General features: G+C 47.8%; 64 protein-coding genes and 5 tRNA genes (1 of these 69 cut by a window edge). 10 read left to right on the top strand and 59 right to left on the bottom strand.

What is annotated here, in order from left to right; translation table 11 throughout:
• From ACNQKP_RS13155 to ACNQKP_RS13145, 3 genes are all read right to left on the bottom strand, one after another.
• Positions 1-443: the beginning of a hypothetical protein gene (locus ACNQKP_RS13155; protein ID WP_417865101.1), read on the bottom strand. The gene continues 2,287 nt to the left of window position 1, outside the view; only the first 443 of its 2,730 coding nucleotides appear in the window; its start codon is at positions 441-443; its stop codon lies off the left edge, out of view.
• Positions 444-470: 27 nt separating this feature from the next.
• Positions 471-1,001, bottom strand: a complete 531-nt coding sequence (locus tag ACNQKP_RS13150) for a protease (RefSeq protein WP_417865100.1) — start codon at positions 999-1,001, stop codon at positions 471-473.
• Between the two features lie 199 nt (positions 1,002-1,200).
• Positions 1,201-4,095, bottom strand: a complete 2,895-nt coding sequence (locus tag ACNQKP_RS13145) for a hypothetical protein (protein WP_417865099.1) — start codon at positions 4,093-4,095, stop codon at positions 1,201-1,203.
• Between the two features lie 308 nt (positions 4,096-4,403).
• Between ACNQKP_RS13145 and ACNQKP_RS13140 the strand changes: the two genes are divergently transcribed.
• Both ACNQKP_RS13140 and ACNQKP_RS13135 read left to right on the top strand, forming a co-directional pair.
• A complete protein-coding gene (locus ACNQKP_RS13140; protein ID WP_417865098.1) occupies positions 4,404-5,018 on the top strand; it encodes a hypothetical protein in 615 nt (204 codons plus the stop codon).
• On the top strand, positions 4,993-5,937 hold the full coding sequence (locus ACNQKP_RS13135) for an HTTM domain-containing protein (RefSeq protein WP_417865097.1): 945 nt from the start codon (positions 4,993-4,995) through the stop codon (positions 5,935-5,937). The genes ACNQKP_RS13140 and ACNQKP_RS13135 overlap by 26 nt, the downstream gene beginning before the upstream one ends.
• A gap of 43 nt (positions 5,938-5,980) precedes the next feature.
• Here the strand turns inward: ACNQKP_RS13135 and ACNQKP_RS13130 are convergent, their stop codons facing one another.
• The 3 genes from ACNQKP_RS13130 to ACNQKP_RS13120 all read right to left on the bottom strand — a co-directional run bounded on the left by ACNQKP_RS13130 (position 5,981) and on the right by ACNQKP_RS13120 (position 7,876).
• Positions 5,981-6,934, bottom strand: a complete 954-nt coding sequence (locus ACNQKP_RS13130; protein WP_417865096.1) for an HTTM domain-containing protein — start codon at positions 6,932-6,934, stop codon at positions 5,981-5,983.
• Positions 6,912-7,487 (bottom strand): hypothetical protein, encoded by a 576-nt coding sequence (locus ACNQKP_RS13125; RefSeq protein ID WP_417865095.1) that lies wholly within the window; start codon positions 7,485-7,487, stop codon positions 6,912-6,914. Before ACNQKP_RS13125 ends, ACNQKP_RS13130 begins: the two co-directional genes overlap by 23 nt.
• A 131-nt stretch (positions 7,488-7,618) precedes the next feature.
• A complete protein-coding gene (locus ACNQKP_RS13120; protein WP_417865094.1) occupies positions 7,619-7,876 on the bottom strand; it encodes a hypothetical protein in 258 nt (85 codons plus the stop codon).
• Between the two features lie 279 nt (positions 7,877-8,155).
• Here ACNQKP_RS13120 and ACNQKP_RS13115 point away from each other — a divergent pair, with 279 nt between their 5' ends.
• Complete coding sequence (locus tag ACNQKP_RS13115; RefSeq protein WP_417865093.1) at positions 8,156-9,028, top strand: murein L,D-transpeptidase catalytic domain family protein; 873 nt, start codon at positions 8,156-8,158, stop codon at positions 9,026-9,028.
• 65 nt (positions 9,029-9,093) lie between these two features.
• On the opposite strand, the gene ACNQKP_RS13110 is transcribed toward ACNQKP_RS13115, so the two are convergent.
• Entirely contained in the window at positions 9,094-10,494 is a 1,401-nt protein-coding gene (locus tag ACNQKP_RS13110) for a mannose-1-phosphate guanylyltransferase/mannose-6-phosphate isomerase (RefSeq protein WP_417865092.1), read from the bottom strand.
• 206 nt (positions 10,495-10,700) lie between these two features.
• On the opposite strand from ACNQKP_RS13110, the gene ACNQKP_RS13105 reads away from it, so the two are divergent.
• Positions 10,701-11,696, top strand: coding sequence for a lysylphosphatidylglycerol synthase transmembrane domain-containing protein (locus ACNQKP_RS13105; RefSeq protein ID WP_417865091.1), 996 nt, complete (start codon positions 10,701-10,703; stop codon positions 11,694-11,696).
• 1 nt (position 11,697) lies between these two features.
• On the opposite strand, the gene ACNQKP_RS13100 is transcribed toward ACNQKP_RS13105, so the two are convergent.
• Positions 11,698-12,681 carry a D-glycero-alpha-D-manno-heptose-1,7-bisphosphate 7-phosphatase gene (locus tag ACNQKP_RS13100; RefSeq protein ID WP_417865090.1) on the bottom strand — a complete coding sequence of 328 codons (984 nt, stop codon included), beginning with the start codon at positions 12,679-12,681 and terminating at the stop codon, positions 11,698-11,700.
• Between the two features lie 96 nt (positions 12,682-12,777).
• Between ACNQKP_RS13100 and ACNQKP_RS13095 the strand changes: the two genes are divergently transcribed.
• From ACNQKP_RS13095 to ACNQKP_RS13085, 3 genes are all read left to right on the top strand, one after another.
• Positions 12,778-13,302: a DUF2062 domain-containing protein gene (locus ACNQKP_RS13095; RefSeq protein WP_088564481.1), complete on the top strand. Its 525-nt coding sequence runs from the start codon at positions 12,778-12,780 to the stop codon at positions 13,300-13,302.
• Between the two features lie 12 nt (positions 13,303-13,314).
• Entirely contained in the window at positions 13,315-15,270 is a 1,956-nt protein-coding gene (locus ACNQKP_RS13090) for a TIGR03545 family protein (RefSeq protein WP_417865089.1), read from the top strand.
• A 198-nt stretch (positions 15,271-15,468) separates the two neighbouring features.
• A complete protein-coding gene (locus ACNQKP_RS13085) occupies positions 15,469-16,572 on the top strand; it encodes a hypothetical protein (protein ID WP_417865088.1) in 1,104 nt (367 codons plus the stop codon).
• A gap of 110 nt (positions 16,573-16,682) precedes the next feature.
• Here the strand turns inward: ACNQKP_RS13085 and ACNQKP_RS13080 are convergent, their stop codons facing one another.
• From ACNQKP_RS13080 to rpoB, 34 genes are all read right to left on the bottom strand, one after another.
• Positions 16,683-17,255 carry a TlpA disulfide reductase family protein gene (locus tag ACNQKP_RS13080; protein ID WP_417865087.1) on the bottom strand — a complete coding sequence of 191 codons (573 nt, stop codon included), beginning with the start codon at positions 17,253-17,255 and terminating at the stop codon, positions 16,683-16,685.
• 209 nt (positions 17,256-17,464) lie between these two features.
• On the bottom strand, positions 17,465-18,010 hold the full coding sequence (gene rplQ, locus ACNQKP_RS13075) for a 50S ribosomal protein L17 (protein WP_417865086.1): 546 nt from the start codon (positions 18,008-18,010) through the stop codon (positions 17,465-17,467).
• 155 nt (positions 18,011-18,165) lie between these two features.
• Positions 18,166-19,197 (bottom strand): DNA-directed RNA polymerase subunit alpha, encoded by a 1,032-nt coding sequence (locus tag ACNQKP_RS13070; protein WP_038448232.1) that lies wholly within the window; start codon positions 19,195-19,197, stop codon positions 18,166-18,168.
• Positions 19,198-19,217: 20 nt separating this feature from the next.
• Positions 19,218-19,844: a 30S ribosomal protein S4 gene (gene rpsD / locus ACNQKP_RS13065; protein ID WP_011165329.1), complete on the bottom strand. Its 627-nt coding sequence runs from the start codon at positions 19,842-19,844 to the stop codon at positions 19,218-19,220.
• Between the two features lie 10 nt (positions 19,845-19,854).
• Complete coding sequence (gene rpsK, locus ACNQKP_RS13060) at positions 19,855-20,247, bottom strand: 30S ribosomal protein S11 (protein WP_011165330.1); 393 nt, start codon at positions 20,245-20,247, stop codon at positions 19,855-19,857.
• Positions 20,248-20,261: 14 nt separating this feature from the next.
• Positions 20,262-20,636 (bottom strand): 30S ribosomal protein S13, encoded by a 375-nt coding sequence (gene rpsM, locus ACNQKP_RS13055; RefSeq protein WP_011165331.1) that lies wholly within the window; start codon positions 20,634-20,636, stop codon positions 20,262-20,264.
• Between the two features lie 2 nt (positions 20,637-20,638).
• Complete coding sequence (gene rpmJ, locus ACNQKP_RS13050; RefSeq protein WP_011165332.1) at positions 20,639-20,752, bottom strand: 50S ribosomal protein L36; 114 nt, start codon at positions 20,750-20,752, stop codon at positions 20,639-20,641.
• 129 nt (positions 20,753-20,881) lie between these two features.
• A complete protein-coding gene (locus ACNQKP_RS13045) occupies positions 20,882-21,517 on the bottom strand; it encodes an adenylate kinase (RefSeq protein ID WP_417865085.1) in 636 nt (211 codons plus the stop codon).
• On the bottom strand, positions 21,517-22,845 hold the full coding sequence (gene secY, locus ACNQKP_RS13040) for a preprotein translocase subunit SecY (RefSeq protein WP_088564475.1): 1,329 nt from the start codon (positions 22,843-22,845) through the stop codon (positions 21,517-21,519). The genes ACNQKP_RS13045 and secY overlap by 1 nt, the downstream gene beginning before the upstream one ends.
• A complete protein-coding gene (rplO, locus tag ACNQKP_RS13035) occupies positions 22,845-23,282 on the bottom strand; it encodes a 50S ribosomal protein L15 (RefSeq protein ID WP_088564474.1) in 438 nt (145 codons plus the stop codon). The genes secY and rplO overlap by 1 nt, the downstream gene beginning before the upstream one ends.
• Before the next feature lie 3 nt (positions 23,283-23,285).
• The gene (gene rpmD / locus ACNQKP_RS13030; RefSeq protein ID WP_374033783.1) at positions 23,286-23,471 is read right to left on the bottom strand and encodes a 50S ribosomal protein L30; all 186 of its coding nucleotides are present in this window, start codon (positions 23,469-23,471) and stop codon (positions 23,286-23,288) included.
• 20 nt (positions 23,472-23,491) lie between these two features.
• A complete protein-coding gene (rpsE, locus tag ACNQKP_RS13025; RefSeq protein ID WP_041577917.1) occupies positions 23,492-23,950 on the bottom strand; it encodes a 30S ribosomal protein S5 in 459 nt (152 codons plus the stop codon).
• A gap of 10 nt (positions 23,951-23,960) precedes the next feature.
• Entirely contained in the window at positions 23,961-24,326 is a 366-nt protein-coding gene (rplR, locus tag ACNQKP_RS13020; RefSeq protein ID WP_011165338.1) for a 50S ribosomal protein L18, read from the bottom strand.
• A gap of 12 nt (positions 24,327-24,338) precedes the next feature.
• Entirely contained in the window at positions 24,339-24,881 is a 543-nt protein-coding gene (gene rplF, locus ACNQKP_RS13015; RefSeq protein WP_417865084.1) for a 50S ribosomal protein L6, read from the bottom strand.
• A 7-nt stretch (positions 24,882-24,888) separates the two neighbouring features.
• A complete protein-coding gene (gene rpsH / locus ACNQKP_RS13010; RefSeq protein ID WP_011165340.1) occupies positions 24,889-25,278 on the bottom strand; it encodes a 30S ribosomal protein S8 in 390 nt (129 codons plus the stop codon).
• Between the two features lie 10 nt (positions 25,279-25,288).
• Positions 25,289-25,594 carry a 30S ribosomal protein S14 gene (gene rpsN / locus ACNQKP_RS13005; RefSeq protein ID WP_417865083.1) on the bottom strand — a complete coding sequence of 102 codons (306 nt, stop codon included), beginning with the start codon at positions 25,592-25,594 and terminating at the stop codon, positions 25,289-25,291.
• A 10-nt stretch (positions 25,595-25,604) separates the two neighbouring features.
• Complete coding sequence (gene rplE, locus ACNQKP_RS13000; protein WP_011165341.1) at positions 25,605-26,144, bottom strand: 50S ribosomal protein L5; 540 nt, start codon at positions 26,142-26,144, stop codon at positions 25,605-25,607.
• A gap of 10 nt (positions 26,145-26,154) precedes the next feature.
• Positions 26,155-26,523: a 50S ribosomal protein L14 gene (gene rplN / locus ACNQKP_RS12995; RefSeq protein ID WP_011165342.1), complete on the bottom strand. Its 369-nt coding sequence runs from the start codon at positions 26,521-26,523 to the stop codon at positions 26,155-26,157.
• A gap of 9 nt (positions 26,524-26,532) precedes the next feature.
• A complete protein-coding gene (gene rpsQ / locus ACNQKP_RS12990; RefSeq protein ID WP_041577921.1) occupies positions 26,533-26,802 on the bottom strand; it encodes a 30S ribosomal protein S17 in 270 nt (89 codons plus the stop codon).
• Between the two features lie 9 nt (positions 26,803-26,811).
• A complete protein-coding gene (gene rpmC / locus ACNQKP_RS12985) occupies positions 26,812-27,003 on the bottom strand; it encodes a 50S ribosomal protein L29 (RefSeq protein WP_011165344.1) in 192 nt (63 codons plus the stop codon).
• A 4-nt stretch (positions 27,004-27,007) separates the two neighbouring features.
• Complete coding sequence (gene rplP, locus ACNQKP_RS12980) at positions 27,008-27,415, bottom strand: 50S ribosomal protein L16 (RefSeq protein ID WP_041577922.1); 408 nt, start codon at positions 27,413-27,415, stop codon at positions 27,008-27,010.
• Positions 27,402-28,067 carry a 30S ribosomal protein S3 gene (gene rpsC, locus ACNQKP_RS12975; protein ID WP_011165346.1) on the bottom strand — a complete coding sequence of 222 codons (666 nt, stop codon included), beginning with the start codon at positions 28,065-28,067 and terminating at the stop codon, positions 27,402-27,404. The genes rplP and rpsC overlap by 14 nt, the downstream gene beginning before the upstream one ends.
• 2 nt (positions 28,068-28,069) lie before the next feature.
• Positions 28,070-28,402 (bottom strand): 50S ribosomal protein L22, encoded by a 333-nt coding sequence (rplV, locus tag ACNQKP_RS12970; RefSeq protein WP_011165347.1) that lies wholly within the window; start codon positions 28,400-28,402, stop codon positions 28,070-28,072.
• A gap of 12 nt (positions 28,403-28,414) precedes the next feature.
• Entirely contained in the window at positions 28,415-28,702 is a 288-nt protein-coding gene (gene rpsS, locus ACNQKP_RS12965; RefSeq protein WP_011165348.1) for a 30S ribosomal protein S19, read from the bottom strand.
• A gap of 9 nt (positions 28,703-28,711) precedes the next feature.
• On the bottom strand, positions 28,712-29,530 hold the full coding sequence (gene rplB / locus ACNQKP_RS12960; RefSeq protein WP_011165349.1) for a 50S ribosomal protein L2: 819 nt from the start codon (positions 29,528-29,530) through the stop codon (positions 28,712-28,714).
• Between the two features lie 2 nt (positions 29,531-29,532).
• Entirely contained in the window at positions 29,533-29,811 is a 279-nt protein-coding gene (gene rplW / locus ACNQKP_RS12955; RefSeq protein WP_011165350.1) for a 50S ribosomal protein L23, read from the bottom strand.
• Positions 29,811-30,440 (bottom strand): 50S ribosomal protein L4, encoded by a 630-nt coding sequence (gene rplD / locus ACNQKP_RS12950; protein WP_011165351.1) that lies wholly within the window; start codon positions 30,438-30,440, stop codon positions 29,811-29,813. Before rplD ends, rplW begins: the two co-directional genes overlap by 1 nt.
• Before the next feature lies 1 nt (position 30,441).
• Positions 30,442-31,104, bottom strand: a complete 663-nt coding sequence (gene rplC, locus ACNQKP_RS12945; protein WP_011165352.1) for a 50S ribosomal protein L3 — start codon at positions 31,102-31,104, stop codon at positions 30,442-30,444.
• Positions 31,105-31,113: 9 nt separating this feature from the next.
• Positions 31,114-31,431, bottom strand: coding sequence for a 30S ribosomal protein S10 (gene rpsJ, locus ACNQKP_RS12940; protein WP_011165353.1), 318 nt, complete (start codon positions 31,429-31,431; stop codon positions 31,114-31,116).
• Positions 31,432-31,638: 207 nt separating this feature from the next.
• Complete coding sequence (gene fusA / locus ACNQKP_RS12935; protein WP_011165354.1) at positions 31,639-33,744, bottom strand: elongation factor G; 2,106 nt, start codon at positions 33,742-33,744, stop codon at positions 31,639-31,641.
• 9 nt (positions 33,745-33,753) lie between these two features.
• Positions 33,754-34,227: a 30S ribosomal protein S7 gene (gene rpsG / locus ACNQKP_RS12930; RefSeq protein ID WP_011165355.1), complete on the bottom strand. Its 474-nt coding sequence runs from the start codon at positions 34,225-34,227 to the stop codon at positions 33,754-33,756.
• Positions 34,228-34,237: 10 nt separating this feature from the next.
• Positions 34,238-34,612, bottom strand: coding sequence for a 30S ribosomal protein S12 (gene rpsL / locus ACNQKP_RS12925; RefSeq protein WP_011165356.1), 375 nt, complete (start codon positions 34,610-34,612; stop codon positions 34,238-34,240).
• A 182-nt stretch (positions 34,613-34,794) separates the two neighbouring features.
• A complete protein-coding gene (gene rpoC, locus ACNQKP_RS12920; RefSeq protein ID WP_417865082.1) occupies positions 34,795-38,922 on the bottom strand; it encodes a DNA-directed RNA polymerase subunit beta' in 4,128 nt (1,375 codons plus the stop codon).
• 29 nt (positions 38,923-38,951) lie between these two features.
• On the bottom strand, positions 38,952-43,190 hold the full coding sequence (rpoB, locus tag ACNQKP_RS12915) for a DNA-directed RNA polymerase subunit beta (protein WP_417865081.1): 4,239 nt from the start codon (positions 43,188-43,190) through the stop codon (positions 38,952-38,954).
• A 233-nt stretch (positions 43,191-43,423) separates the two neighbouring features.
• Here rpoB and ACNQKP_RS12910 point away from each other — a divergent pair, with 233 nt between their 5' ends.
• Positions 43,424-44,179: a hypothetical protein gene (locus ACNQKP_RS12910; RefSeq protein ID WP_417865080.1), complete on the top strand. Its 756-nt coding sequence runs from the start codon at positions 43,424-43,426 to the stop codon at positions 44,177-44,179.
• A gap of 381 nt (positions 44,180-44,560) precedes the next feature.
• Here ACNQKP_RS12910 and rplL read toward each other — a convergent pair whose 3' ends face one another.
• The 14 genes from rplL to pyrF all read right to left on the bottom strand — a co-directional run bounded on the left by rplL (position 44,561) and on the right by pyrF (position 51,595).
• Complete coding sequence (rplL, locus tag ACNQKP_RS12905) at positions 44,561-44,929, bottom strand: 50S ribosomal protein L7/L12 (RefSeq protein ID WP_011165361.1); 369 nt, start codon at positions 44,927-44,929, stop codon at positions 44,561-44,563.
• 81 nt (positions 44,930-45,010) lie between these two features.
• Entirely contained in the window at positions 45,011-45,541 is a 531-nt protein-coding gene (gene rplJ, locus ACNQKP_RS12900; RefSeq protein WP_226988014.1) for a 50S ribosomal protein L10, read from the bottom strand.
• Between the two features lie 232 nt (positions 45,542-45,773).
• Positions 45,774-46,481 (bottom strand): 50S ribosomal protein L1, encoded by a 708-nt coding sequence (gene rplA / locus ACNQKP_RS12895; protein ID WP_015092016.1) that lies wholly within the window; start codon positions 46,479-46,481, stop codon positions 45,774-45,776.
• A 12-nt stretch (positions 46,482-46,493) separates the two neighbouring features.
• Complete coding sequence (gene rplK / locus ACNQKP_RS12890; protein WP_038448239.1) at positions 46,494-46,916, bottom strand: 50S ribosomal protein L11; 423 nt, start codon at positions 46,914-46,916, stop codon at positions 46,494-46,496.
• A gap of 62 nt (positions 46,917-46,978) precedes the next feature.
• On the bottom strand, positions 46,979-47,512 hold the full coding sequence (gene nusG, locus ACNQKP_RS12885) for a transcription termination/antitermination protein NusG (RefSeq protein ID WP_011165365.1): 534 nt from the start codon (positions 47,510-47,512) through the stop codon (positions 46,979-46,981).
• A gap of 10 nt (positions 47,513-47,522) precedes the next feature.
• Complete coding sequence (gene secE, locus ACNQKP_RS12880; RefSeq protein WP_417865079.1) at positions 47,523-47,900, bottom strand: preprotein translocase subunit SecE; 378 nt, start codon at positions 47,898-47,900, stop codon at positions 47,523-47,525.
• Between the two features lie 33 nt (positions 47,901-47,933).
• Positions 47,934-48,009: transfer RNA gene (locus tag ACNQKP_RS12875), tRNA-Trp, on the bottom strand.
• 239 nt (positions 48,010-48,248) lie between these two features.
• Complete coding sequence (gene tuf, locus ACNQKP_RS12870; RefSeq protein ID WP_011165367.1) at positions 48,249-49,439, bottom strand: elongation factor Tu; 1,191 nt, start codon at positions 49,437-49,439, stop codon at positions 48,249-48,251.
• A gap of 61 nt (positions 49,440-49,500) precedes the next feature.
• Positions 49,501-49,575, bottom strand: a tRNA-Thr gene (locus ACNQKP_RS12865).
• Between the two features lie 15 nt (positions 49,576-49,590).
• Positions 49,591-49,667: transfer RNA gene (locus ACNQKP_RS12860), tRNA-Gly, on the bottom strand.
• A gap of 72 nt (positions 49,668-49,739) precedes the next feature.
• Positions 49,740-49,825 (bottom strand) — tRNA-Tyr (locus ACNQKP_RS12855).
• Between the two features lie 27 nt (positions 49,826-49,852).
• Positions 49,853-49,928 (bottom strand) — tRNA-Thr (locus tag ACNQKP_RS12850).
• A 67-nt stretch (positions 49,929-49,995) separates the two neighbouring features.
• Positions 49,996-50,889 (bottom strand): TrmH family RNA methyltransferase, encoded by an 894-nt coding sequence (locus ACNQKP_RS12845; RefSeq protein ID WP_417865078.1) that lies wholly within the window; start codon positions 50,887-50,889, stop codon positions 49,996-49,998.
• Entirely contained in the window at positions 50,876-51,595 is a 720-nt protein-coding gene (gene pyrF, locus ACNQKP_RS12840) for an orotidine-5'-phosphate decarboxylase (protein WP_417865077.1), read from the bottom strand. Before pyrF ends, ACNQKP_RS12845 begins: the two co-directional genes overlap by 14 nt.
• A gap of 147 nt (positions 51,596-51,742) precedes the next feature.
• Between pyrF and ACNQKP_RS12835 the strand changes: the two genes are divergently transcribed.
• A complete protein-coding gene (locus tag ACNQKP_RS12835; protein WP_015092024.1) occupies positions 51,743-51,982 on the top strand; it encodes a hypothetical protein in 240 nt (79 codons plus the stop codon).
• Positions 51,983-52,095: 113 nt separating this feature from the next.
• The gene (locus ACNQKP_RS12830; RefSeq protein WP_417865076.1) at positions 52,096-54,027 is read left to right on the top strand and encodes an acetyl-CoA hydrolase/transferase C-terminal domain-containing protein; all 1,932 of its coding nucleotides are present in this window, start codon (positions 52,096-52,098) and stop codon (positions 54,025-54,027) included.
• Here the strand turns inward: ACNQKP_RS12830 and ACNQKP_RS12825 are convergent.
• The 3 genes from ACNQKP_RS12825 to ACNQKP_RS12815 all read right to left on the bottom strand — a co-directional run.
• Entirely contained in the window at positions 53,996-54,433 is a 438-nt protein-coding gene (locus tag ACNQKP_RS12825) for a HAMP domain-containing protein (RefSeq protein WP_015092026.1), read from the bottom strand. The genes ACNQKP_RS12830 and ACNQKP_RS12825 overlap by 32 nt on opposite strands.
• Before the next feature lie 102 nt (positions 54,434-54,535).
• Entirely contained in the window at positions 54,536-55,393 is an 858-nt protein-coding gene (locus ACNQKP_RS12820; RefSeq protein WP_417865075.1) for an alpha/beta hydrolase-fold protein, read from the bottom strand.
• 34 nt (positions 55,394-55,427) lie between these two features.
• Positions 55,428-55,654: hypothetical protein (locus tag ACNQKP_RS12815; protein WP_417865074.1), on the bottom strand; the 227-nt coding region annotated here is incomplete at its 5' end.

Genomic DNA, 55,654 nt, shown 5'->3' with positions numbered 1-55,654 from the left:
GAGTTATCCCAAAGCTTGGACAAGTACCCATTCAACTCCGGGCAATAGGTTTTATTCTGACACTTTTCAGCAATGGCATTATACGTTGTCAGGCCGGAGGTTTTCAGATTGGTCGGAAGCAAAGGAAGCTGTCCCGCCATCAATTTATTCATAATCACCTTGGTCAGGCGAGTCACCGCCACGCGGAACTGCTGCATGCCCTCAGTGCTCATAGCCTCAGCATTCGCACCGATATTCTTCCCAAGCGAATAAACCAATTTTCCGGCATTATACCCGTCCACCACGATAAAGGCGGACTCTGTCGGAATCTCAGAGTCTACGGCGCATTGCGCTCGATTCGTAATTCTCAACTTGTTCAGCTGAACCTGGGAGGATGTCGTGGTTTGTGCATCTGCACCCACTGCCATCATCCAGATCGCCGCCATCAAAACCAATTTGCTCATAGACCCTGCATTTTTCATCTAAGACCTCTAGTTAAGACCGGAGCTGCATGAACTGACTTTGTTCAGCATGGTTGTATAAAACAGAACAACCGTCTGATCCGCAGGAGAGAAGTTTCTCTTAACAGAGCCGTCGGAATTCACCATGTTGTACAGATATGTATTCACGAAGCGATATACGGCCGGAGTCACAAGAAGGTTGGAGCGGCATTTGTAGTTTTTGTAGGTCACAGTGATGTTGGCATAACCGTTATTGTTGTTATTGCCGTTGTCATAGTCACCGATGTAGATGGTATCGCCATCACCACTGTTCGCACGACCGTAGCCCACCTGGAACTGAACAGTCCATCCGGAACCGCTGCTGTCCTGACCAACGATTTTACATAGGTTGCCCGAACACGCGATCGCCATTTCATTCTCAATCTTCTTCTGCAATTCTGCTTCAGAGTATTGAGGAAGCGGACGCGGATCAAATTCACCAGTTCCGTCGTCAAATTCGTTTGCAGTCGCCTGCATCGTTGTCGCCAGCAAAACTCCTGCAAGAAGCGCCTTGAGTTTCATAACTTCCCTTTCCTATTCCTTGATTGGAATTATTTTTTGGTGCGAAATAATTTTTACCAACCAGACAAAAACAAACTCAAACTACAGATCAGCAATTAAACAGAATGTAATTATCGTTCGGAAACGTTCGGCGAAAAAAAAGAAAAGGCCGCTGGTGTTCACCAACGGCCTTTTGCGAGAACACTTGTCTAACCGGGGGTTAGAAAGTGACTGGCATCATGTGCGGAATTTTTCCTGCATCGGAGTTTCCGATGATCATACCGCGCACTTTGGAGTGACGAGTTGCTGGCTGGAACGGAAGACCTTTGTAGTTCGGAGATTGAACTGCAGGCACCCAACGTCCGGAACCATCCACCATCCATTCACGGAAGTACATGTTGATGTGAGTACCTTCAACCAAGTAGTCGATTGTGGTGCCCGCACCCGCAATGGCCATCGCCGCACGGAATGTGAACAGATTCTCTGCCATACCTTCACCGAATGCGCCGTATGCGGCAGCAAACGCCTTAGGATCGGAGTTCATCGTCTTGTACATGGTTTTCAAAGCATAGTACATTTTGCTTGCAGCCTCGGCCGTTTTCTTGGTCGTTACGTTCACGCAAGAACCCGGGATACGTGATCCACCATCCATCATGCACAGATCGTAAGGATCGTTGCGCTCGTTGAAATAGGAGTAAATCTGATCCGTGGACTTGTCGATGAAGGAGTCCTGACTCATGGTCTGAGCCGCTCTCATAAGTCTCATGGTGTTTTCGTCACTGAAGTTCACGTTGAATTCAATGCCGGTGTAACCCAGATCTGCATCAGGCACGCCCACCATCAGGGAATCCAGGCCGGTCTTTTTAACCAGGGCATAGATACCGGATCTTAGACGCTTGCCGTTGGCGCTCTCGTGCTTGAAGGCATAAGAGTAAGTACCAAACATGCTTTCCATGCGCGCTTTGCTGTCCCAGTTCTCAACAGAGTATTTCGCTCCGTAGAACATGAAGTCTTTTTCTTTGTGCTTGAACCAGAAGCGGCTGTCTTCGGAATCAGAGTAGATACCGTAGTTAACAACAGCGGTGTTGCGGTCCAGATGCATTTCAGATGTGGTGTAAGAATTGATCTTACCTTTGCTGTACGTTTTGTCCCAAATGATTGGCAGAGCCAAAGATTTGCTAACAACACGGCCCGTCGCCACAGATCTGAATGTTTCAACCTTAACAACCGGTGCACGCTCAACCAAGTTTCTTGGCTTGTCGGCTGACAGAGTTTCTGACGCCAAAACGTTACCACGGATCACGTCTTCGTAAGCTTTGCGGCCAGTATCGGTCGTCAAATCGAACAAGAACGAGAATCCATCATCCGAAGATCTGAACTCACTCAAGCTCAAAGTCAGGATGGATACGTTGGTGAACATCGAGAAGCTGTTCAGCTTACCTTTGGACATTTTTACGTAAGCACGGTCAGAGCCGACTTTTTCCACGTAAGTTTCCCAAGTACCGTTCGCCAGTTTCGCCACCCCTGCACCGATTGGACCGAAGCCCGCGCCCGCAGAGAAGATGATTCCACCGTGACCGATGTAAGTGATGCTGTCACCTGGATCCCAGGTATCCAGATCTGCTGCATCCTTAGGAACAGACCAGCGACCACCCATATTACGGGCTTTGTCCAGAGTGCTCACATAGCGAACAGACTCTGTCTCTTTACCCATGATTGGCAGAACACCGACATAGCCCCAGAAGTGCTGACGCAAGCCTGTCGCGTTGTCGAACCAGAAGCGCACCTGCGCCCCCAGACCCACTTCGATTGCGCCATAGACAGTTTTTTGGAAACCATCACGGTAATCGCCGTAGATCAATGTATCGGAAGTCGGACGGTAGTCATACTTCACGATAGAGGTCGGCTGCACATTTCTGAAGTGCGGAGTCAGATTCACGATGTACTGACCATAATCGAAGCTCAAATGGAACAGAGGCTTCAATTTCGCTCTTAGTTTGTTTTTCTCTTCTTCTTTGAATCCAGTGGAACTGGAGGATGTCGCTGTGGACTCTCCGGTCGTGGATGTGGAAGTTGAGCTGGACGAAGATGAAGACGAAGACGTGGAAGTCACTTCACCTGTCGTGGATGTGGTCACGGATGTCGACGTTGCCGTCGTTACTGTGGTCGCCGTATCAGGATTGTAAGTGGTCGCCGTCGAAGTTGGTCCATAGGTACTTGTGCTTGGACCATAAGTCGTCGCAGTCGTGTAACCAGTGGACTGATGACCGGTGGTGTATCCAGTGGAGTAACCCGTGGACGTGTAACCAGTTGACGTATAACCCGTCGAGTAGCCCGTGGTGTAACCAGTTGTATAGCCGGTAGTATATCCTGTGCTATAGCCGGTGGTGTTACCTTTGTGGCCGTTATGGCCGTTATTCCCGTTGTTACCGTTATTCCCGTTATTCCCGTTGTTGCCGTTATTCCCGTTGTTCCCGTTATTCCCGTTATTCCCGTTATTCCCGTTATTCCCGTTGTTCCCGTTATTCCCGTTATTCCCGTTGTTCCCGTTATTCCCGTTATTCCCGTTATTCCCGTTGTTCCCGTTGTTCCCGTTATTCCCGTTGTTCCCGTTATTCCCGTTATTCCCGTTGTTCCCGGAAGAACCTTTGCTTCCGTTATTACCGTTGTTACCATTATTTACATTGTTCCCGTTGTTCCCGTTGTTAACGTTATTGCCGTTATTGCCGTTATTGCCGTTATTTCCGAGAACCCCGTTATTCCCTAGAACGGCATTGTTCCCATTGTTCCCATTATTGCCGTTATTGCCGTTATTGCCGTTGTTACCGTTGTTACCGTTGTTACCGTTGTTACCATTATTCCCACTGCTGCCAAGAATCCCGTTATTTCCGAAAAGTCCGTTATTCCCGTTATTGCCATTATTGCCGTTATTGCCGTTGTTCCCAACAGCCTGAATAACTTTGGAGTTTAGATTTACAAAACCTCCGCGGCCTCCAACTTCAATCACTTGCGTGTCTTTCTTGACGGTATTATTTGCCGGATTATTCGCAAACGCCGCGTTTGCAATCATCGACAATCCCGCCAGGAAAATCACTTTCCCTGACTTCCCACCCATTGCATTCTCCTTTTTGCAGCCTTCGCCCGCGGCAATGGAAGATCCACCGCTGCAGACAACGACCGGTTATTTTTTTTCGAGCTGACAGAATTTTTAGAACGCAGAAAATATTTTTGACACTTAAATAAATCATAATTTCAGCCATTTAATTGACACTTCTCAAATGTGTTATTCAACATTGCAAACTCGGCAGAATCTGGATCTTTCCCTTGGTAAACTTGCAAAAGCGTAAAGAACTATTCTGGAACTTCTATGTTAAGAACCATATTCAACTTTAGATAACGGCAGATCATCCCGGGGAGAAAACGATGACACCGAAAGAAAAACTGATGTTTGCATTCAATCAGTCAAAGAAAGTCATTATCATGACTTTCTTCACCCTGAACGTCGGCATCATGGTCGTGGACGGGCTGCCGGATCAAAGCAAATTAGGCGAGAAATTCATGTCTGCAGTGAAGCGATATCAAGCACTGGTAATGCTGTATCAGCCTTGGGCAATGTTTGCCCCGAACCCCATGAACACCAATGCATTCATTGAAGCGGACCTTAAATTTGAAGATGGGTCCACTGGAGTCTGGAAAATGCCACGGCCACTGCTTATCACGGGACCACGAAAAGTTTTGACTGCAGATCGCTACCGCCTGCTAGGACAGGAAACTCTGCTGCCGAACGAAAACGAATTGGTGTGGTTTGATGTTTCTCGCTTTGTAACCCGCGAAGTGATGCATGCGGAACGCTCGGGGAAAAACCGCATTTTGAAAGAGATCTCATTTAAGAGATACCAAAGCCGCGTGATACCTCCACCCGAGGCCCCGATGGTCCCGCATGGCACTCTAAGCAGCAAATATGATATCGAAACGATCTTCGTATATACTCCGACGTTTGAAAGGATTCGCCATGAAGCTACGAACCATCCGCAATAGTATTGATGAGTTTCTTTTCAAACCCCAGCCGGTCTACAGCGTGGCTCTTTTGCGAATCGGTTTGGGTTTGCTACTGCTGTTCAACTGGTTGATGATCTACACAGACCTAGAGGTCCTTTTTGGTCCCGATGGTCTCATTTCTCTGCAAACGGCCCAGCAGTACGGAAACCCGTTACGCTTTTCATTATTTGACTACATGCCGAATACGTACAAAGTCACCACCACCATCGCCTTTGTGCATCTGTTGGCAGTCTTAGCTTTGACATTCGGTGCGTGGACAAGGAAGTCCATTCTTATCGCTTTTGTCACCCTGATATCGTTCCATCACCGCAACGGGTTTATTATGAATAGCGCCGACTCAGTTCTGAGAGTCTTCCTGTTCCTATTGCTGTTCACGCCCTGCGGAGATGCATTTTCATTCGACCGCTGGCGTTTACGCCTGAAAGGTCAGGCCCCCGAAATCCCTGCGGAAAAAGCTCCTTGGGCGTTGCGCATGATCCAGATTCAGTTCTGTGTTATCTATCTGGCCACAGTGATGTTCAAAATTAAAGGAGACCGCTGGGTCGACGGCACGGCTGTCTATATCGCCACACGCCTTGATGACTTTGTTCGATTCGAACTGCCGCTGCTGAATAATATGATCTTCATCAAATACCTGACCTGGTCCACTCTGCTGGTGGAATTTGCCCTGGGCACACTGGTGTGGATCAAAGAACTACGGTACTGGGTTCTGCTCGCGGGAGTCGGCCTGCATCTGGGAATTGAATACACCATGTCGATCCCGGTCTTTGAGTGGGCGATGATTGTGGTGATGGTCAGCATGGTGGATTCACGGGATATCGAGTGCTGGATGGAAAAGCTTCGCAAGTACCGACAGCAAGCCCGCAAGACACAGACTCCCCAACCACAAACCACATAAAATCAGGACATAAAAAAAGCCGCTGGGTACAGCGGCTTTTTCTTTATTTGGATTTAACCAAGGTCAGCGGCCTCCAGGCCAGAACACTTGAAAACAGTCTGCCCTCTTTCGCCAGGGTCAACCAGCCTTTCAGGTCTTTTGGGTCCACCATGCAGATCATAGTGATAATCATAATCCATTCAAACATCGGGATATTCATCGAAAGCTCAATCCCCAGATGCAGGCCAATCCCAGCCAGAATCACCCAGTACCGCAGCTCGCGAATCCAGATTAGCGTACCCAGAGCAAGCTCTACCAGCAGCGTTGACCAGGTCAGGAACTTAATCACCACCAGGCTGTTCAAAAGCCCCAATGGCATTCGAACAAACTCATCAAGGCGTGTGGCAATATAGACGGCCGTACCATCAGCCCACAACGGGCCCTTCATTTTGAACATCACCGTAGCAATGTAAATGATGCTGAATTGAATCTGCATCAAACGCAGCCCCCATGGAGCTTTATCCACCGGCTCTGCCGGCGCCAGCCCCCGGCGTACCTGCCACCAGCGATCCAGCGACAGCCAGTCCCCACAAGGAGTCAGGAACAATAGAAACAAAAAATTACGAATCACGATGTCTGAACTGTTCAAAACAAAAACGTTCCGGTTATGGAACGAGATCAGCGTGAAAAATGCCAAAGCAATCGAGGTACGGGTGAAAATTCCGAACAACACCCCAATCACCGCCCCCAGATGAGCCAGCGCCAGCAGTGCCGGCACCCGCGGATCCGGTGGCAGCAGTTCAAACAAACTAAAGCGGAAGGCGCTCCCCATCTTTAAAGCGCTTTCCAAAGAGAAAATCCCCTCGACTCCCCAAAAGGTGTCCAGATGGGCCCACACCATAAACCAATTAATCAGCAAAACCACACCGAACAGAACTCGCAGTAATGCCACGGTATGCACGGGCTGGGGTTTAAAGAAGAACTCATTCAAACCACTAGTGAGAGTTGTTAGCTTCATAACGAAGTCCTCCGGTAGGCTTAAAGTGGAAAACACTTTCGCTGTTATAATCTTTGCTCATCTGGCCATGGGGCACGAACACCTGAGTCGGAGGCTGAACAACACTGGTGTGACGATAGAAATAAAGCTGTTCAAACTCACGCTTGCGACCGAGCTGTTCCAGCTTGGCCACTTCGCGCGCCACATAGCGGGACAGATCAAACCACAGTTCTGATTTTTCCATCGGTAAAAGATTATCCTGCTGATACTTGCGATAGCGTTCGCCCGCTGTGAAACGATCCCAGGTGTCCAGCTGCGAAGCCCTCGGGAAGGTCCACTGTTCAGTCGAGCCATCTTTGAATGTGATTGTCGCAGTCAGATAGGAGTTTACGGATGCGGGATTGGGAGCAAACATGCTCCAGGGCTGATCCAATCCGAAGAAGACCTGATAAGGCGACAGGGCCTGCAGAATGCGGTCCCCGACCGCGCTCCGATCCGGCAATGCCGCTGTGACCATCATCACAATGTGACCAGTAATAAAGGCTGAAATCAGAACCTTTTTGAGTACCGCCATGGCGAACCCCCTGTTGTTGTTGACCAACATCAGGGTTTATCCGAGAGGCCCCTCCCTGCACAACAGCATTCCAGTGCATCTGAATTAAGAATTCATCAACTAGATTTCAGCCCTTTAAGGTTGTTCGGAATTTACTTCTTTTTGCTGTCGCTTTTGACCTCGACGGTGTCTGCTGCCATCGTGTATTCAATCGTCACTTTCTGACCGACCTTCAGGTCACCCGTCACTTTGGTATTCGGATTTCTTTCGATCTCCCAACGGTCGCTTCCCTTCTGCACGATAATGCGGGAATCCGAAAGCTCTACGATTGGCCCCGTCACCTGATAGGTTTTTGCCGCAAAAGCACTCATTGAAAACAGCATTGCGACCATTGTAGCTACAAATTTCATATCAGCTCCTTGTAAGAGTTTTGTTTGTTTATTATTAGAATCAGCCACATGAAAACCTCAATTCAGAACCCCAGAAAGTGCCTAAGAGCAGAAAAAATGGGGCTATTCCGGAACGTCACCGAACACGCGTCTATTTTATATACAGGGGGACTTTTAGCGGCACCCCCCTCGCATTCAGCTCAAATTTAGGACACTAAAACAGGTAAAAAAGCTGGCACATGCCTTGTAAGGAAGGTTCATGGAATTATTGAATCCTCACGTAATTGAAAGTTGGAAAGCATGAAGAAACTTGTGACCGCCCTTATCATCACCCTTGCCAGCATCCAGAGTTATGCTGACAGCCTGTATGACAAGAAAATCAAAGACGTGCGCATTTACGACATGTTTAAAAAGCAAGGCGTGCCCGAGGCGGCTTTGCAAAGAACTTTCGAATTCCTGGATGTCAACGCCGGCAAAACCGTCAAAATGAAAGCGAAAATCCGCGGTCGCGAAAAGACTTACATGAGCACTCGCGAGGTGACGATCAAGTCTGATTTCATCGCAGTTATTGATTTCTCAAAACCTTCCAGCGAAAGACGCCTTTATATCATGAATATGCAGACCGGCGGCGTGACCAAGCACTTTGTGGCTCACGGCAAAGGCTCTGGCGTGAATGTGGCGGCAAAGTTCTCTAACATCGATGGCTCGAAGATGTCTTCCCTGGGTCTGTACCTCGGTGGCAACACCTACTATGGTGGTCACGGTGAATCTTTGAATCTGTACGGTTTGGAAGCTTCCAACAGCAATGCGGCTGAACGAGACATTGTCGTTCATGCTGCCAGCTATGTTTCTGAAGACTACGTAAAAAGCCAGGGCCGTTTGGGCCGAAGCTGGGGTTGCCCGGCAGTTGCTCCGGGCATCATCAAAAGAATGCTGAACAACTTCAAAGATGGTGGCCTGGTTTACGCCTACCACAAAGATCTGACCGCCAGCACGCAGAAGGACCCCACCTTGCAGGTCGTGCAAGAGCACGTGGATGAGGAAGATATCGATCTTCCAGAAGAAGAAGAAAGCGTTCGTAAAAACCCAACGGCAGTTACTCCAAACACCACCAGCCTGCCAACCGGAAACGCCGAAATTCTTTCAGTCCCACTGGAAGAATCCAGAGACTAAAAAACAAAAAGGGCTGCAAACGCAGCCCTTTTCTTTTCCCCAAATCCAATCTCAAATATCCAATTCTAATTTCTACTATAGTCGTCTTGGTAACGGACGATATCGTCTTCACCAAAGTAAGTTCCCAATTGAACCTCTACAAACTCCAGCATTTCACTGGAGTTGTTGCGCATGCGGTGCTTCGCCCCCAGCGGGATATGAATGTGACTGCCAGCCTTCACCGGAATCACCTGGTCATTCAGAACCACTTCGCCGGATCCCTGGGTGATCGTCCAGTGTTCTTCACGTTTGGCGTGAGACTGATACGACAACTGGGAATGCGGATTGACGCGAATAACCTTGGACTTGAAGTTTTCAGTGTCCTTCAGGATTTCGAAATAACCCCAGGGACGATATTCATAGACATGCTCTTTCACCAGCGGGGATTTGGCTTGAGTCAAAGTCTCAACCACATGACGCACATCCTGAGACTGGCCTTTTTTAACCAGCATCAAGGCATCCTTGGTATCCACGACAATCACGTCCTCCAAGCCAATCATAGAGTAATTCTTGGTCGGCTCGCCAAAGACAAAGTTGCCCTGCCCTTTGACATTGATGATGTCCTGCCCTTTTTGCAAAGCAGCCACGGCATCCCAGGAACCCACATCGCTCCAACCAAAGTCCGCCGGCACACAAGCCAACTCAGCTTCGTTCAGCTTTTCCATGATCGCATAGTCGATGGAAATGCTTTGCACCTGAGCGTAGATATCTCCCAAATTAGAAGCATCGGACTTCAACGCGGAAATCTGACTCCACAAAGTCGGCTGGTGTTTTTCAAACAGACTGGCCATGTGAGAAACTTTGAAAACAAAGATCCCCGCATTCCAGCTGAAACCACCTTGAGAGATAAACTCTTCGGCTTTTTTCAAATCCGGCTTTTCATGGAACTTCACCACAGAATAAGCCTTCAAACCGGCCTGATCTTTCAAGCTGGTCGTCTTGGTCTGAATATAACCATATCCAGTTTCTGGATAAGATGGAGTGATGCCCAAAGTGACCACGCGGTTTTCTTTTGCCACGGCGGAAGCAAACTCCACAACTTTCAGGAAAGCATCTTCTTTGGTGATCAGGTGATCTGACGGGAAGACCCCGACGATTTCGTCCCCTTTTCCCTGATCCAGCAACAGCTTGCACAGGGCTGCCACAGCCGGAGCGGTGTTTTTGCCCACAGGCTCGTAAACAACCTTAACGGCTTCGCCTTGGTTGGCCTTAACCGCTTCGCCTTGGTTGGCCTTCAGGTTCAGTTCGGTCAACGTCTGCAGGGCCTTGGAGGTTACAATCCATGGGCTTCCCATACGCAAACATCTTTTCAGGGTCAGAGTCTGTAGAGGCTCCCCGAAAATGTCGCAAAATTGTTTGGGCATCTGCTGACGGGATACGGGCCACAATCGTGTTCCGCTTCCTCCCGATAATATAACCGGTATCAAAACTACCTCCGAGATCAGTCCTCAATCTATATCATCAAAGGCAGTTTCTGAGTAATTAAGACCTTACAATGGCTCAATTCGTCAAAAAACTGAGGCTTTTTAGCTGCTTAAAAGATGTCGTCAAATCGAATTTAAGGCCCCCTAAATCTTTGCATACCACGACTTCGAGGTAGAGTTCCGGCCCGAATTCAAGTAAGACAGTCCCCATGGTTAAACACACCAAAAAGCTTTTGGTTCAGTCCGCTAAGATTCTTTTTTCAGCCGGCATCATCTACTGGCTGATCCAATCCGGAAAGCTGAACTTCTCTGCCCTTAAAAACCTGCTGACACCGACCACGGCGTCTGTGGCATTGCTTTTGGTTTTGCTGAACCTGTTCCTGGCCAGCGAAAGATGGCGCACCCTGATCCGTTCTCAAGGCATGAATGCGGGCCCTTTGAAGGTCTTTAAACTCAACCTGATCGGTTCGTTCTTTAACTTTGCCATGCCTGGCGGGGTCGGTGGCGATGTCATAAAAGCCTACTATTTCACCCGGGCCAATCCTGGTTCCAAAGTCATTGCCGTGACCAGCGTTCTGATGGACCGAGTGCTTGGGTTGTTTGCCATGGTGCTATTGGCGCTGCTGGTGATGCTTTATGATCTGAACCACATCATGACCATCCCGCCCCTGACGACTCTGTTCTGGTTTATTCTGGCGTTGTTCTTTGCCTTTGTAATTGCACTGGCATTGATCTTTTCCCCGCAGATCTACAAGACCTCTCTGCTAAAACGCGTGATCAACAAACTGCCTTTGTCTGAAAAGTTCATGAAGCTTTATGAAAGCATGCACCTTTACGGCAAAGACGGAAAACGCTTCATGCTGGTGCTGCTTCTAAGCCTTCTGTCCCAGGGCTGTTCGATTGTGTTTTTGATCATTGCCGGCAATGCGGCAGGTTTCACGGAAGTCGCAGCGAAAACCTATTTCCTGGTGGCGCCATTGGGGTATATGGCGACGGCGATCCCGATCTCTCCAGCGGGAGTTGGTGTCGGTCAGGCGGCGTTCTATTTCCTGTTTAATATCTACAACGGATCAACATCTGAAGTGGGTCCGACTGTGATTACTGCCTTCCAGGTCACCACCTTTGTGGTGAGCTTGCTGGGAGCCTTCTTCTATCTGCGTATTAAAGAACGCGTGGATGCCTCCACACTCGAGGACCTGGGCTAAATTAAAGCGTCAGGTCCGAGAGTTTTTCCAGAACAGTGAATTTGAAATTGGAATATACGGCCTGATGAGCCTGCAAGGACTTCATTTCTTTGTCGGTCTTTTCTGAAGCCAACAGGTACAAACGCCCCACCCCGGCAGCAAAAGCCGCTTTCAGGTCCGAAGCACTGTCCCCGACCATCACGGAATTCGCCATATTCACACGCAGCTTGTTGTTCACTTTGAGCAGCATGCCATTGCGAGGCTTGCGAAGCCCTGCCAGCAAACGCCCGCGGGGACTGCCTGCCTCGTCGATAAACGCCGACCACTCACAGTCATCAATCCACGCCCCTTGTTGAGCCAGAAGCTGCATCATACGTTGATGCACAGACTGATACTGAGACCAGCTAATCCAGCCTCGTCCCAAACCGGACTGATTCGTCACCAGCGCCACCCAATAAGACTGCGCATGGGCCTTGTTGATCAATTCGCAAATTCCCGGCAGCAACTGAACGGCTTCAGGGTCTTTGTTATAAGGAACGTTTTTAACAACCACATCATCACGATCCAGGAACAAACATCCTGCCCCGTGCTCGCCATCCAGTCCCTGCAGCGCAGACCATTGTCCCCAGTGGGCTTTCAAACTCTGCAAAATCAGCTGCCACTTGTGCAGGCTTAAGTCAGCAAAGGCATAGTCCCATTGATGGGATTCAGCCGACGATGCCTCCGCCCCCAACAAGACCCGTTGACCATTCAAAATTGCATCCAAAGACGTCAGAACAGATTTTTGGTTGGACTGGAACAAGACCAGATCCTCTGGACGAGTGACATACTTTTGCGCCAGCAGATCCTCGGCTGTGCGCGTGACGAACGGAATCTCCCCGGCAAAGTCCTGCACCAATGGCTGCTGCCATTGCGACAATGTGGCCGGATTCTGATCTGCAATAAAGACCAGACCGCCACCCAGTTGAACTGTTTCAACAATCAAAAGTTCCAGGGGATGTGACATAGAGGCCCAGTTTACGACAAACCGCCCCTTGTGTCCTCGGGTTTCTACTTGCCGCCTTGCATTTATGCTTATTAAAATTCCTGCAGGAGGAAATCCATGACGGCCTTACTGAAGCAGATTTTTAATTTTCTAAAACTCCTCAACTCGGACACCGGAACCAACCAATTGGCCTCCGGCCTGTCGCTGGGACTGATCCTGGGGTTTTCCCCGTTTATCTCTATTCAGACTTTTGTGGTCTTTGCCATCATCTTTATTTTCCGCGTGCAGATTGGCGCAGCCTTTCTGTCGGCGTTCTTTTTCAAGTTCGTGGCCTTCATGTTTGATGGACCGGCTCACCACCTGGGTAAAGCCGTGCTTGAAAACGAAAGCCTGAAACCGTTGTTCACCACCATGTACAACATGCCGCTGGTGCCAATGACCCGCTTCAACAACAGCATCGTGATGGGCTCCATGATTGTTTCCATCCTTCTTTTGCCGTTTGCATTCTTCGCCTTCAAAGCGCTGATCCTGAAATATCGCGCCACCGTGGTCGCAAGATTTAAAGGCACGAAGTTCTGGAAAGCCTTCACGGCGACCAAGCTTTACAACTGGTACTGCACTTACGACAACCTTTACGGCTAGGACACACAGCACATGACAACACCTGAAACAACACCCGTAAAAAAGAAAAAAGAAAAAGGCCCGATCCGCTGGGAAGCCATCATTCCGTTTGTGATCATCTGTGCGGTGATTGGATTGTACTTCCACTTCTTCTTCGACTCTCACCTGCGCAAGGGCATGGAATGGGCCGGATACAAAGCTGTCGGCGCTGAAGTGAACATCGCCAAAGTTGAAACCAGCTTCTTCAACGCCAGCCTGCGCATTCAGGGTATCGAAGTCACTGACGCAGAAAAGCCAACCCACAACTCCCTGAATATCGGCGACATCCGCTTCTCGATGCTGTGGGATGCCTTGTTGCGCGCCAAGATAGTTGTGAATGAAGCCGTCGTTGAACAGATCGCCTTTGGTGTGAAACGTGCCCGTCCGGGTCGCGTGGCTCCACCAGAGCCGGTGTCCAACGAACCAGGCCTTGCTGACAAACTGAAAGAACAAGCCATCAACGAAGCCCAACAACAAGCTGGCGACAGCGTTCTGGGTGATGTGATCGCGATGCTGACGGGCACTGACGCGAACGTGCAACTGCAAAAGCTTCAGGATTCTTTGCCGTCCAAAGCCATGCTGGAAAGTTTTGAAAAAGACCTGAAAGCCAAACAAGCCGCTTGGGATGCCCGCATGAAGTCCTTGCCTCAAGGTAAAGACATCGAGGCCCTGAACAAGCGCCTGAACAGTATCAAGTACAAGGACTTTAAAACGCCGCAGGAACTGCAGTCGTCTTTGCAGGAACTGGATAAAGTATTTAAAGACGGCGATGCCATGTACAAACAAGTGCAAGGCGCCGGCAATGATCTGCAAAAAGATCTGAAAGCGCTTGAGGCCCAGTACAAGGAAATCGAAAAGCAGGTCAAGACCGACATCAAAAGTCTTGAGCAGCATTTCCGCATTCCTAAGCTGGATGCCAAGTCCATGTCCATGGCGATCTTCAATCGTTATCTGGGACCATACAAAGCCAAGTTCTTCCGTTACAAGACCATGGCTGAAAAATACATCCCGCCAAATCTGCTGAACAAGAAAGAAAAGGATCCGGAGGATATTCCACTGCAACCGCATCCGCGTGAAAACGGGATCAGCTATGAGTTCGGCCGTCCGAATTCTTATCCTCTGGTCTGGATCAAACGCACGGCGGTCAGTTCTCAAGCGGGCCTGACTCCGGATGCGGGTAACATCAAAGGTGAAATCCTGGATATCACAACCCATCAGAAACTGATCGGCAAACCCACTGTGGCCTCCTTGTCTGGTGATTTCCCGTCCAAGGAAATCATGGGCTTCCTGGTGCGCCTGTCTTTGGATAACACCAAACCTGACAGCATCGTTGATTATCGCTTCAAGGTGGATTCTTACTCGATCGAAGGTAAAGAGCTGGTGCAGTCCCCTGACGTGCAGATTGCCTTTAACAAAGCCAAAGGCAGCATCGGCATCGAAGGCAAACTTGTAGGCCTGAAGAACATCACGGTGAACATGGATAACAAGTTCACGCAGATCGAATACGCAGTGGGATCCAAAAACGAGATTGCCGACCAGATTCTGAAAGCGGTCTTTGCCGGCATTCCGGTGGTGACGCTGACGGTGGATGGACAGGGCACGTTCCCGAATGTTCCTTTGTCTATTAACTCCAATCTGGGACCTGAGCTGCAAAAAGGATTTGAAAAACAAATCCAGGCCAAGATTAACGAAGCCCGCAAGAAAATCGAGGCCTACGTCAATGAAGAGATCGGCAAACAGCGCGCCCGCGTGGAAGCCGAAATCAACAAACTGCGCGGTGATCTGGACAAGGAAATCAAAAAAGCCGAAGGCCAGTTGAACGAGCAGAAAAAACAAGCTGAAGCCCGCGTGAATCAGGCGAAAAAAGACGCCGAAAACCAAGGCAAGAAGCAGCTTGAAAAAGAAGGTCAGAAAGCTGTTGATGAATTGAAGAAAAGATTCGGACTTTAAGATTTCAAATTTTCTGACAACGCAAAAGACACCCCTAAAAAGGGTGTCTTTTTTTGTCTAAATTTTCAGCACGGTCCTGTAAAGATCTTCGACGGTAACTTGTAACTTACTGTTTTTACTTATCAATTTTCCTCACTTTTTCACTTTGCCTCTGTTTTAAGCATTCACTTTCGTGCTAGCCTTGACGATGAGGTAGGTATGAAAGCATCGTTCAAAACACATTTAGCAGTTTTAGGTTGTGTGATTGGAACCCTTTCCGCGGGTTGCGCGAAAATGAATTTTGCGCCCGTCCCTGAGCAGGACACCACTGCGGTCACACCTCCGACCACAACCCCCAGCAAGACAATCTCCACCAGCGAGGTCGTCGCTTACGGCAACAAGCAGGTCGATTTCCTGTTTGTACTGGATGACTCCAACTCCATGCTGCCAGAGCTTAGAAAACTCGCAGCCCGCATGGGCACCTTTGTAAGCTCCCTGGATGCGAGCAATATCGACTGGCAAATGTGCCTGACGACCACCAGAGGCGTTTCTTCCGGAGGCTCCCTGGTCTATGGCACCCCCTACAATTGGACCAATTATACGCCCGCTGGCGGCAGTCCGGCTTACATCCTAAGAAAAGGAACAGCCAATCTGAATACGATCTTTAATTCCACTATCGACACCCTGACAATCGGCGGTGGCAGTTCCGGGGATGAGCGCGCAATCAAGGCTGCTCATGACCACTTTGAAGCTGCGGGTTCACATGGATGCTATCGTCCAGGTGCTGCGATTTCCGTGATCGTGATTTCGGATGAAGACGAACGCTCTGTGGGCGGCGTGGCTTCCCGTGTGAAAGCCAATGATGCTGCCGGCGTACTGTTGCCGATGGAGGCTTCCGACATGCCAGCCAATCTGGTGGCAAAATCCAAAAGTGTCTTCGGCCCGGATGTGCGCTTCACTTTCAGTTCAATCATCGTGAAACCCGGCGACAGCGCCTGTGAAGCCGAACAGGATAAAGACACTTCTCCAAGTCACCCTGGCCATTTCTATGAAGAGGCCTCCAAACTAACAGACGGTGGCGTGGGCAGTATTTGTGATTCCGACTACAGCGCCAACCTGAACACGTTCAAGGACAAGATCGTGAACTCGCTTTCCAACCTGAACCTGGAATGCGAACCGGTTCCTGAAACCCTGAAGGTCAGCATTGATGGTTTGAATATCCTGAACTACAAGATCGAAAAGAGCGTCCTGAAGTTCACTTACGCCCTGATTGAGGGCACCAAGATCGACCTGCAATACGACTGCGTAGAGGGGATTCCATAGCAAGGCGACGACGTCGCCGCGCGCTCAAGCAAGCAGGCTTGTCTGCGCGCGCTTCTTCAAGCCTTTAAACGACAAAAGCCGCTCTCTCGAGCGGCTTTTTGCTTTGCCCATTACTGCGCTGGCTTTGCCGTCAGCAGGGACTGTACGTAAGACACAGAGTCTTTGTTGAACCACTCTATCGATCCCACAACTTTTTTAACCAGCTTGTGGTCGGTGCCCAACACCAGTGATTCCGGCAGACGCGCCACCTGGAACTGCTTCATCAGGGAACGGTCTTCGTCATAAACGATGTGGATATTCGCACCCTTCATTTCAGGGAACGACTTCATAAAGACGTCGATATCATTACGACTGCTATCGCCAGAAACCGCAATCAGCTGCACGTCACCTTTGAATTCTTTGATCAGCTTAATCAGGGAAGGAACTTCCTCGATACAAGGCCCACACCAGGATGCCCAGAAGTTCAGAATAACCACTTTGCCTTTGAAGGCATCAAGCTCTACAGGTTTGCCGTCCAGATCCTTGGTCACAAAGTTAGGTACGCCCTCTTTTTCCATTGCTTCGATAGAAGTGTAATCAGACGGCGTTTGGCTTAGCTTGCTGGCAAAGAAGTGCGTATAGGCCCACAGACCCGCTGCTGCCAGGATAAAGACGATGCCGAAGGCTTTAAGGTGTTGTTTCATTGGACTCCCCTTCCAGCTCAAGGAACTGAATACTCAAGGTAAAGACTGTCGACAGGGATGGCAAGACGCGGTGGTGATAAATGGCGAGGGCGGTTCGCAAAGTGATTGAGAGGGCTTATTGCTCCAAAGAAGAAACGGCGGGTTCGGAAAATAAAAAAGGCCCAAGTTTCCTTGAGCCTTTTTTTGAAGATCTTAATCAGATCCCAGAATTAAGCGCGAGCTGCGGATGCCGCTCTGTCTTTTTTCTGAGCCTTTTTAACAGCTTTCTTCTTCGCTGCTACTGCTTTAGTGGAAGCTTTCTTTGCTACAGCTTTTTTCGCTGGAGCTTTAGTAGCTTTCGCAGTTTTAGCGGACTTTTCAGATTTCTCTGCAGTGTCAGCTGTTTTAGCTTCGAAATCGTAGTCTACGAACTCAAGGAATGCCATTTCAGCAGTGTCACCTGGGCGACGACCGATCTTGATGATACGAGTGTAACCACCAGGACGTGTTTTGAAACGTGGAGCAAGATCCTTAACGATTGTAGCAACCGCTTCTTTGTTAGGGTAACGAGAAAGCAACAAACGAGTTGTAGCCAAGTCACCTTTTTTACCCAAAGTGATCGCTTTTTCAACGTGGCGACGTACTTCTTTAGCACGGTCAACAGTTGTAGTGATACGGCCGTGCTCGATCAAAGAAGTCACAAGACCTCTCAACAAAGCTTTTCTTGGGCCAGATTTACGATCGAAATGTTTTACTCTTCTTCTGTGTGAACTCATTTTATTCTCCGGTTAAACGGGCTGACCGTATCAGGTATCAGCACGATAGAACACTCTTTGGTTAATTTGGTCGAGTGTTGCTTTTTCAGGGCTCCGTGCCCTCGCAGCCCCGCAGGGCCGCGTGTTCAAACACCATTCTTGGTGTCTATTTTAGATTACTGTTGAGTCTCTCTCTTTTGAGGAGGTTGACTTGGATCCCAACCAGCCGGTGGCCAGCCTTCGATCTTCATGCCAAGGCCCAATCCCATTTCGCCCAGAATTTCTTTGATTTCATTCAAAGACTTACGGCCGAAGTTTTTGGTCTTAAGCATTTCTGCCTCAGAACGTACTACCAACTCGCCGATGTAGCGGATGTTAGCGTTCTTCAAGCAGTTCGCAGAACGAACAGAAAGCTCAAGGTCGTCAACAGAACGGAACAAGTTCTCGTTCAGAGTTGGAGAACCAAGCTCGCGTGCTTCTTCTGCAGGCTCCATAGTCTCGTCGAAAGTCAGGAAGATTTGCAGCTGTTCTTTCATGATTTTAGAAGAAAGAGCTACTGCTTCTTCTGGCTTCAAAGAACCGTCTGTCCAAACTTCAAGAGTCAATGCATCGTAGTCAGTTCTTTGACCAACGCGGGCATTGGAAACATTGTAGTTCACTTTTCTGATTGGGCTGTAAAGAGCGTCAACGCCGATAAAGCCAACTGGAAGATCAGTTTCTCTGTTTTCAACTGGTACATAACCACGACCGAAACTTACAACGATTTCCGCGTTGAAGTTTGCGTTCGCGCCCAAAGTAGCGATTGGAAGATCTGGGTTCAAAACCTCGATCTTATCGGTAGTTTGGATGTCCGCTGCAGTTACTTTGCCTGGACCTTTTTTGGAGATCTTCAAAGTCAAAGAGTCTGCAGTGTACTGTTTAAAGCGCACTTCTTTGAGGTTCAGGATGATGTCAGTGACGTCCTCAAGAACATCTGGGATCGTAGTGAACTCGTGCAATACGCCTTCGAACTTAACAGCTGTAATTGCAGAACCCATCATGGAGCTAAGAAGAATTCTTCTTAGGGAGTTACCCAAGGTAACGCCAAACCCTCTTTCAAGGGGACGGATAATGAATTTAGCGTAGTCATCACGAAGAGAATCACGATCAACCTCAAATCCCTTTGGTTTGATCATTTCTCTCCAAAACTTATAATAGTGCTCTTGCATAGCTCCCCCGAGAGGTAAAATTATCTTGAGTAGTATTCAACGATCATGTTCTCTTCAACAGCAACTGCTACGTCTTCACGATTCGGAAGATCTTTAACAGTTCCAGTGAACTTAGCATGATCGGCTTCAAGCCATGCTGGCACAGAGCGTCTAGCTACCGCTTGGATAGCAGACTGGATCTTAGCCATTTCGCGGCTTGATTCAGCAACTTGAATAACATCGCCTTTATTCACAAGAATGCTTGGGATGTTAGCTCTTTTACCATTCAACAGGAAATGGTTGTGCTTAACAAGCTGTCTTGCTTCGCGACGAGAATTTGCGTACCCCAAAGTGTACACAACGTTATCAAGGCGAGTCTCGAGGAATTTCAGAAGCGCATGACCGGTCAATTCTTTTGCACGGTTGGCTTCTCCAACATATTTCACAAATTGTTTCTCAGAAACGCCATAGTATCTTTTGGCTTTCTGTTTTTCACGCAATTGAAGCGCAAATTCAGAGAACTTCAAACGAGACTGACCATGTTGTCCTGGCGGATAAGGTCTTCTTTCGAAAGAACACTTATCTGTGTAACAACGGTCACCCTTCAAGAAAAGTTTCACGTTTTCGCGACGGCAAAGCTTACAAACGCTTTCGTTAATGCAGCTCACGATATACTCCTTAGATTCTTCTACGCTTAGGTGGACGGCAACCGTTGTGAGGAACTGGAGTCACGTCTTTAAGAGACAAGATTCTCATTCCAGTAGCAGCCAATGCACGAATTGCAGGCTCACGACCAGCGCCTGGTCCTTTCAAGTAAACGTCCACAGATTTCATGCCTGCTTCCATAGCTTTCTTTGCAGCGTCTTCTGCCGCGACTTGAGCTGCAAATGGAGTACCTTTACGGCTTCCTTTGAAACCGAGGTGACCTGCAGAGGACCAGGACACGGTAGCACCGGTTGGATCAGTCATCGTTACGATAACGTTACCGAACCCAGCTTGGATATAGCAGTTCCCTTGAGGAACGTTTCTTTTTACTTTTTTCTTTGTAACAGCTTTTTTATCAGTGTTCATTTACGCAACCTCAATTATACGGCTTTTTTCTTGTTAGCTACCGTCTTCTTAGGACCTTTGCGAGTACGTGCATTAGAACGAGTGTTCTGACCACGAACAGGCAAGCCTTTACGGTGGCGGATACCACGGAAGCAGTTCAAATCCATCAAACGTTTGATGGATTGACCGATTTCACGGCGCAAGTCACCTTCTACTTTGAAGTTTGCTTCAACGATGCTACGGATTTTAGCAATGTGCTCGTCAGTCAGGCCTTCAGTTCTTAGTTCAGAAGGAATACCAACTTGCTTGCAGATCATAGCAGCACGAGGACGGCCGATGCCGTAAATATAAGTCAGTGCGATTTCAACGCGCTTATTTCTAGGTAAGTCGACACCAAGGATACGTGCCATGATTAACCCTGCCTTTGCTTATGTTTAGGGTTCTCGCAGATAACGCGAATAACGCCTTTTCTTTTAATAACTTTACACTTGTTACAGATAGCCTTAACTGATGGTCTTACTTTCATAATGTCTTCCCATACGCTTATAGTTTCCACTTTTATTAAAAAGCGGAAATTCCAGCAAAAACACGAATGCGGTCCGGCACGCTAACACCGAAAAAACACAAAGTCTAGAGATAAAAATAATACAGCCGTCTATTTTATTATTTTTTCGATCTCTTTATAGACTTCTTCGGTGTCCCTATTTCCGTCCACTTCAGTATATTTGCCTGATTTTTTATAAAACTCTTTTAGGGGGCTTGTGAACTCTTCATAAGTCTTCAGGCGGGTCTCAATAACCTCAGCCTTGTCATCATTCCGTTGAATGACCTCACCACCGCACAAATCACATTTACCCTCTACTTTGGAGGGCTTACTGACTATATGATAGACAGCGCCGCAATTTTTACAAACGCGTCTGCCAGTCAGCCTATCCATCAGGATTCTCATTGGAACTTCAAGGAAGATAGCCTTCCCGATGGATAGATTCATTTTTACAAGTAATTCATCTAGAGCCTGAGCCTGAGCCACAGTTCTAGGGAAACCATCTAAAATAAAGTTTTGGAGGCCTTTTTGGAGAACTTCTTCAACCATGCCGATAACGATGCTATCTGGCACAAGTTGACCTTTATCCATAAATTCCTGGGCTTTTTTGCCGAGGTCCGTCTGGCCTTTAATGGCTGCTCTGAATAGATCGCCAGTGCTGATCTGTGTCATCTCCTGGCGTTTAATCAAAAGCTCAGACTGCGTACCTTTGCCGGCCCCCGGGGCTCCAAACAGGATCAAGTTCATTAGAACTGAACCCTTCTGCTACGGATCTTAGCACCCTTAAGGAAGCCCTCATATTTCTGAGTGATCATATGAGACTGGATCTGTTGAGCAGTATCCAAAGCAACACCCACCAAGATCAACAAGCTGGTACCACCGAAGTGGAATGGCACGTTGAATTGGTTAACCATGATGCCTGGAAGAATACAAATAGTACAAAGATAGATACAACCAACTACGTTTACACGCTCCAAAACTCTTTGGATGTAGTCTGCAGTGGACTTACCAGCGCGAACGCCAGGAACGAAACCACCGTATTTTTTCAGATTGTCTGCCACGTCGTTAGGATTGAAAACGATCTCCGTGTAGAAGAAGGAGAAGAAGACAATCAAAGCCACGAACATGATGTTGAAGATAGTGCCGGAAGGATTCAAAGAATCCTGAAGCGCCTTCAACCAAGGTGTGTTCACAAATTGCGCCATAGTCGCCGGGAACATCAACAAGGAGCTCGCGAAGATTGGCGGGATAACACCAGAGATATTAAGTTTGATAGGAAGATGGCTTGTCGGAGTCTGCATTGATTGCATACCGCCGCCACCTTGTCTTTGAGAGTACTGAACTGTGATTCTACGCTGAGCCACTTCCATATAGATAACGGCTGCGATGATCGCCACCATGAAGGCAACCAACAAAAGAACCAATGCAAAACGCATTTCACCAGTACGAACAAGCTCCCAAAGCTGTTGAGCACCACCCGGAATCGCAGCAGCGATACCTGTAAAGATGATCAGGGAAGTACCGTTACCGATACCACGCTCTGTAATTTGCTCACCCAACCACATGATAAAGCAGGTACCTGCTGTCAATGTGATGATAGTCATGATTTGGAACGGAAGGAATGCCACAGTTGGAGCGATCACTAAAGGATGTCCATCCGGGCTTGTAGAGTTCATCAACCATGTGCTGATGCCGTAACCTTGGATAATCGCCAAAGCCACAGTCGCATAACGAGTGTATTGGTTGATTTTGCGACGACCTTGCTCCCCTTCTTTCTTAAGAGCTTCCAGATACGGGATCGCAGAAGTCAAAAGTTGGAAGATGATGGAAGAGGAGATGTAAGGCATGATTCCCAGTGCAAAGATACTGAACTGGGAAAGTGCACCACCAGTAAAGGTGTTAAATAGGCCAAAAATTCCACGGCTCTGAGCCTGAAAAAAAGAGAGCACCGCAGATCCGTCTACTCCAGGAGTCGGAACGTGTACACCAATTCTGTAGATGGCCAAAAGGGCCAATGTGAACAAGATGCGCTTACGAAGATCAGAATTTTTTGCGATGCTCTCAATTGCAGACACTACTTAATTACCTCGACTTTGCCGCCAGCAGCTTCGATAGCTTTCTTGGCGCTTTCTGAGAATTTATGAGCTTTTACAGTCAAAGCTGTTTTAAGCTCGCCATTTCCCAAAATCTTAACAGCGCCTTTGGAAATAAGTCCAGCAGCGTGTAGAGATTCAGGAGTGACTTCTCCAGAAAATTTAGCAAGTTGGCCAACGTTTACAATCTCAAAGTTATTTGCGAATGCTACGTTGCTGAAACCAAACTTAGGAAGACGACGGTGCATAGGTGTTTGACCACCCTCGAAGCCACGACGCACTGTCCCGCCTGTGCGAGCCAATTGACCTTTGTGACCTTTGGTAGAAGTGCCGCCCATGCCAGAACCGATACCACGACCGATTCTTTTTGGAGCATGCTTGGATCCTGCCTTAGGTGCCAATGTTTTAAGCAAGCTCATGAATTACCCCTTAACTTCAACATCAAGAAGATGTTGAACTTTCATGATATTACCACGTGCCGCAGCAGAATCTTTCACTTCAACAGTTTGGTGAAGTTTCTTAAGACCAAGGATACGAACTGCATCCTTTTGATCTTGCGTGCATTTGATAGTTGATCTTTTCAAAGTTACTACGAATGTTTTAGCCATTTTTGCCACCAGTCCGCGAATTAAAGCTGTTGTTTCAACTGCTTTAAGCCGTCGATTGTTGCTCTTACAGCATTGTGCGGATTACGAGTACCAACACATTTAGTAAGAATGTCTTTTACACCTACAGATTCAAGAACGGCACGTACCGCACCACCCGCGATGACACCAGTACCTGGAGCAGCTGGTTTCATGATAACCTTAGCTGCACCAAATCTACCGATAACTTCGTGAGGGATCGTACGACCTTCCTTCAAAGCTACAGATTTAGCAGATTTTTTAGCGGATCTGCTTGCTTTACCGATTGCTTCTGGAACTTCACCAGCTTTGCCGGAACCGAATCCAACATCACCAGCTTTGTTGCCTACAACTACTAGAGCTGCGAAAGAGAAGCGACGACCACCCTTAACAACTTTTGTTACGCGGTTGATCGCTACTACACGCTCTTCTAATTCAGCTGCTTGAGCTTGAACTTTCTCCACACATCACTCCTTAGAAATTCAGGCCGCCCTCACGAGCGCCGTCAGCAAGAGATTTAACACGTCCATGATAGAGATAACCGTTTCTATCGAATACAACGTCCTTGATGTTTTTGGCAGTTGCAGCTTTAGCCGCTTCCATACCAACAAGTTTCGCCATATCGATACCGGATTTGTCCTCTTTACCCAAAGAAGAAACAGCCACCAGAGTGTTGCCATCTACGTCATTGATAATCTGAGCGTAAACGTGCTTACCGCTTCTGAATACGCAAAGACGAGGTCTTTCCGCAGTTCCTTTAACGGTCTTGCGGATTCTGATCTTCTTCTTGAGGCGATTTACTTTTCTTTCGCTTGTATGCTTACTAAATTTCAATTTCATACTTTACCTCAATTATTTACCAGCAGACTTACCGGCTTTACGTCTGATCTGCTCACCAGCGTAACGAACACCTTTACCCAGGTAAGGCTCTGGTGGACGGAAGGAGCGGATTTTCGCTGCTACCTGACCAACAAGCTCTTTACTTGGACCATTCACGGTCAAGCTGGTTTGCTTCTCAACTTTAATTTCAATACCTTCTGGAATATCGAAGATAACAGGGTGAGAGAAGCCCAAAGAAAGCTCCAACTTTTTACCTGCTACGTTTGCACGATATCCAACCCCTTGAAGCTCCAAGCCTCTAGAGAAACCCTTAGTCACGCCAGTTACTGCGTTCTGAATAAGAGCTCTGTAAAGACCGTGCATCGCGCGGCTTTCTTTTGTGTCGTCATTCGGAGTCAAAACTACTTTGTTGCCGTCGATTTTCGCGGAAACATTTGGTTTCATACCGATTTTCAAAGAGCTTTTCGCACCTTTAACGACTACTTCGTTAGCAGGTGTAACGCTCACTTGTACTGTGTTATCAAAAACAACGGGTGCTTTTCCAATACGAGACATGATTCACCTACCAAAGTGTCGCAAGCAATTCGCCACCGAGTTTTTGCTCTGTAGCTTGCTTACCGCTCATGATTCCTTTGCTTGTGCTGATGATGGACATGCCCATACCAGAACGAACAGTTGGAATCTTGTCAGATTTAACATAAACGCGACGACCAGGACGGCTAACACGGTCAATATTATTGATCGCGTGGCCACCAGCTTCGTCATACTTCAAATAAACACGCATAATGCCTTGTTTGCTGTCTTTAGCAACTTTAAAGCTTCTGATGAAACCTTCGTTTACCAAGATCTGAGCAATACCGGCTCTTACTTTAGAAGCAGGCATATCCACTTTTTCGTGTTTTGCTGCTCCAGCGTTTCTGATCATTGTAAGGAACTGAGAAATTGTATCCATTCTGAACCTCTTACCAGCTGGCTTTCGTTACGCCAGGCAATTTACCGTCAAGGGCCAATTGTCTGAACGCAATACGAGACAAACCGAACTTTCTGTAGTTACCACGAGGGCGACCAGAGATCACACAACGAGTGATAGTGCGGTTTGGGTTAGTGTCACGAGGAAGACCCTGCAGCTTAGTGCGTGCAGCGGCTCTTTCTTCGTCAGAAAGCTTCATATCAACAGCTTTAGCTCTCAATTCTGCTCTGTATTGACCATACTTAGCAGCAAGAGCTTTTCTTTTATTATTTTTTTCAATGCTTGCTTTACGAGCCAAGTGACACCTCTTATTTTCTGAAAGGCATGCCAAGCGCTTCAAGTAGCGCTCTGCCTTCAGTATCGTTCTTCGCAGTTGTACAGATAGTGATGTTCATCCCACGAGTTTTATCTACTTTATCGTAGTTGATCTCAGGGAACACGATCTGCTCTTTCAAGCCCATGTTGTAGTTACCACGACCATCGAAGCCTTTGTTAGGCAAGCCACGGAAGTCACGTACGCGAGGTAGTGCCAACGTGTTCAGACGATCCATGAAAGACCACATTTTCTCTCTTCTCAAAGTCACGCGAACGCCCAATGGGATGCCAGCGCGCAATTTGAAGTTGGAAATTGCCTTCTTTGCTTTAGTGATAACAGCTTTTTGTCCAGTGATCGCTGTGATTTCATCAACCACAGTGTTCAAGATTTTTGGATTCTGAACAGCTTCGCTCAAGCACACGCTAAGAGTGATTTTCTCCAAGCGAGGAACTTGCATCACGTTTTTAACTCCCAGTTGATTCTTCAGAGCGGGAGCGATCTCTTTATTATATCTTGTATGTAAGCGATTCATCTCATACCCCTTATAGAACTTCCGGAGCCAAAGATACGATCTTAACGAAAGACTTTGCTCTCAATTCTCTGGCTACTGGGCCAAAGATACGTGTTCCGATTGGCTCTTTAGAAGCATTGATCAAAACTGCAGAGTTGTCGTCGAAGCGGATGTAAGATCCGTCTGGACGACGAAGTTTTGCTACAGTTCTAACAACAACAGCTTTAGCTACGTCACCTTTTTTTACTTTTGCATTTGGCAGAGCTTCTTTGATGGAAACAACGATAACATCACCAATGGATGCTACACGACGTTTAGAACCACCAAGAACCTTAACGCACATAACTTCTTTTGCGCCGGAGTTATCTGCTACATTCAGTCTGGTTTGCATTTGAATCATAACAGTCTCCTATGCCTTCGCCGTTTCAACGACTTCAGCCAAAGCCCAACGTTTAGTTTTGCTCAGAGGACGAGTTTCACGGATCTTAACGATGTCACCAACTTTTGCCTGGTTCTTTTCGTCATGAGCCTTGAATACAGACGTCTTCTTAACGTACTTACCGTACTTAGCGTGCTTAACCATGCGGTAGATCAGAACAGAGATGGTTTTATCCATCTTGTCACTGATAACTTCACCTACGACTTCAATTTTACGGCCTCTAGAATTAGTTTCAGTCATTTCCTACCCCTATCTCGCCACTTTTTTTACGATCGCTGTATTGATTTTAGCGATGTCGCGGCGAAGACCACGGATTTGCACTGGGTTAGAAAGTTGCCCAATGGAATTCTTGATACGTGCCTGGAACAACTCTTCAGAAAGAGCTGCTCTTTTCTTTTTCAATTCTGCAACAGAAAGATCTTTGATCTCTACGAACTTCATACAACTACTCCCTTACCAAGAAACGAGTTTTGAAAGGAAGTTTGTGAGCTGCACGTTCGAAAGCTTCTTTAGCTTGTTCGCGTGTCACACCGTTCATTTCGAAAAGAACTTTTCCAGGAAGAACACGAGCAACCCATAGTTCCGGGTTACCTTTACCGCTACCCATACGAGTTTCAGCAGGTTTCTTAGTTACCGGGATGTTTGGGAACACACGGCACCAGATTTTACCACCACGCTTAACAGAACGGGAGATAGCGATACGACCAGCTTCCAACTGACGAGCAGTCAGACGACCTTCCTCGATTGCCTGAAGACCGTAGTCTCCGAAATCAAGGTTAGCGCCTCTTACTGCAAAACCAGTAGCGCGGCCTACAAATTGTTTACGCCATTTTACTCTTTTAGGACTTAACACGACCTGCCTCCTCAACTTCGCGAGCAGATAAGATATCGCCTTTATAGATCCAAACTTTCAGACCGATGATACCGTATGCTGTCAGGGATTCTGCTGTACCGTAGTCGATATCAGCACGCAATGTATGAAGAGGAACGCTCTTCTCATTGTACCACTCTGAACGCGCAATCTCTGCACCATCAAGACGCCCGGAAACACGGATCTTGATACCTCTCACGCCGCCTTTGATCGCAGCTGCAATAGATTTTTTAAGAGCTCTTCTCCAAGAGATACGTTTCTCAAGTTGTTGAGCAATGCTCTCAGCAACGAGCTGAGCATCGAGGTCTGGTTTGCGCACTTCTTGGATGCTCAGGAAAACTTCGTTGGGTGTAAGTTTTTGAACTTCCGCTTTCAGAGCGTCGATACCACTACCTTTTTTACCAATAACAACACCTGGGCGAGCTGTGGAGATGATGATTTTAATCTTCTTCGCAGCACGTTCCATTTCAATTTTCGCTACACCCGCGTTCTTAAGTTTATCCTTAAGGAACTTTCTCAAACGGATGTCTTCGTGGAGGTTTTCATAATATTGTTGACCCTTCGCATACCAGCGAGAATCCCAAGTTCTGATAACACCGACTCTTAGACCAATTGGATTAACCTTCTGACCCACGACTATTTCTCCTCGAGTACTACGTTAATGTGGCTGGTCTTCTTACGAACACCGAACGCGCGACCTTGTGCACGAGGACGGAATCTTTTAAGAACTGGACCTTGATCAACCCAGATAGCTTTAACATAAAGGCTGTCTACATCCATAACCTTTTTGTATTCAGCATTGGCAACAGCTGATTCGATTAGCTTTTTTACCATACCTGCAGTTTTTTTGTTCAGGAAAGTAAGGGTTTTAACTGCCTCGTTCACGTCTTTACCGCGAACCAGGTCAGCAACCAATCTTGCTTTCTGAGCGCCAACTCTTGCATATTTCAAGCTTGCTTTAACTTCCATAATAAACCTCTATTACTTCTTCGCAGCAGGAGCAGCGGCTTTCTTCTCAGCGTGACCATGGAAAGTTCTGGTTGGAGCAAACTCACCGAGTTTGTGACCAATCATGTTCTCTGTGATGTATACAGGAACGAACTTTCTTCCGTTATGAACTGCGAATGTCAGTCCAATTGTCTCTGGAAGAATTGTTGAGCGGCGAGACCAAGTTTTAATAACTTTTTTATCATTTTTCTCAAGTGCATTGTCGATTTTCTTCTGAACATGAGTATCGACGAATGGACCTTTTTTAATTGAGCGTGCCACCTTTTACTCCTACTTACGTCTCTTGATGATTGAAGAGTTGGTTCTCTTATTGTTTCTAGTTTTGAACCCCTTACAAGGTTGACCCCAAGGAGTTACCGGGTGATGCCCTTTACCAACGCCTTCACCACCACCGAGTGGGTGATCAACTGGATTCATGTGCATACCACGTACAGAAGGACGGATACCTCTCCAACGAGAGCGACCTGCTTTACCTAGATTGATGTTTTCATTGTCAGTGTTACCAACTTGACCGATAGAAGCACGGCAAACTGTCAACACTTGTTTCAACTCACCAGATGGCATACGTACTTGGCAGTACTTGTCGCCTTTACCAGCAAGAGTCGCGCTTGCACCAGCACCACGGCAGATTTGACCACCTTTGCCTGGACGCAATTCGATATTGTGAATAACAGTACCAACCGGAATAGCACCCAAAGTCAGGGAGTTACCTGGTTTGATATCGGCTTTATCAGAAGAGATAACAGTATCGCCAACATTCAAACCTACTGGAGCAAGGATATAAGCCTTAGCGCCATCGATGTAGGAGATCAGAGCAATACGGCAAGTTCTGTTCGGATCGTACTCGATCGCGATAACTTTTGCTGCAACTTCAAGCTTGTTACGCTTGAAATCAACCAAACGGTATTTTCTCTTATGACCGCCACCTTGGTGACGAATAGTGATTTGACCGTGATTGTTACGCGCAGCTTGTTTCTTAAGAGGAGCTAGCAAAGACTTCTCTGGAGTAGTCTTAGTGATTTCTTTGAAATCGAAACCAGTCATTCCTCTGCGACCATGAGAGCGTGGGGCAAATGTTTTAATACCCATCTTTATACTCCCTCAAAAAGAGCGATCTTCTCACCTTCAGCAAGCTTAACGTAAGCTTTCTTCCAGTAAGCGACCTTGGTTAGACCGAATTTAGTTTGCTTAGAGTGACCGCGGCAGACGCTAGTTCTTACGCTATCAACTTTAACTTTAAAGTTTTTCTCAACAGCGGCTTTTACTTCTGTCTTAGAGGACTTCAAGTCCACTTCGAACACGTATACGCCAGCAGCGTTGTGATAAGTATTTTTCTCAGTAATGAGAGGGGCTTTAATTACTTGTTTCATTACGCCTTCTCCAATGAACAACGATCTACGATTTTAGCCACAGAATCTTTAGTGATAACAGCAGCGTCGTACTTCAATAGATCAAACACGTTCAAACCTTCAACTGGGAAGTATTTGAATGTTGGAAGATTCTTGGAAGCACGGTTGAATTTGTCATCAACTACAGAGTCAACCAATACAGCTTTTTTCAAACCGAAAGCTTGCAAACGTTTGTTAAGCTCAGCAGTTTTACCTTCAGAAGCCATGCTGTCCACGATGAACAGTTTGCCTTCTTTTTGAAGGTGAGAAAGTGCCATGCTCAGACCCAAACGACGAACTTTTTTAGGCAGAACGAAAGCGTAGCTGCGAGGCTGAGGACCGAAAGCGGTACCACCACCAGGCATCAAGATAGAACGGCTGGAACCTTGACGAGCTCCACCAGTACCTTTTTGTTTAAACGGCTTTTTACCACCACCAGACACAAGACCTTTAGTCTTAGTCATGTGAGTGCCTTGACGACGAGCCGCCAATTGCCATTGAACTACTGTATGAAGAACTTCCTTTTTAACAGGAGTTTCGAACACATCAGCAGCAAGCTCAACGGAGCCAACTTTTTCTTTTTTCCAGTTCAATACATTTACTGTTGCCATACTATTCTCTCACCAACTTAACCAAAGTGTTTCTAGCACCTGGAACTGGCCCTTTTACCATCAGAACGTTTTCTTCAGCGATGATCTGAACAACTTCTACGTTCTTAACAGTGACAGTTTCAGCACCCAAATGACCTGGGAATTTCTTACCCGGCATTACGCGACCTGGCCATGTTCTGTTACCAGAAGAACCCGGACGACGGTGGAATTTAGAACCGTGGGATGCAGGACCACCTGCGAAGCCCCAACGTTTCACGGAACCAGCGAAACCTTTACCTTTAGACTTGGAAGTGATTTTTACGAAATCACCTTTAGCCAAGCTGTCGATAGAGATTTGCGCGCCAACAACAGTGCCTTCTGGAGCAGCTTGACGAAGTTCTTTTACGAACTGAGCGCCATTTTCGAAGCCAGCTTTTTCAAGGTGACCTTTTTCTGCTTTGTTGGAGTTTTTAGCTTTTTTAGGGTGGCAAGCTACCTGAATAGCTTCGTAACCATCTGCTTCGTTAGTTTTGATTTGAGAAACAAACCAAGGCTCATAACGAAGAACTGTAACAGGAACAGCTTCGCCGTTCTCGTTATAGATAGTAGCCATACCTTCTTTGAAGGCGAACAGGCCGTTTAATTTAAGACCTGCAGTATTTTGAGTTTCTGTAGTTTCGCTCACGTCTTACCTCTAAACCGCAGAAAGTTTGATTTCAACATCTACACCAGCAGAAAGATCCAGCTTCATAAGCTGATCTACTGTCTGTTGAGTTGGTTCTAAAATATCGAGCATACGCTTGTGAGTTCTCACTTCGAATTGTTCACGAGATTTTTTATCTACGTGCGGAGAACGCAATACAGTGTAGCGGTTGATGCGAGTAGGCAAGGGAATTGGACCCGCAACTTTAGCGCCTGTACGACGAGCAGTCTCAACGATTTCTTTCGTCGACTGGTCAAGCAGTTTATGATCGAATGCCTTCAATCTGATTCTAATCTTCTGACTTTGCATATGGACACTCTTCTCTTTTATAAAGTATCGTAATTACTAGCAAATTTGTTAACGTTCAACGTCCTGATCCCATCGAAAACTTGCCCCGAATTAGCCCTTGCGGCCTGAATCGCCTTCAACGCGGGGGGTTTTTTGTAGATATAGACGCTATGAGTGCGCGAGTATGCGCACTTTGAAATATAATGTCAAAGGGAAATATTATTTTTTTTAATATCTTCCCATTTTATGGAGAATGTCCGTTTTTACCTTCGCAGGCACAATGGCATATTCCAAAAATTCCATACTGAAGCTTGCTCGCCCTTGGCTCAAACTGCGGACATCCGTCGCATAACCAAAGAGACTCGCCAGAGGGGCTTCGGCCGAAATAACCTGACCACCACCCTGCTTCACATTCATCGCCAGGATCTTTCCACGGCGGGCATTTAAATCACCCACAATGTTCCCGACGAAATCATCCGGACAAGTCACCTCTAGCTTAAAGATAGGCTCTAAAAGCTCTACAGAGGCTGCCTTAACCGCATCCCGGAATGCCAGGGAGGCAGCCGCCTTAAAGGCCATCTCACTGGAGGAATCGGGACGAACTTCAACTGAATTTAAGGTCCCCTTAATACCCAGCATTGAACAGCTTGCCAAAGGACCAACCTCAGCAGCTTCACGGAAGCCCGATTCGGCAGCCTTCAACATAGGGGCTGTAAATTCTTTAGACACAGCCACTTTACTGATGAACTGGATGCCATCCGCCTGAGAAATAGGCTCGATGGAAAGGGAGACTTTGGCAAAGTGAGTTTCGCCAGCAATCTCACGCTCGTAAACGTGCTCTGCTTTGGCGGCAACCGTGATGGTTTCACGATAGGAAACCTGCGGTTTACCCACGTTGGCCTGGATCTTATGCTCACGAAGCAAACGATCCACAAGAATTTCCAAATGCAATTCACCCATGCCAGAAAGCAGGATTTGCCCAGTTTCCGGATCCGTGCGCAGACGGCAGGATGGATCTTCTTTTTCAAGTTTAGCCAGGCCAGCCAACATCTTTTCCTGGTCCGCAGAGGACTTCGCCTCTACCGCCACGGAAATCACCGGCTCTGGGAATGTGATGGTCTCAAGAACCACAGCATGAGAGCTTTCACACAGAGTGTCCCCTGTACCTGTGAACTTAAGACCGATAACCGCACCGATATCCCCCGCCTTCAGGCTGTTGATTTCTTCACGGGAATTCGCATGCATTTTCACCAGCTTCTGAATGCGCTCTTTTTTCTGAGTGCGCGGGTTCAAAAGCTGCTCCCCGACTTTCACTTCACCGGAGTAAACACGGATATAAGTCAAAGTGCCGGCAAACGGATCATTGGCAATTTTGAAAGCCAATGCAGCCGCGTGAGCATCAAATTCAGTTTTACAGATGATTTCTTTATCAGGACGCTCAGGATCGTGACCCACGATTGCAGGCACTTCCAGAGGCGACGGAAGGTAGTCAATGACCCCATCCAACAAAGGCTGAACACCTTTGTTTTTGAAAGCGGCTCCACAGAATACCGGGAAGGCTTTCAATTCAAGAGTCCCTTTGCGCAAAGCACGTTTTAGCTCTGGCACAGTGACTTCTTCTCCATTGAGATACTTCTCAAGAAGTTCGTCTTCAAATTCAACGATCTTCTCAATGACCTCAGTGCGGAAGCGGTTTACTTCCTCTTTCATGTCATTGGGAACATCGGTAATTTCGAAATGGTCACCCATTCCGGACTGATCCCACATGTAGGCTTTATTTTCGAGCAAATCAACAACACCACGGAAGGTGTCTTCCATGCCGATTGGAACCTGCACAGGGATTGGGTTCGCGTTCAGCTTTTCCTTGATCGTCCCGAAGGACATCACAAAGTCAGCACCAACACGGTCCATTTTATTTACGAAGCAAATGCGGGGAACTTTGTATTTATCAGCCTGTTTCCAAACGGTTTCAGACTGAGGCTCAACCCCATTCACGCCATCGAAAACTGCGATCGCGCCATCCAATACACGCAAAGAACGCTCAACTTCAATTGTGAAGTCGACGTGGCCCGGAGTATCGATGATGTTGATTCTGTGATCTTTCCAGAACGCCATGGTTGCAGCAGACGTGATAGTGATACCGCGTTCCTGCTCCTGAACCATCCAGTCCATGGTGGCATCACCATCATGGACCTCGCCGATTTTATGACTTTTACCTGTATAGTAAAGAATGCGTTCGGTGGTGGTCGTCTTACCGGCATCGATGTGAGCCATGATGCCGATATTACGAGTGTACTTGAGATCAGCTACAACTTTAGGATCTTTAGCTGACATCTGAACAGATTACCAATTGTAGTGAGAGAATGCCTTGTTGGATTCAGCCATTCTGTGAACGTCGTCTTTCTTCTTAATAGCATTTCCTCTATTATTGTACGCGTCCAAGAATTCGCCAGCCAAACGTTTCGCCATGTCTTTCTCACCGCGCTCGCGAGAGTACTCAACCAACCAACGCATAGCCAAAGCCAAACGACGGGATGGACGAACATCTACTGGAACTTGGTAAGTAGCACCACCTACACGGCGGGAGCGAACTTCGATAGACGGTTTAACGTTCTCAAGAGCTTTTTTGAAAACTGCCAAAGGCTCTTCACCTTGAACTTTGCCTTCAAGCTCTTTCAAAGCACCGTAGAACAACTTTTGAGAAGTTGCTTTTCTACCTTGAATCATCATTTTATTGATGAACTTAGCAATTACTAGATCCTTGAAAACCGGATCTGGAATGATTTCTCTTTTAAAGGTCTTTTTACGACGTGACATCTCTCAATCCTTATTTCTTAGGTCTCTTAGTACCGTATTTAGAACGGGCGCGCAGACGACCGTTTACACCTTGAAGGTCCAATACCCCACGAACGATGTGGTAACGAACACCCGGCAAATCCTTCACACGACCACCGCGGATTAGTACAACGGAGTGCTCTTGAAGGTTATGGCCGATACCAGGGATGTAAGAGATAACTTCGAAGCCATTGGAAAGACGAACTTTTGCAACTTTACGAAGTGCGGAGTTCGGCTTCTTTGGAGTCGTTGTATAAACACGTGTACAAACACCGCGACGCTGAGGACAAGAGTCCAAAGCTGGTGATTTTGTTTGGTTTTTTTGAACAGTACGCTCACTTTTGATGAGCTGATTAATTGTTGGCACTTTATATACCCCTTAAAAACAATTATGCGGTTCTGGACGCTGGAACTTACATTTCGGTGACGCCCAGGTCAAGACTTTGTTGTTAAAATTACATTTATCCATGAAAAGCGGCGTGAGGTCCCCAATCCATGAGCTTTTTACCCTACGCCGGCCTGTGAAGCCGGCGATCAGGTGGTCTTACTTTAGCCTTGAGGCTGTACGGAAGACGTCATACCCGGCAATGCAACAAAGCCGATATCGTCATCTTCATGCACAGACACTTTCCAGCGTTTGTAAGATGTCAAACCAGTTCCCGCAGGAATCAGACGACCCATGATGATATTCTCTTTCAGGCCACGCAAATGGTCTGTACGAGAATTGATCGCTGCTTCCGTAAGAACTTTTGTAGTTTCCTGGAAGGACGCTGCTGAAATCCAGCTGTCGGTGCTCAAAGAAACCTTAGTAATACCAAGAAGAAGTGGGCTGCAAGTAGCAGGTTGGCCACCTTCTTTGTTAATACGTTCGTTTTCTTCCATGTAAGCGTATCTTTCAACTTGCTCACCAGCCAGGAAGCGGCTGTCGCCGGCATCACGGATTTCTACTTTACGTAGCATCTGACGAACAATGACTTCGATATGCTTGTCATTGATACCAACCCCTTGAAGTCTGTAAACTTCTTGGATTTCATCTACAAGGTATGCAGACAAGGCTTTAGCACCCAGAACCGCCAGAATGTCATGAGGATTTGTTGGACCATCCATCAAAGCCTCACCGGCTCTTACGTACTCACCTTCTCTTACAGCAACGTGCTTACCTTTAGGGATGAGGTATTCTTTTTGCTCACCCACTTCAGGAGTTACGATCACACGTTGTTTACCTTTAACGTCTTTACCGAATGTCACATAACCATCGATCTCAGAGATGATAGCTGCTTCTTTCGGTTTACGAGCCTCAAACAATTCGGCAACGCGCGGAAGACCCCCGGTGATATCCTTCGTTTTCGAAGCTTCACGGTGCATCTTCGCGATTACGTCACCCGCATGCACTTCCTGCTGATCCGCAACTAGCAACTGAGCCCCAACTGGGATCAGGTAACGAGCCGGGATGTCACGACCAGGAAGATTCAATGTTTTACCAGCGCCATCCACCAGGAAGACAGTTGGTTTAACATCGGAAGACTTGGATTCCATGATAACTTTGGTCGCGAAACCAGTTACCGCATCCACTTGCTCCTGCATTGTGGAACCTTCTTCGATATCCTGATATTGGATCTTCGCAGAAACCTCTGCGATGATTGGATTCGAATATGGATCCCATTCCGCAACAGTCTGACCTTTGGCAACTTTGTCGCCTTCTTTGAAGTTCAAAACAGCGCCGTATACGAGCTTGAAGTTTTCACGCTCACGACCTGCTTCGTCGATCACAAGAGCAGAACCGTTACGATTCATCACAGTCAACTTGCCGTTACGGTTCGCCACTGCATGAACGTTTTGTAGTTTAATAGTACCGTCATAACGGGATGTGTGAACAGATTGCTCAACCGCACGAGAAGCCGCACCACCCAAGTGGAACGTTCTCATCGTCAACTGGGTACCCGGCTCACCGATGGATTGAGCGGCGATAATACCCACTGTTTCACCCAGGTTCACAGTCGCACCACGGGACAAATCACGTCCGTAGCACTTCACGCAAACACCGCGTTTAGACTGACAGATAAGAGCAGAACGGATGTCGACTTTGTCGATACCACGGCCTTCGATGATCTTAACGTCATTTTCAGTGATTTCCTGATTAGCACGAACCACAACTTCGTTTGTCGCTGCATCAACAACGTCTTTCAAAGCTGTACGGCCCAGGATACGGTCACCGATGTTTTGTACGATCTCACCCGCTTCGTAAATCGGAGTGATTTCCAAACCATCTTCAACACCGCAATCGATCTCGGACACAACAACGTCCTGAGCAACGTCAACCAAACGACGAGTCAGGTAACCGGAGTTCGCTGTTTTCAATGCGGTATCGGCCAAACCTTTACGCGCACCGTGCGTGGAGATGAAGTACTGGATAACTGTCAAACCTTCACGGAAATTTGCAGTGATCGGAGTCTCGATGATCTCACCGGAAGGTTTCGCCATCAGACCACGCATACCACCCAACTGACGGATCTGAGCAGCGGAACCACGGGCTCCGGAGTCAGCCATGATGTAAATTGGATTGAAGGAAGGACCCACAACCTCTTTACCATTCACGTTGAATGTTTGCTTTTCGATCGCGTTCATACCTTCTTTAGCAATTTTGTCTGCAGTCTGCGCCCAGATGTCGACCACTTTATTGTAGCGCTCACCATCTGTGATCAAACCTTCGTCATACTGCTGCTGAATCTCAGTAACTTGTTTTTCTGCGTCAGCGATCATCGGAGCTTTCGCCGCCGGGATCACCATGTCATCGATACCGATGGACATACCTGCTGCAGTTGAATACTTGAAGCCGTATTCCATGATCTTGTCAGCAAGGATGCAGGTCGCTTTTGCACCGGCAAGACGGAAAGTCTTGTCGATCAGGGCCGCGATCTGTTTTTTACCCATTGTCACGTTCACTTCGTTGAACGGAACTTCTTTAGGAACGATATCAGAAAGGATTGCACGACCCACTGTGGTCTCTTGCAGAGTTCCGTTGATACGAACCTTACATACTGCCTGAAGGTCTACCAGACCTGTTTCAAACGCGTATTGAGCTTCCTGAACGCTGGAGAAGGCTTTGCCTGATCCTTTGGCGCCCGGACGCATACGAGTCAACCAGTACATACCCAACACGATATCCTGGGAAGGATTGATGATAGGTTTACCGTTGGCAGGAGAAAGGATGTTGTTCGTGGACATCATCAGAACGCGTGCTTCAACCTGGGATTCCACAGAAAGTGGAACGTGAACTGCCATCTGGTCACCGTCGAAGTCGGCATTGAACGCCGTACATACCAACGGGTGCAGCTGGATAGCTTTACCTTCGTGAAGAACAGGCTCGAACGCCTGGATACCAAGTCTGTGCAGGGTTGGTGCACGGTTCAGAAGAACCGGGTGCTCTTTCACCACGTCAGCAAGGATATCCCAAACTTCAACTGTTTCCTGATCAACCAAGCGTTTGGCTTGTTTGATAGTGGTCGCAAGACCTTTTTCTTCAAGTTTGTTGTAAACGAATGGTTTGAACAACTCGAGAGCCATTTTCTTCGGAAGACCGCACTGATGAAGTCTCAGAGTAGGTCCAACGGTGATAACGGAACGACCAGAGTAGTCTACACGTTTACCCAAAAGGTTTTGACGGAAACGACCCTGCTTACCTTTCAACATATCAGAAAGGGAGCGAAGAGGACGTTTGTTCGGACCAGTGAAGGTCTTACCGCGACGACCGTTATCCAACAAAGCGTCCACTGCTTCTTGAAGCATACGCTTTTCGTTTCGGATGATGATGTCTGGAGCGTTCAGCTCCTGAAGACGTTTCAAACGGTTGTTACGATTGATAACACGGCGGTACAGGTCATTCAGGTCAGACGTCGCGAAACGGCCACCATCAAGAGGTACCAATGGACGAAGATCAGGAGGAAGAACCGGAAGTGCTTCCAACATCATCCACTCTGGCTTGTTGATGGAACCTTTGAAGGCCTCAACAACGCGCAGGCGTTTAGTCAATTTTTTGATACCAGCTTCAGACTTGGTGTCTTTAACTTCCAAGCGAAGTTTGCGGGAAAGGTATTCAGGATCGATTTTTTTCAAAAGATCACGAACTGCCTCACCACCCATTCCGTATTTGAAGGATGGGCCGAACTCATTCAGAGCCGCTTGCAATGCTTCTTCAGTCAGCACCTGGCCTTCTTCCAATGTAGTTTCCATTGGATCGATAACCACGTGTGCTTCACAGTAAAGAACCTTTTCAACGTCTTTCAAAGAAAGATTCAAAAGGTTACCAATACGAGAAGGCAAAGAACGCAGGAACCAGATATGGGCTACTGGAGTCGCCAATTCGATGTGACCAAGGCGCTCACGGCGAACCTTGGTCTGAGTCACTTCAACGCCGCACTTTTCACAGACGACGCCACGGTACTTCATACGTTTGTACTTACCGCACAAGCACTCGTAGTCCTTGATCGGACCGAAGATCTTCGCACAGAACAAGCCGTCACGCTCAGGCTTGAAAGTACGATAGTTGATAGTTTCTGGCTTCTTAACTTCACCAAATGACCATTCACGAATCATTTCAGGTGACGCCAACGAAACTCGTACGGCGTCAAACGAAAGTGGATCTTTTGGTTTATCGAAAAAATTCAACAAGTCTCTCAAAGAACACCCCTGTTGTTAAATTATTAAACTTAGTGCTGCTCTGGTTCGTCTTTAGACGCAACCGGCGCAACTGGTTCTACCTCGATCACTTCTTCGTCACCAAAATCTTCATCCTGGTCACGTAGAATGTCAGACTCCATCAGCTCCACGTTCAGTGCCAGAGATTGAAGCTCTTTCACCAATACGTTGAAGGATTCAGGCAAGCCTGGCTCAAGGATGTTTTCACCCTTCACGATGCTCTCGTACATACGAGTTCTACCTGCAACGTCATCTGACTTAACAGTCAGGAACTCTTGCAGAGAGTATGCAGCACCGTATGCTTCGATCGCCCAAACCTCCATCTCCCCGAGACGCTGACCACCGAACTGAGCTTTACCGCCCAGAGGCTGTTGAGAAACGAGTGAGTAAGGTCCGATAGAACGAGCGTGGATCTTCTCTTCCACCAAGTGGTGAAGTTTCAGCATGTACATGATACCGACAGTTACCGGATTCGTGAACGGCTCCCCTGTACGACCGTCGAATAGAACGGACTTACCGGAAGAAGGCACTTGCGCTTTCGCAAGCAAACCTTTCACGTCAGATTCACGGGCACCATCAAACACCGGCGTACCCACGTGGATACCGTGCTTCATGCGCTGAACCATGGACTTCAATGAAGCATCGTCTGCTTTATCAAGTTTCGCGGAGATATCAGAGTCGCTGAAGATGTCTTTCATCTCTGTGCGAGCGTTCTCTGCATTCCACTTCTCAAGATGAGCACCCAGTTGTTTACCAAGGTTGTGCGCTGCCCAACCCAAGTGAACCTCAAGGATCTGACCGATATTCATACGAGAAGGAACCCCTAGTGGGTTCAGAACCATGTCTACTGGAGTACCGTCAGCAAGGTAAGGCATGTCTTCCGCAGGCAATACTTTGGAGACAACACCCTTATTTCCGTGACGACCGGCGAATTTGTCACCGACTTGCATTTTACGTTTGATAGCAACGTAAACTTTAACCATTTTGATCACGCCCGGAGGCAATTCGTCACCTTTACGAAGACGATCGATCTTTTCATTGAATACAAGTTTAACTGCATCCAACTGGTTACGAGCATTGTCGATGATTTTGTTCACCTGGAACTCAAGGTCTTGTTCAAGAGGGATGTAGTTCAACAATTCGAATGGAACTGTCTCCAGATCCGCCTCAGTGATTTCCTGACCTTTGTTCAACAACTTCTGAGAACCGTCTTCATTCAGAAGAACGCCTGTTGTGATTTTACCCACCAGGATGTCACGAAGTTTGGAGATAGCGTTATTTTTGATAACGTTCTGCTCAACCGCCAAGTCTTTTTCAAGCTTGCGTTTTTTCTCCTCGATGATCAGGGACAAACGCTCATCGCGGTCTGCGCCTTCACGAGAGTAAACCTGAGCATCGATAACAGTTCCGTACACGCCGGATGGAGCGCGCAAAGATGTATCACGAACGTCGCCGGCTTTTTCACCGAAGATCGCTCTCAAAAGTTTTTCCTCAGGAGAAAGCTGAGTTTCACCTTTTGGAGTCACTTTACCAACAAGGATGAAGCCAGGGCGAACTTCCGCACCGATGCGGATGATACCAGAGCTGTCCAGGTCTTTAAGAGCTTCCTCACCTACGTTGGCGATATCGCGAGTGATCTCTTCCTTACCAAGTTTTGTGTCACGAGCCACGCACTCGAATTCTTCGATGTGGATGGAAGTGTAAACGTCGTCTTTCAACAAACGCTCAGAAATAAGGATGGAGTCCTCGAAGTTGTAACCTTGCCATGGGGTGAACGCCACAAGGATGTTCTGACCCAATGCCAATTCACCAAGTTCAGTGGAAGGACCGTCAGCGATGATGTCGCCTTTGGAAATCTTGTCACCAACAGTAACGATTGGTTTTTGGTTGAAGCACGTATTTTGATTCGTACGCTGATACTTCGTCAGGTTGTAGATGTCCACGTTCGCACCCAGCTCGCCGCCTTTGGCGAAACGACGGATAACGATACGGGAAGCATCAACTTCCTCAACGATACCATCGTTTTGAGCAACGATGGAAGTACCGGAGTCACGAGCAACCAAACGCTCTACGCCCGTACCAACAAGTGGCGCGCGAGAACGAAGCAGTGGAACCGCTTGACGTTGCATGTTCGATCCCATCAAGGCACGGTTGGCGTCATCGTGCTCAAGGAATGGAATCAGGGAAGCAGCGATGGAAACCAACTGAGATGGAGAAACGTCCATCAAAGCAACTTTATCCTTGTCTACGATCTCATACTCACCGTCACGACGAGTGATGGTAGTCGCAGTCTGGATAGCTTTGTTTCCAGCTTCGTCACGAGCCGCCGGAGCGATGTGGTGACCAGCTTCTTCCAATGCAGAAAGATAGTTGATGTCTTTGGAAACCTGACCCGCTTCAACTTTACGGTATGGAGTCTCAATGAAACCATAGTTGTTGATACGAGCATAAGTAGCCAGGGAAGCGATCAAACCGATGTTTGGACCCTCTGGAGTTTCGATAGGACAGATACGTCCGTAGTGCGTAGGATGTACGTCACGTACTTCGAAACCAGCGCGGTCACGAGTCAAACCACCAGGTCCAAGAGCAGACAAACGACGTTTGTGCGTGATCTCGGAAAGTGGGTTCGTCTGATCCATGAACTGAGACAACTGGGAAGAACCGAAGAATTCTTTAACTACGGCGTTCACAGGTTTCGCGTTCACAAGATCGTGAGGCATCATTGTTTCAACGTCCTGAAGGGACATACGTTCACGGATAGCGCGCTCCATACGAACCAAACCGATACGGTATTGGTTTTCAAGCAACTCACCTACGGAACGAACACGACGGTTACCCAAGTGATCGATATCGTCGATAACACCACGACCATTTTTCAGATCGATCAAAGTTTTGATGGTGCTCAGGATATCCTTGTGAGTCAGTGTTCTGTGAGACGGTGGGCACTCGTCCATGGAGATACCGAATCTGTGATTGATCTTGATACGACCAACTTCAGAAAGGTCATAAGTCTCTGGATCGAAGAACAAACGGCCGAAGAATGTCGTAGCCGCTTCCAAAGTCGGAGGCTCACCAGGACGAAGACGTTTGTAGATCTCAACCAAAGATTCTTCTTTGTTGGAGACTTTATCAACCAACAGGGTGTTGCGCAGGTAAGGACCCACAGTCAAACCGTCGAAGAAGATCATGAAGAAGCTCTCGATACCAGCTTCGATGGAACGCTTGATGATTGCAGCGTTCAGCTCAGCATTCGCATCAGCGATGATCTCACCAGTAGATTCATCGATCAGAGGCTTCGCCAGAACTTTGCCTTCCAGATCTTCCGGAAGAACATCAAGCTCTGTGATATCAAGATCTTTGATCTTTTTAACGATCGCACGAGTGATACGACGACCCGCTTTAACCAGCGCTTCGCCGGATTTTGGATCAACGATATCAGTCAATGCTCTTTGACCGGACATACGCTCGATGTCCAACTTACGGAAGAGCTTGCCACCCTTAACGTAAACTTCATCAAGATCGTAGAAGTATTCCAGAAGCTGCTCAGAGTTGTAACCAAGAGCTTTAAGAAGGATTGTAACTGGGAACTTACGACGACGGTCGATACGTACGTGGATAAGATCTTTTTGGTCAAACTCAGCATCCAACCATGAACCACGATAAGGGATCACACGTGCAGAGTAGATCAATTTACCAGAAGCATTGTTTTTACCACCATCGTGATCGAAGAACACGCCTGGAGATCTGTGCAACTGGGAAACAACAACGCGCTCAGTACCGTTGATGATGAAAGAACCGTTGGCAGTCATCAATGGGATTTCGCCCAGATAAACTTCCTGCTCTTTCACGTCACGGATGCTGCGTGCTTCAGTTTCTTCATCAACATCGAAAACGATCAGACGAAGAGTCACCTTGATAGGAGCAGCGAAAGTCATACCACGCTGACGGCACTCGTCCACGTCGTACTTAGCTGGCTCTAGAGTGTAAGATACAAACTCAAGGCTTGCTGTATTGTTGAAATCTGTGATTGGGAAAACAGATTTGAAAACGCCATTAAGACCAGCATCGCCGCGACGATCTGGATCCATATCTTTTTGAATGAAAGCTTCGTAAGAAGACTTCTGCAGTTCAATCAGATTTGGAATATCAATGACTTGCTTATTTTTCGCGAATGACTTTCTAACTCGAATGTTAGAAGCCGTAACTGGAGTTTTTTCCAATGTACTCTCCGTGATAAGAAAATCGGACATTCGCTTCGGGGGGAATGTTCCAAGGCCCACATTAAATAAAAACGCAAGTATCTCAAACTACCCTAAGTTTTCAATAAAGCAAGTGATTCTAGAGGTTTTTGATGCCTTTCCAAAAACTTCAGGCACTCCAAAAATGGTCGGTTATTGCGTCGTGTAAAGTCGAGTTTTGCAGCTAATCAGTAGCCCATAACAAGGACGCATCATAGGCTTAAAAAGTCGAAGGAAGGATCCCCATGTTTAGAGTATTGTTCGCCTTAAGTTTGCTTAGTTTGTCAGCATGTTCACACTCCATCAGCATGCGCGCCTCCCATTTCAACATGCCGGTGGTATCCAACGAACAGTGGCAAGGACATGCCGCCGTGGTCATGGCCTCTGAAACCCGAGTGACCCTGGTCAACGACATCAACTCAACCCCCCCCCTGCGCGACAAGGTTCTGATCAACAGCGACATTGACGCCAGCGACTTCGTGACCGGCGCAAACAACGTCGGTTTCGACGCAAGCGTGAGTGTTTTCAAAGGGATAGAAGTCTACCTGGAAAACTTCCTGTGGGGCGCAAGATTCCAGTTCCTGAACCACGGAACTCAAAACCGAGTGTGGGTCGGCTCCCTGATGGGCGCCTACGGAACAAAAAGTGAAACCACAACCGACGCATTTTATCTGGGGAACAACACCACCGACGCCAAAGCCAAGTCAGACATCACCACCTCCCAAGCCGGCGTCAGCTTAGGGTACAAATACGAGTACCTGGTCCCCTACTTTTCCTACATCTACGAATTCCACAAAGTTAAAACAAGCATCACCAGCACCAACGGAACCTTCGGCCCCTATGACGACGAAGGAAATCACAGTTACTATTCCGTGGGCCTAAGCACCCATCAAAAAGGCCTCCGAGCCGCCATCGAATACAGCCACATAGACATCAAATGGGACAGATCCGACCGCGAAAGCCAAGAAGCCTTCGGCATAAAACTAGGCTTCGCCTGGTAAAAACAACCACCCACAAACAAAAAAAAAAGGCCCCACAAGGGGCCTTAATAATTTCAAAAACCAAAAATCTAAGTCCAAAGCACCCAACAAAGGGGCTTTTTCGCATTTTGGCCACCGCAAGCCCCGTTAGGATTGGGCTGGGGGCTTAGGGGTGCAAAAACCAAGTTCCACAGCGCCCGAAAAACCACCCAAGCACTCAGAAAACTAAAAACAAAAAACAGCTCAACCCGAAAAACAGACAGTGCGCGAGGACTGTCCGAAGGTTTTTGCACCCCTAAGCCCCCAGCCCAATCCCAACGAAGGGTAAAGCGAGGGCCAAAATGCAAAAAGCCCCGTGTTTCCACGAGGCTTTCGGCATTAGCATAAACTAAGTGGCAGAAATTACTTAACAGTAACTTTCGCGCCCGCAGCTTCAAGAGCTTTCTTGATTTTTTCTGCGTCTTCTTTAGTAGCGCCTTCTTTAACAGCTTTGTTACCAGCTTCAACAAGGGCTTTAGCTTCAGCAAGACCCAAACCAGTCAAGCCACGAACTTCTTTAATAACGTTGATTTTGTTGGCGCCAGCGTCAACAAGGATAACGTCGAAAGCAGTTTTTTCTTCAACAGCAGCAGCAGGACCTGCAGCAGCAGCAGCAACTGGAGCAGCAGCGGAAACGCCCCATTTTTCTTCCAAAGTTTTTACTAGTTCTGCGATTTCAAGAACAGTTTTCGCAGACAACGCTTCAACGATTTGATCGTTAGTCAGAGACATTTTATCCTCCAGGGATATAAAAATTATTTAAAAATTCAAATATTCAGCACCATCAGTCCCGAACCTTCGGGATTCAAGCAATTACGCTTGTGGAGCTTCTTCAGTACCAGCGGCTGCGCCGCCGCCCATTTTCTCAGCGTAAGCGTTAAGACATCTAGCAAGTGCAGAACCTGCACCCAACAATGTACCCAACAACATAGCGCGAAGCTGGTCTTTGCCCGGAAGTGTCGCCAAGAATTTAATCTTAGCATCATCCAAAGCAGCGCCGTCCATAACACCGGACTTGATTTGCAGAACTTCTACGTCCTTAGCGAAATCAGCCAATGCTTTTGCAGTCGCGTTCACTTCACCGTAAGAGAATACGATGGCGTTAGTACCTTTCATTGAATTAGCAAATGCTGTTTCAATAGCTGGGTGATCTTTGAACGCTCTTTTTGCAAGAGTATTACGAACAACTTTCATCTCAGAATCAGCAGCATTCAATTTTTTACGCAAGTTAGTTACTTGCTCAACCTTGATGCCTTTGAAGTCGACGATGAAAGCTCCCTTAGCCTTTCCGAATTTCTCCGTGATTAGCTTAATCTCCTGCTCTTTATCTGCGCGAGTGATCATATGTGAGCCTCCTTTCATTAGACTTTTTGCCCTTCTTGCGAAGGGGCCTGTGCGAATCAGGTCGGTTTGGAGGTCGCATGAACCTTTTTGCCTTATCTCGGTAGGCCCCCCACAAACGAGGGATTACATCCACTGAAAGAAACCTACTGTCTCTGATCGCAATAAATTTATGAACTAATACAAAATAACCGGATAAAAAACAAGGCCCTGAGCACGCTCAGAGCCTTAAAATTTACGGGTTAGCGCCAGTTGCAGCAGCTGCTGCGTTTGGCTCGATCTTAACGCCTGGGCCCATAGTGGACGCTACAGCGATAGAACGAAGGTAGATACCTTTGGAAGATGCTGGTTTAGCCTTAACGATAGCTCCCAACAAAGTCATGAAGTTATCTTTAAGTTTAGCATCGCCCATGGATTTCTTACCGATACCAGCGTGTACGATACCTGCTTTATCAACGCGGAAGTCCAACTTACCTTTTTTCTCGGCAGTTACAGCTTCACCAACGTTCATAGTTACAGTACCGATTTTTGGATTCGGCATCAAACCACGAGGCCCTAGGATCTTAGCAACTTTAGAAACAGTCGCCATCATGTCCGGAGTCGCGATACATTTATCGAAATCCAACCAGCCGCCCTGGATTTTTGCTACCAGGTCGTCTGCGCCTACGAAGTCAGCGCCAGCTGCTTTCGCTTCAGCCTCTTTCGGGCCTTTTGCGAAGACAACAACTTTAACTTCTTTGCCCAAACCGTGAGGAAGAGCGATAGCTCCACGCACTTGTTGGTCAGATTGCTTAGGGTCGATACCCAAACGCAATGCTACGTCGATAGATTCATCAAATTTAGCTGGAGCTGTTTCAACAACCAGTTTGAATGCTTCTTCAACAGTGTACTTTTTTGCAGAATCAACTTTTTTAGCGACTGCTGCGAATTTTTTGCCTGCCATCTTATACCACCCTTACGCGATGTCGATGCCCATGCTTTTAGCCGTACCAGCAACTTGTGACATTGCGGATTCAACTTTCAAGCAGTTCAAGTCAGGCAATTTCGTTGTAGCGATTTGCTTGATTTGATCGTTATTGATTTTGCCAACTTTGTCCTTCTGAGGCTGCTTGGAACCGGATTCCAGTTTCAACGCCTTTTTGATCAAAGAAGACACCGGTGGTGTTTTTGTGATGAAAGTAAACGATCTGTCTTGGTAAACAGTGATGATGATAGGGATGATGCTATCACCCAACGCTTGTGTACGAGCGTTGAACTGCTTACAGAATTCCATGATGTTTACCCCATGCTGTCCGAGCGCCGGTCCAACGGGTGGAGCTGGATTAGCTTTCCCTGCCGGTATCTGCAGCTTGATCATTCCTGTAACTTTTTTTGCCATGACCCACTCCTGCAAGAGGTTGTGTTAATTAATATCCATCGGCCGCCCTATGCGGCTTCTGGTTATGGTTTTTCTACTTGAATGTAATCCAACTCAACTGGAGTCGGACGACCGAAGATACTCACAAGAACTTTAAGCTTCGCTTTGTCCTCGTTGATTTCTTCAACTGTTCCCTGGAAGTTGGAGAATGGACCGTCAATAACAGTCACGTTCTCACCCACAGCGAACTTCACTTTCGGTCTTGGTTTTTCAGCAACGCCAGCCATTTGCTGGGTCACACGAAGAACTTCAGCCTCCGGAACTTCCGGAGGACGGGTTTTAGTGCCGCCCACGAAGCCCGTGACTTTAGACGAATTACGTACCAAATGCCAAGTCTCATCATTCAAAAACATCTGAACGAAGATATAACCCGGGAAAAATTTACGTGATTTGGTCTGTTTTTGACCTTTTACCAGCTCCACTACGCTTTCCGCAGGGATCAGGATTTCGCCAAAGAACTCTTCCATTTTGGAAGATTTGATCTTTTCTTCGATGGCTTTTTTAGCCGTATTTTCACAGCTGGTCTGAACGTTAACGATGTACCACTTTTTTTCCATGGTTCCGTCCTTACTTCATAAGAAAGTTGATTAAGAAGCCAGAGATCAGATCGAAGGAACTGATGATAACACTGGAGATAAGAACCATAACCACGCAAGCGATGGTCATAGCCGTTGTGTCCTTACGAGAAGGCCAAACAACTTTACGGATCTCAGAAACAACCTCTTCACCCCAAGTATGAACGCGTGGGTTGAACTGAAGAGCGGCAAACAACGCGAAACCTGCCAAAACAGGGATCCCGTGGCGAACCATATCAGAGTCAGCAGCACGAGCTACCACACCGAATGCGCCAGCGAATGCCTTGATTAGAAGAGAGACGGTCAAACCGACCAAGATAGCTGCAAGTGCAAAGCTGATTGTCAAAATCTTAGAGTTGGCCTTTTCCATTATTCCTCATCCCTAAAGTTATGGAGTCAATATTGGCAGGGGCGGAGGGATTCGAACCCACGACCTAACGATTTGGAGTCGTTCGCTCTACCGCTGGAGCTACACCCCTGCACTTTTTTACTGAAGACAACCGACCCATCGACGGCGTTGCTTCGTCGGCGGCCTACATTTAGTAGGCCTTTCTCCTCGCGCCTTGCGCTGGATCGCTTCTCGTCAGTAAAAACTTCTTCCAAAAACCTCAAAAAATAGACTTTTCAGACCTTTTTTTGAGAATGCCAAGAAACACCGAGGGGGACCCTTTTGTCAAGGAGTCCCCCGGGTGATTATTACTTAGCTTACGCTGCGTTATTACTCAAGGATCTCAGTAACAACACCAGCTCCAACTGTACGACCGCCTTCACGGATCGCGAAGCGAAGCTCTTTTTCCATAGCGATAGGAGCGATAAGTTCAACAGAAACTTCGATCTTATCACCAGGCATAACCATTTCAGTTCCAGCTTTCAAAGTACAAACGCCAGTAACGTCTGTAGTACGGAAGTAGAACTGAGGACGGTAACCGTTGAAGAATGGAGTGTGACGTCCGCCTTCTTCTTTAGTCAGGATGTACGCTTCAGCTTTGAATTTTTTGTGTGGTTTAACTGTACCCGGTTTAACAAGTACTTGGCCACGTTCAACGTCTTCTTTTTTAGTACCACGAAGAAGAACACCGCAGTTGTCCCCTGCTTGACCTTCGTCAAGAAGTTTACGGAACATCTCGATACCAGTTACAGTAGTTTTTTGAGTTGGACGGATACCAACGATTTCGATCTCGTCACCAACTTTAACGATACCACGCTCTACACGGCCAGTAACAACTGTACCACGACCAGAGATAGAGAATACGTCCTCTACTGGCATCAAGAAAGTTTTGTCTACTGCACGAACTGGAGCCGGGATGTAAGTATCACAAGCTTCCATCAATTTCATGATAGCTGGACGACCGATTTCGGAAGTGTCGCCTTCAAGAGCTTTCAATGCAGAACCTTTAACAACTGGGATATCATCGCCAGGGAATTCGTATTTAGACAGAAGTTCACGAACTTCAAGCTCAACTAGCTCAAGAAGTTCTTTATCGTCAACCATGTCAACTTTGTTCATGAATACAACTAGAGCAGGAACACCTACTTGACGTGCAAGAAGGATGTGCTCACGAGTTTGTGGCATTGGACCGTCAGCAGAAGAAACTACCAAGATAGCTCCGTCCATTTGAGCAGCACCAGTGATCATGTTTTTTACGTAGTCAGCGTGACCCGGGCAGTCAACGTGAGCGTAGTGACGGTTGTCAGTTTCGTACTCAACGTGAGTAGTGGAGATCGTGATACCACGAGCTTTTTCTTCTGGAGACTTATCGATTTGATCGTAAGCCATCGCTTGAGCTTTACCAGATGCTGCAAGAGTAGTCGTGATAGCAGCAGTCAAAGTTGTTTTACCATGATCGACGTGACCGATAGTGCCGATATTTACGTGCGGTTTATTACGTGTAAATTTCTCTTTAGACATTTATTCCTCCTGCAGAGATTTTTTATTTTATCTTAACCTTAAAAATTAAAAGCCAAATAAGTGGAGCCCATGATCGGAGCCGAACCGACGACCTCACCCTTACCAAGGGTGTGCTCTACCACTGAGCTACATGGGCACAAGTTCTGAAATTTGGAGCGGGAAACGGGTCTCGAACCCGCAACCCTCTGCTTGGAAGGCAGATACTCTAGCCAATTGAGCTATTCCCGCCCTTTCAGAACGCCCGAAGAGAACTTCTTCTCTTCTGTTTCAAAACTTTTCCGGGAAAACATTCAAAAAAAATGGTGGGCAGGGAAGGATTCGAACCTTCGTAGACATAAGCCAACGGATTTACAGTCCGTCCCCTTTAGCCACTCGGGCACCTACCCACTTGTGAATGCTTACCCAGAAAAATTTGGAGCTGGTTATGGGACTCGAACCCGCAACCTGCTGATTACAAATCAGCTGCTCTACCAATTGAGCTAAACCAGCCTTACTGAGATAACCGAAATGTTGTACGGAGAAAAAGAACGTCCGTCAAAGATAATTATTCGACAGATTACGATTTTTTTCGATTTCCGCGCGGCGCATGCTGTCTAAGGGTCTCAGTTAGTGCCATGGCCGTCGCCACTGAAGCATTATAACTCGCCGAAGAACTAGCTTGCGGTATGAACACTAATTCATCACAAAGGCGCTCCGTTGTCACTCTCATTCCTTTGTCTTCTGAACCAATTGCCCAAACCACCTTGTCTGGCAGCTCTAATTCGAAAATAGATCGCTTTCCGCGCGGACTAAGGCCATAGATCCAATAGCCCTGTTTTTTAAGTTCTTCCGCATAGTTAGCAAAGTTTGTGGTCTCTTCAACCGGAACATGCTCCACACCACCGCAAGCCACTTTATGTACGGTGGGCGTCAAACCCACCGCGCGGTCTTCCGGAATCAGAACCCCATGCGCCCCCACCAACCAAGAGGTTCTCAGGATCGCACCCAGGTTGTGAGGGTCTTCGATGCCATCCAGGATCAGAACCATGGATTTATCCAGACCTTCCAGACCAGCCATATCAAACTCCGGAGCGCCATCGACAAAGATCGCGGCACCTTGCTGGGATGGACCGAACTTTTCCAGCACCGTTTCTGCCTTCAATTCAACTTTGATATGATGTTTTAACGCCAGATCGTTCATGTCGCGCAGATCGCCTGAGTTTTCAAAACCCTGACGGATCCAGAAGCCTTTGACCTGCTTCGGACGCACCTTCAACACTTCGTTGATAGCATGCGTGCCGATCACCACACGCCAGTCGCGCGGGATCTGATTTTCACGAGGGGCGTGAGCCTGTGGACGGCCCCCTTGCGGACGACCCGCGCCTTGAGGACGACCATGCTGTGGGCGACCACCCTGCTGAGGACGTTGAGAGTTGTTTCTGCCAGAGGGACGAGAGTTATTTTTCTTCATACATTGCCATCACAAAATCAGTGGCCGCTTCCTTGATGTTGGAAGCTTCCAGAATAGGGCGACCCACGACCAGCGCGGAGGCACCTGCACGCAGTGCCTCTTTGGGTCCCATGATACGTTTTTGATCGCCGGAATCCTGCATACTAAAGCGAATTCCCGGAGTGACAAGGTAAAGATTTCGGTTTTGTAAAAGGTCCAATTCGTGAGGGGAACACACGACACCGGACAAGCCCGAATCCTTCACCAAAGAAGCCAGCTCCATCACGTGCTGAGCGATCGGTTGAGATTTCATATTCACCGGCAGCGAATTTTGATCCCAGGACGTCAGAATCGTCACCGCCAGAATGCGGAACGGACGCTGTTGATTCAGCTCTTTTTCCACCGCCGCCATGCGGGTCAGAGCCTCTTTGCCACTCAGGGCATGCACCGTCACCAAAGACGCCCCCGCCTCAAAGCTGGCGCGCACAGCGGCCTCCATCGTCGAGGGAATGTCAAAGTGCTTGTTATCCAGAAAAATCGGTGCTCGTTGCGCCATTTCTTTGACGAATTCCATTCCGTAACGCAAACACAAACGCGGCCCCAGCTTGATGCCTCCGACAATATCAGAAACATCGTCGGCAATTTTCAGCGCCTGGTCGCGGGTATCGACATCCAGAGCCAAAATAATCGGATTTTTCATGGGGTGAGCACGCAGATTTTTGTTCATGGAAACTCCTGGGAAGACGAACCCATCATAAATGCAATCCCCGATTATGTAAAAATTATTCCTGCGACATCAAAGATTGTCTTTCATGTCCTGCGTTAGTAGGTTCGCCCCGAAATCCGAATTTACAAACCTACAAGGAGATTATCCATGAAAGCTCTTCTTATTGCTTTGGCCATCGTTGGCGCTGCATCCTCTTCCCAAGCCGCTCTTTCCTGCGGTCAACTGGTTTCCTACAAAGCCAAACTTGCTGAGGAAATGAACTGGATCCGCGAAAAAATGAGAAGCACAAGAAACTCTGACACTCTTGAGCTTTACATGGACCAGTACGAAGAGCTTTATGCTCGTTATCAGAACGCTGATAAAGCGATCAAAAACGACTGTCAGTAATCGCTGAAGATACAAAGCAGGCTGCCCGAAAGGCAGCCTCTTTTTTTGCCGTTTAAAATACAAATTCGGCATTTAAGGCTTTGCACCTGGCTGCCCGGGGTTTTCAATTAGGTATGGACCAGAAACCCCGTCAATTCCATTCATTTGAAACGGCTGTGGATGAGCTCCTGAATACTTTGGGGCGTGAGATTCGCATTGCCGCCCCTTTGGGATTGGGAAAACCCAATCAGTTGATCAACCTGCTGTACAACCGGGTCAAACAACTTCCCGAACGCCGGCTTGAAATCTACACCGCACTTTCCCTGGATGTTCCTTCACCGCAAAGCGATTTGGAACGCCGGTTTTTGTCCCCCTTTTTGGAACGCCACTTCGGTCCGGACTACCCTGCCTTTGATTACCTCAAAGACCGCCGTCATGGTGAACTGCCCGCCAATATCCACATTCATGAATTTTACTTTCAAGCCGGACAAGCCCTGCACACGGATTCAGCCCAGCAGGACTACGTCAGCCTGAACTACACGCACGTGGCCTCGTATCTGGTGGAAAGCAATATCGAGGTGGTGCTGCAACTGGTGGCCCGCAGGCAGACTGAACACGGGACCCGCTACAGCCTTAGTTGCAATCCGGATCTGACTCTGGATGTGGTGGATCAGTACCGTAAAGCCGGCAAAAAAATCCTGCTGCTGGGAGTGGTTCATCCCGAGCTGCCTTTCCTGGGAACGGATGCCGAGGTTGGTCCCGACTATTTTGACATGATCGTCGACGACCCGAAACAACATCGCAAACTTTTTGCACTGCCTCGCACACCGGTGGACTGGACAGATCATCTGATCGGCTTTTTAGCCAGCCACCTGCTGCAGGACGACGGCACACTGCAAATAGGTATTGGTTCACTGTCCGAGGCTCTGGTGTATTCAGCCTGCCTTCGTCATCAGCAGAATTCAGACTATGAAGTGCTGTCGGAAAAATTCTGGCAGCACCGCCGTCACGCCCATGAACTTCACCTGCAGCGCGAGCCCTTTCAAAAAGGTCTGTACGGCACCAGTGAGATGGTCATGGATGGCTTTATGAATCTGCGCAAGGCCGGTATTCTGAAACGTCAGGTGCAGGAACCCGTCTCGAAGCAAAAACGCTATCTGCATGGTGCGTTCTTCCTAGGATCAACCGAGCTTTACAAGTGGCTGCGCCATCTCGAGGGCGAAGAGTTTGACGGACTGAACATGACCCGCGTGTCCGTCGTCAACGATCTTTACGATGGCAATGAACTGGCCCTGCGACGCCAGCGACGCAAAGCCAGATTCTTCAACACCTGTATGAATGTCACCTTGCTGGGGTCGGCGGCCTCGGACACTCTGGAAAGCGGGACCGTGGTCAGCGGCGTCGGCGGGCAGTATAATTTTGTGGCCATGGCACACGAACTGGAAGGAGCTCACTCGGTGCTGATGTTGCGTTCGACCCGAATGCACAAGGGACGCCGTCATTCCAACATCCTGTGGTCACACGGACAACTGACCATCCCCCGCCATCTGCGCGACATTGTGATCACCGAATACGGCATCGCTTACTTGCGCGGCAAGACCGACGAGGAGGTCATCAAAGAACTGCTGAACATCGCCGATTCTGAATTTCAGGAAACTTTGAAAATCAAAGCCCAGAAAGAAGGCAAGCTGCGTTCGGACTATCAGATTCCTGAATGGGCCCGCCACAACACTCCGGGTGAGCTTTTAACGCAAGCCAGGGAAGCAGGCTTTGACAGTCTGTTCCCGCCTTTCGCATTTGGCAGTGACTTTACTTTGGATGAAGAACTGCTGGCGCTGGCTTTAAGCGAACTGCGCCAGGCTCAGGAAGAATCCCTTGGTAAGCTTCTGGGACTGCTGAAGAGGGGCTGGAACACCGATGCCCTGATTTATCAAGACTGCCTGAAAAGAATGGATCTGGATCGCCCCCGAGGCTTTAAAGAATGGCTCTTTCAAAAGCTTGTGTTGGGGGCCCTGGAACAAAGCAAGGGCCGGATCATTTCGGCTTTTTCTGCAGGACCACGTTGATATCCTGAGCCAGATCCTGAAAGTAGTCATTTTCACGCAGGTGAATTTCAACCGAATCAAGGTTTTCATCCGCCATGCGCTTGACCGTGCGTTTGATATTGAAAAGAGGACCTACAATTCTGCGGGTCATGCGGTTGAAATACCAAAAGCCCACGACCAGACCCAACAAGACCGGAATCAACTGATAAACCAGGAACACGGTTTTATAGCGGGAAATAAACTCCTGCACCGACATCATCGAAAAGGCGCCGGTTCCGGCCAGCTCCTGAATCTTTCCAATGAACAACCAGGCCGCAAAAAGCTGGGCCAGAAACAGCACAGCCACAAAAAGGCTGACATGCATGACCACATCAAACTGCACTTCGCGATTGACGATCAACTTGCGGCGCGGACGGAATGTTTTCATAGCCAAATTATATCCCAGCCCCGAAGGTTAAACTCGTTAAATGTCAGTATCCACCAGGGAACGTTTCTGATTGAGAAACGTCCAAAAGTTTTTCACTTCATTTCAGCGGGCGCGGCTTAAGAAAAACTGCGCCAGCGCCTCACGGTTGTATTTGCAGTGCCCCCCCGCCAGGGGACTCCAGGTTGCGGACATTCCCACAGCCTGAGCCGCCTTTACAAACTCGGCGGATCCTTCCTGGAAACCAAACTCGTCCTGCAAGCCCGTAGAAACAAAAAACACCGGCTTGATCAGGCCCGAATAGCGACCGAGCAGATTGAAGGGATTGTGATTTTGCCAGTCTGCCTCGTCAACAAAGACCTCGCGGGAAATTCCCAGCATCAAATTCACGCGCGAACGCAGCGCCTTGGTCCGGGCAATGTATTTGTCGATATCAGCTTCAGAAGAATAAGGCCCGATCACGGTCAGGGCCGGGCACAACAGGGCCACTTTGGAAAAAGTCGCTGGCAACTGCAGCGAGGCTTGTGAGGCATTAAAGCCCCCCATGGATTCCCCCATCAGCAGACGGCGTCCGCTGCCCAGGCCTCCGACTTGACCTTCAAGAAAAGGCATCATCTCGCTTTGGAAAACCGGCAACAAAGGGAATTTCTGATTATTAACCAACAGCCAGATTTCACCAAACGAAATAGTTACGACAGACGGCTCATAACCCAACTGAGCCCAGCGCTTCAACACCCAAGAAGTGTCGCGACGCTGATCAAAGAACTGCCGGGCATTCCCCCACAATCCATGAAAGTAATAAACCACATCCTGGGTTTTCGCCCGATTCCCGGTATGAACACAATAGTCATAAGAATCACCCAAAGAAGTTGTTTGGGTTCCACAGACCGGCTGCGCCCCTGCAAATCCATTTGAAGCAAACACCACCAAAGAAAACGCCAGCATCCCTACTGCGAATTTCATCAGTCACCTCCGCACAAGAATAAGGCTCGCCGAATCAAGCCCAAAAGGCAACCCACGACCGCCACCCCAATTCCTGAACCTGCCCCCCAACACCAGACAAAGGAACAACCCAAACCCCAAAAAACAAAAAGCCAACCAAGGTATGACCCAGGTTGGCTCCCAAACAAAAAAAAGGCCCCGCAGGGGAGCCTTTTTCAAACTTAAATATCCTCAACAAAAATCTCCAAAAACGACCTGCCTCAAAGCCAACTCCCCGTTCCC

This window comes from Bdellovibrio bacteriovorus (genome assembly GCF_048286975.1).
GTDB classification, from domain to species: Bacteria; Bdellovibrionota; Bdellovibrionia; order Bdellovibrionales; family Bdellovibrionaceae; genus Bdellovibrio; species Bdellovibrio bacteriovorus_H.
Note: the sequence above shows the minus strand (reverse complement) of the source record. Positions and strands in the feature narration are given on the sequence as shown.

What these genes read in the sequence shown, in the direction of transcription:
- rpmJ (WP_011165332.1), bottom strand. Translation starts at nt 20,752, where the DNA reads ATGAAAGTAAGACCATCAGTTAAGGCTATCTGTAACAAGTGTAAAGTT.
- ACNQKP_RS13095 (WP_088564481.1), top strand. Translation starts at nt 12,778, where the DNA reads ATGACGGCCTTACTGAAGCAGATTTTTAATTTTCTAAAACTCCTCAAC.
- pyrF (WP_417865077.1), bottom strand. Translation starts at nt 51,595, where the DNA reads ATGAACAAAAATCTGCGTGCTCACCCCATGAAAAATCCGATTATTTTG.
- secE (WP_417865079.1), bottom strand. Translation starts at nt 47,900, where the DNA reads ATGGAAAAGGCCAACTCTAAGATTTTGACAATCAGCTTTGCACTTGCA.
- rpsG (WP_011165355.1), bottom strand. Translation starts at nt 34,227, where the DNA reads ATGTCACGTCGTAAAAAGACCTTTAAAAGAGAAATCATTCCAGATCCG.
- ACNQKP_RS13120 (WP_417865094.1), bottom strand. Translation starts at nt 7,876, where the DNA reads ATGAAATTTGTAGCTACAATGGTCGCAATGCTGTTTTCAATGAGTGCT.
- ACNQKP_RS13115 (WP_417865093.1), top strand. Translation starts at nt 8,156, where the DNA reads ATGAAGAAACTTGTGACCGCCCTTATCATCACCCTTGCCAGCATCCAG.
- ACNQKP_RS13135 (WP_417865097.1), top strand. Translation starts at nt 4,993, where the DNA reads ATGAAGCTACGAACCATCCGCAATAGTATTGATGAGTTTCTTTTCAAA.
- rplA (WP_015092016.1), bottom strand. Translation starts at nt 46,481, where the DNA reads ATGGCAGGCAAAAAATTCGCAGCAGTCGCTAAAAAAGTTGATTCTGCA.
- rpsK (WP_011165330.1), bottom strand. Translation starts at nt 20,247, where the DNA reads ATGAACACTGATAAAAAAGCTGTTACAAAGAAAAAAGTAAAAAGAAAC.
- ACNQKP_RS13045 (WP_417865085.1), bottom strand. Translation starts at nt 21,517, where the DNA reads ATGAACTTGATCCTGTTTGGAGCCCCGGGGGCCGGCAAAGGTACGCAG.
- ACNQKP_RS13090 (WP_417865089.1), top strand. Translation starts at nt 13,315, where the DNA reads ATGACAACACCTGAAACAACACCCGTAAAAAAGAAAAAAGAAAAAGGC.
- ACNQKP_RS12830 (WP_417865076.1), top strand. Translation starts at nt 52,096, where the DNA reads ATGGACCAGAAACCCCGTCAATTCCATTCATTTGAAACGGCTGTGGAT.
- nusG (WP_011165365.1), bottom strand. Translation starts at nt 47,512, where the DNA reads ATGGAAAAAAAGTGGTACATCGTTAACGTTCAGACCAGCTGTGAAAAT.
- fusA (WP_011165354.1), bottom strand. Translation starts at nt 33,744, where the DNA reads ATGTCAGCTAAAGATCCTAAAGTTGTAGCTGATCTCAAGTACACTCGT.
- ACNQKP_RS13140 (WP_417865098.1), top strand. Translation starts at nt 4,404, where the DNA reads ATGACACCGAAAGAAAAACTGATGTTTGCATTCAATCAGTCAAAGAAA.
- ACNQKP_RS13085 (WP_417865088.1), top strand. Translation starts at nt 15,469, where the DNA reads ATGAAAGCATCGTTCAAAACACATTTAGCAGTTTTAGGTTGTGTGATT.
- rpsQ (WP_041577921.1), bottom strand. Translation starts at nt 26,802, where the DNA reads ATGACTGAAACTAATTCTAGAGGCCGTAAAATTGAAGTCGTAGGTGAA.
- rplK (WP_038448239.1), bottom strand. Translation starts at nt 46,916, where the DNA reads ATGGCAAAAAAAGTTACAGGAATGATCAAGCTGCAGATACCGGCAGGG.
- ACNQKP_RS13080 (WP_417865087.1), bottom strand. Translation starts at nt 17,255, where the DNA reads ATGAAACAACACCTTAAAGCCTTCGGCATCGTCTTTATCCTGGCAGCA.
- rplQ (WP_417865086.1), bottom strand. Translation starts at nt 18,010, where the DNA reads ATGAGTTCACACAGAAGAAGAGTAAAACATTTCGATCGTAAATCTGGC.
- rpsM (WP_011165331.1), bottom strand. Translation starts at nt 20,636, where the DNA reads ATGGCACGTATCCTTGGTGTCGACTTACCTAGAAATAAGCGCGTTGAA.
- ACNQKP_RS13145 (WP_417865099.1), bottom strand. Translation starts at nt 4,095, where the DNA reads ATGGGTGGGAAGTCAGGGAAAGTGATTTTCCTGGCGGGATTGTCGATG.
- ACNQKP_RS13150 (WP_417865100.1), bottom strand. Translation starts at nt 1,001, where the DNA reads ATGAAACTCAAGGCGCTTCTTGCAGGAGTTTTGCTGGCGACAACGATG.
- rplD (WP_011165351.1), bottom strand. Translation starts at nt 30,440, where the DNA reads ATGGCAACAGTAAATGTATTGAACTGGAAAAAAGAAAAAGTTGGCTCC.
- rplO (WP_088564474.1), bottom strand. Translation starts at nt 23,282, where the DNA reads ATGAGCTTGCTTAAAACATTGGCACCTAAGGCAGGATCCAAGCATGCT.
- ACNQKP_RS12910 (WP_417865080.1), top strand. Translation starts at nt 43,424, where the DNA reads ATGTTTAGAGTATTGTTCGCCTTAAGTTTGCTTAGTTTGTCAGCATGT.
- rplE (WP_011165341.1), bottom strand. Translation starts at nt 26,144, where the DNA reads ATGAATCGCTTACATACAAGATATAATAAAGAGATCGCTCCCGCTCTG.
- rpsH (WP_011165340.1), bottom strand. Translation starts at nt 25,278, where the DNA reads ATGGATACAATTTCTCAGTTCCTTACAATGATCAGAAACGCTGGAGCA.
- ACNQKP_RS13130 (WP_417865096.1), bottom strand. Translation starts at nt 6,934, where the DNA reads ATGAAGCTAACAACTCTCACTAGTGGTTTGAATGAGTTCTTCTTTAAA.
- rplW (WP_011165350.1), bottom strand. Translation starts at nt 29,811, where the DNA reads ATGAAACAAGTAATTAAAGCCCCTCTCATTACTGAGAAAAATACTTAT.
- rpmD (WP_374033783.1), bottom strand. Translation starts at nt 23,471, where the DNA reads ATGGCTAAAACATTCGTAGTAACTTTGAAAAGATCAACTATCAAATGC.
- tuf (WP_011165367.1), bottom strand. Translation starts at nt 49,439, where the DNA reads ATGTCTAAAGAGAAATTTACACGTAATAAACCGCACGTAAATATCGGC.
- rplJ (WP_226988014.1), bottom strand. Translation starts at nt 45,541, where the DNA reads ATGATCACTCGCGCAGATAAAGAGCAGGAGATTAAGCTAATCACGGAG.
- rplB (WP_011165349.1), bottom strand. Translation starts at nt 29,530, where the DNA reads ATGGGTATTAAAACATTTGCCCCACGCTCTCATGGTCGCAGAGGAATG.
- rpmC (WP_011165344.1), bottom strand. Translation starts at nt 27,003, where the DNA reads ATGAAGTTCGTAGAGATCAAAGATCTTTCTGTTGCAGAATTGAAAAAG.
- ACNQKP_RS12825 (WP_015092026.1), bottom strand. Translation starts at nt 54,433, where the DNA reads ATGAAAACATTCCGTCCGCGCCGCAAGTTGATCGTCAATCGCGAAGTG.
- rplN (WP_011165342.1), bottom strand. Translation starts at nt 26,523, where the DNA reads ATGATTCAAATGCAAACCAGACTGAATGTAGCAGATAACTCCGGCGCA.
- rplF (WP_417865084.1), bottom strand. Translation starts at nt 24,881, where the DNA reads ATGTCTCGTATTGGAAAAGCACCCGTTGTTTTTGATAACACAGTACAA.
- ACNQKP_RS13125 (WP_417865095.1), bottom strand. Translation starts at nt 7,487, where the DNA reads ATGGCGGTACTCAAAAAGGTTCTGATTTCAGCCTTTATTACTGGTCAC.
- ACNQKP_RS13070 (WP_038448232.1), bottom strand. Translation starts at nt 19,197, where the DNA reads ATGCAAGAGCACTATTATAAGTTTTGGAGAGAAATGATCAAACCAAAG.
- ACNQKP_RS12835 (WP_015092024.1), top strand. Translation starts at nt 51,743, where the DNA reads ATGAAAGCTCTTCTTATTGCTTTGGCCATCGTTGGCGCTGCATCCTCT.
- rpsJ (WP_011165353.1), bottom strand. Translation starts at nt 31,431, where the DNA reads ATGCAAAGTCAGAAGATTAGAATCAGATTGAAGGCATTCGATCATAAA.
- ACNQKP_RS12820 (WP_417865075.1), bottom strand. Translation starts at nt 55,393, where the DNA reads ATGAAATTCGCAGTAGGGATGCTGGCGTTTTCTTTGGTGGTGTTTGCT.
- rplL (WP_011165361.1), bottom strand. Translation starts at nt 44,929, where the DNA reads ATGTCTCTGACTAACGATCAAATCGTTGAAGCGTTGTCTGCGAAAACT.
- ACNQKP_RS12845 (WP_417865078.1), bottom strand. Translation starts at nt 50,889, where the DNA reads ATGAAGAAAAATAACTCTCGTCCCTCTGGCAGAAACAACTCTCAACGT.
- ACNQKP_RS13105 (WP_417865091.1), top strand. Translation starts at nt 10,701, where the DNA reads ATGGTTAAACACACCAAAAAGCTTTTGGTTCAGTCCGCTAAGATTCTT.
- rplR (WP_011165338.1), bottom strand. Translation starts at nt 24,326, where the DNA reads ATGAAATTGAAATTTAGTAAGCATACAAGCGAAAGAAAAGTAAATCGC.
- rpoB (WP_417865081.1), bottom strand. Translation starts at nt 43,190, where the DNA reads ATGTCCGATTTTCTTATCACGGAGAGTACATTGGAAAAAACTCCAGTT.
- ACNQKP_RS13100 (WP_417865090.1), bottom strand. Translation starts at nt 12,681, where the DNA reads ATGTCACATCCCCTGGAACTTTTGATTGTTGAAACAGTTCAACTGGGT.
- rplV (WP_011165347.1), bottom strand. Translation starts at nt 28,402, where the DNA reads ATGGAAGTTAAAGCAAGCTTGAAATATGCAAGAGTTGGCGCTCAGAAA.